We start from the raw sequence: 56,798 nt of genomic DNA, 5'->3' as shown, positions 1-56,798 counted from the left end.
ACGATCTAAGAATGCTGAATGAGCTTGCTGCGCACCTCAGCCATCTCCAGCCCATCCAACTCCACCCACAGCTGCTGCTTGCCAGCAATCTGCGCCGCCACCGGCAACCCATCGCGATACACCAGCCGATTGCTCGCCAGCGCCGGCACTTTCGCCCCCGGCAGCAGGGTGCCGGCCAGGTTCAGCGGGTCGACGCCGCACACCGCCACCAGGCTGCCGTCGGTGGGGCGGCGGCGCACTTCGCGCAGCAGCGGGATGGCTTCGGGCAGGGCGAATTGTTCGCCTGCCAGGCCGCTGACGAACCGCCCGCCACGAATCTCGCCCCGCGCCTCCAGGCGATGAAAGGTACGCAGCAGCTCGCGCCAGCTCGGCAACCAATCCGCCTCCCGCTCCAGCAAGCGCCAGAACACCACGCCGTAGCGGCGCAGCAGGGTCATGGCGATGTGTTCCAGGGTCTCGGGCGGTGTCGGCGCCGGGCGGTTGCCTTCCACCGGCGCGGGTTGGCTACGGCGCAGCAAGGCCCAGCGCCCGGCGTCGTCCATGCCGCCGACAAACGCCCCGCGCCCGCGCCGACTGCTGCGGGCCTGGCGTTTGCTGGCGGGGGTGATCAGCGCGCGCAAGCCGGCGAAGCTGTCGGCATTCACCAACCCGGCACCCACCAGTTCCTGCAAGGCGATTTCCAGTTCGCTGCGCAGCAGATGGGCCTCGTGGGCCAGTTCGTCGAAAAACAGCGCGCCGTGTTCGCTGAGGGCCTGATGGACTTTTTGTGTCTTGGGCGACAGCTCATCAACGGCCGTTTGCCCGGTCAGGCTGCTCCACAACGCCACCTGGCTGCGCGGCAGCAATACCACCGGCGTGCTGCGCAGGGCGCTGGCGGAAGGCTTCTGCTGCGCACTCAGGCGTGTCCATACCCACTTGCCACTGCGGCACAACTCATCGAGCCAAATGGGCGAATAGTCTTTGATCCGCGCCGGCAGCAGGTCGCTGTCCCAGGCTGACGCGGCGGCTGGAAAGCCTTCGAACTGACCCAGGATCGACGGCAGCACGGCATTGCCCCGACCTTGGCTGGACGATGACAGGTGTTGCCAGTCGAACAGGAAACGCATGAAATCCTGCAGCATCACCGGCTCGATTTCCCGGCGCAGGCGCTTGACCGTGTAGCGATGGATCCGCGCCAGCAAATGCCGCTCGCACCATTCCTCCTGGCCGGTGCCTGGCGTGAACCGCCCACGCAGCACATAGCCTTGCTGCTCGAGTTGCGCCAGGGCCTGGGTGACCTGCGGGGTCGACAGTCCCAGCGGGTAGGCGATGGCCTTCAGCGGCAGCGGGCCAAAGGCGCTGAGCCGGGCGCGGAGTACCTCCACCACGGCCTCGTCGCCATCCCAGGCATCATCGAAACCGGCCAGGGGCGTCAGCGATGGCTGCCATGGGGCCTGTGGATAAACCGCTTGCAGGCAGGTCAGGCGTTCCAGCGCCACCCACAGGCCGCGTTCGGCGCTGATCTGCACATGGCTGGCGCGTCCGCCCTCGGCCAGCGTCTGCAACCAATCCAGCCACGACGCGTGGGCGCTGGCCTCGCTGTCGGCGATGCAGGCCAGGCTCATCAAGGCTTCGTGCATCTCATCGAGATTGGTCGGCGTCGGCCAGGCTTCATCCCGGACCGACTGGATGGCTTCGGCGTCCAGGGCGCCGAGGTCGTCGGTGGCCTGTGGATCGCTCCAGCGCCGGTTGATCACCGCCTGGGTGCGCCGTTCTTCCAGCGGCGCGTCGTCGAGAAAGGTGTAGGGCCGGGCGCTGAGGATTTCTGCCGCCAGCGGCGAGGGCGCCGGCAGGTCGCGGCTGATCAGGCGAATCTGGCCGGCTTCCATGCGCCGCAACAGCGTCAGCCAACCTTCGCTGTCCATGGCTTCGTGCAGGCAATCGTCGAGGGTTTGCTCCACCAACGGATGGTCAGGGATCTCCCGCTCGCCGGCAAGGTTTTCCAGGCAGGCGATCTGGTCGGGGAACACACTGGCGATCAGGTCCTCGCTTTTCATGCGCTGGATCTGCGGGGCGACTTTGCGCCCGCCGGCGTAGCGCGGCAAGGCCAGGGCCACGCCAGCGTTCCAGCGCCAGCGCACGCCGAACAGCGGCGCATCCAGCACCGCCTGGACCAGGATCTGCTCGGCGCTGTGGCTGTTGAGGTAGCGCCACACTTCGTCCAGTTCGAAGCTGTGGCTGGTGGACAGCGAGAGCACGATGGCGTCTTCACTGGCGGCGGCCTGCAATTCGAAGTTGAAGGTGCGGCAGAAGCGCTTGCGCAAGGCCAGGCCCCAGGCGCGGTTGATACGGCTGCCGAAGGGCGTGTGGATGATCAGTTGCGTGCCGCCGGACTCGTCGAAAAAACGCTCCATCAGCAGCGTGTCCTGGGACGGCAGGGCGCCGAAGGCCAAGCGCGCCGGGGCCAGGTAATCCACCAGTTGTTCGGCGCTGGCCAGGTTCAGTTGCAGGGTGCCGGTCAGCCAATCGAGGGCCGGTTGCAGGTTGCCCGGCGTGGCGCCGAGCAGGTGATCGAGCTGGGCTTGCAGGCGCGCCACGGCCAGGGACAATTCGGCGCTGCGCCCCGGTGCTTCGCCGAGCCAGAACGGGATGGTCGGCGGCTGGCCCTGGGCGTCTTCGACCCGCACGCGGCCAGTCTCGACGCGAATGATGCGATACGACGTATTGCCCAACTGGAACACATCGCCGGCAATGCTCTCCACCGCGAAGTCTTCGTTGACGCTGCCGATGTTCAGGCCCTGGGGTTCGAGCAGCACGCTGTAGTCGGCGTTGTCGGGAATGGTGCCGCCGCTGGTCACCGCCGTCAGCTTGCTGCCCCGGCGCCCGCGCAGGGTCCGGGTCACGGCATCGCGGTGCAGGTAGGCGCTGCGCACGCCCTGGCGGCCATTGAGGCCTTCGGCGAGCATCTGCAACAGCGCCTGGTAATGCCCTTCGTCCAGCTCGGCGTAGGGCGAGGCGCGGCGGAAGGTCTCCAGCAGCGCCTGCTCCGGCCATTCCTGGCAACTGACCTCGGCGACAATCTGCTGGGCCAGCACATCCAGTGGCGCCTTGGGAATGTGCAGGATGTCGAGTTCGCCACGGCGCACGCAGTCGAGCAGGGCGGCGCATTCGATCAAGTCGTCGCGGGTGGTGGCGAACAGGCGGCCCTTGGGCGTGCCACCGACCTGGTGACCGGAACGACCGACCCGTTGCAGGAACGCCGAGATCGAACGGGGCGAGGCGATCTGGCAGACCAGGTCGACATCGCCGATATCAATGCCCAGCTCCAGGGACGCGGTGGCGATCAGCACCTTCAGTTCGCCGCGCTTGAGGCGTTGTTCGGCGTCGAGGCGAAACTCCTTGGCCAGGCTGCCGTGATGGGCCGCCACGGCGTCCTTACCCAGGCGCTCGCTCAGATGACGGCTCAGGCGCTCGGCCAGGCGCCGGGTGTTGACGAACACCAGGGTGGTGCGGTGTTCCCGGGCCAGCTCGGCGAGGCGGTTGTAGACCAGTTCCCACACGTCATTGGCCATTACCGCCGACAGCGGTACTGGCGGCACCTCTATGTCCAGGTCCCGGGGGCGGGCGTGGCCGATGTCGACGATTTCGCAGCTACGTCCCTCTCCGACGAGAAAACGCGACACCGCTTCGATGGGCTTTTGCGTGGCGGACAGGCCGATGCGCATCAACGGTTCGACGCACAGGGCTTGCAGGCGTTCCAGGCTCAAGGCCAGGTGGCTGCCGCGCTTGCTGGCGGCGATGGCGTGGATTTCGTCGACGATCACCGTGCGGGTGGTGGCGAGCATCTGCCGGCCGGAATCGGAACCGAGCAGCACGTAGAGCGATTCGGGGGTGGTCACCAGGATGTGCGGCGCGGTCTTGCGCATCGCCGAGCGTTCTTTCTGCGGCGTGTCGCCGGTACGCACAGCGGTGGTGATGTGCAGGGGGGGCAGGTCCATCCGCCGCAGCTGTTCGGTGATGCCGGCCAGCGGATTTTGCAGGTTGATCTGGATATCGTTGCTCAAGGCCTTGAGCGGCGAGACGTAGACCACCAGCGTTTGGTCCGGCAGGCCGCCCTGTTCCAGGCCGCGATGCACCAGGTCATCGAGCACGGCGAGAAAAGCCGTCAAGGTCTTGCCCGAGCCGGTAGGCGCCGCCACCAGGGTCGAACGACGCTGGCCGATCAACGGCCACGCTTGGGCCTGGGCGGCCGTGACCGCCGGGAATGTCTGGCTGAACCAGGCGCGAACGGCGGGGTGAAAGCCTGCCATGGCGTGGTCGGCTGCAAGGGGCAGATTCATAGGATCAGTGTATGTGGGCGAGGTGGGGAGGATGCAAGTACTGATACTGTGCCTGTGGCGAGGGGATTTATCCCCGCTGGGCTGCGCAGCAGCCCCAAGAAAGCAAATGGGATAGATCTGACCCGCCCAGGTGGCAATTAAAGGGGCTGCTGCGCAGCCCAGCGGGGATAAATCCCCTCGCCACAAGTGAGCTACCAGCCTTGTAAGACGCGATCCACACTTTACGGATGACGGTTGCGCACTAAACCCGCAAAATGCAACGATTCCGACAACGCCTGCGGGCGTTGTCGACCAAATTCTTGTGCCAATAGACTGGGCCTGCTGACTTTATGCGAATGCGCCTTATGTTACTGGGCGGCGGAAATGCCCTTGGGCAGGCGCTGATTCGCCTCGGTGCAGAAGAAGACATCGGTTTTCTTGCCCCCCGCCCGCCCGAAGACGGTTGGGATGCCGCGAGCCTGACGCAACTGCTCGACGACACCCGTCCGGACGCCTTGATCAACCTGGCTTACTACTTCGACTGGTTCCAGGCCGAGGCCGTCAGCGAGCAGCGCCTGGCCAGCCAGGAGCGTGCTGTCGAGCGCCTGGCCGAGCTGTGCCAGCATCACAACATCGTCTTGCTGCAACCGTCGAGCTATCGCGTGTTCGATGGCTCCCGCGCCACGGCCTACAGCGAGAAAGACGAGCCCGTGCCCCTGGGCGTGCGCGGCCAGGCGCTGTGGCGGATCGAGCAAAGCGTGCGCGCCACCTGCCCGCAACACGTGCTGCTGCGGTTCGGCTGGCTGCTGGACGACAGCGCCGATGGCATCCTCGGGCGTTTCCTGGCCCGGGCCGAACAGCCCGAAGAGCTGCTGCTGGCCGACGACCGCCGCGGTAATCCGACGCCGGTGGACGATGCCGCGCGTGTGATCATCTCGGTGCTCAAGCAACTCGATTGCGCGGCGCCGCTGTGGGGCACCTATCATTACGCCGGGCACGAGGCGACCACACCGCTGGCGCTGGGCCAGGCGATCCTTACCGAAGCCCGTGCCCTGCATCCGCTGGCCATCGAGTCGCCCAGCCCCCAGGCCCACGCCGCACGGCCGGACGCCGCGGAAGAACCGCAGCACGCGGTGCTGGCCTGCAAGAAAATTCTGCACACCTTCGGGATCAAGCCCCGCGCCTGGCGCGCGGCACTCCCGGGCTTACTGGATAGGTTTTATCGCCATGGCTGAAGGCCCTGTTTTAATCACCGGCGGCGCGGGTTTCATTGGTTCGCACCTGACCGACACCTTGCTTGCCAAGGGACATTCGGTACGCATTCTCGATGACCTGTCCACCGGCAAGCGCAGCAACCTGCCGCTGGACAACCCCGCGGTCGAACTGATCGAAGGCGACGTCGCCGATGCCGCGCTGGTGGCGCGGGTCATGGCCGGTTGCAGCGCCGTCGCGCACCTGGCGGCGGTGGCCTCGGTGCAAGCCTCGGTGGACGACCCGGTGCGCACGCACCAGAGCAACTTCATCGGCACCCTGAATGTCTGCGAGGCCATGCGTCAGTCCGGTGTGAAGCGAGTGCTGTTCGCCTCCAGCGCAGCGGTCTACGGCAACAACGGCGAAGGAGAGTCCATCGACGAAGAAACCCCCAAGGCGCCGCTCACGCCGTATGCCTCGGACAAACTGGCCAGCGAGTTCTACTTCGACTTCTATCGCCGCCAGCACGATCTGGAGCCAGTGGTGTTCCGCTTCTTCAACATCTACGGCCCGCGCCAGGATCCGTCCTCGCCGTATTCCGGGGTCATCAGCATCTTCAGCGAACGGGCACAGAAAGGCCTGCCGATTACCGTGTTTGGTGATGGCGAGCAAACCCGGGATTTTGTCTACGTCGAAGACTTGGTGGACTTGCTGGTGCAGGCCATCGAGAAGCCAGAAGTGGAAGTCGGGGCAGTGAACGTCGGCTGGAACCAGGCCACGACCCTCAAGCAGATGCTCCAGGCCCTGGCCGCCGTGGTGGGTGATCTCCCGCCAATCACCTACGCCCCGGCGCGCTCCGGCGACATCCGCCACTCCCGGGCCGACAATCGCCGGTTGGTGCAGCGCTTCAGCTTCCCACAGCAAACGCCGCTGAGTGTGGGGCTGGCGCGGCTGCTGGGCCGCTGAACGCAAAAGGCGCCTTTCGAGGCGCCTTTTTTGTCATGGCATACATCGTTGTGGCGAGGGGATTTATCCCCGTTGGACTGCGCAGCAGTCCCAAATAAACACATGGGGTGAACCTGACGCACCACGGTGGCGATTACAGGGACTGCTGCGCAGCCCAGCGGGGATAAATCCCCTCTCCACAGGATGTGTTGTCAGCTTTTCATTGCGTTGCCATTTAGAACTTGTAACCCAACCCCACCATGTAGATCCATGGGTCCACATCGATATTCACCTTGGCCCGGGTACCGCCGGCCACGGCGTTGTTGTCCACATACGCGGTGGTGTCAATGTCGATGTAGCGAATCTGGCCGTTGATCATGACGTTGTCAGTCAGCATGTAGTCAGCACCCACTTGCCACGCCATGCCCCAACTGTTGCTCGCGCGGAAATTGCTGAAGCCGTTGGCGCTGGCTTCGCTGCCGACGTGTTCGTCGTAGATCCAGGTGTAGTTGATACCGGCGCCGACATAAGGCTGGAACGTCGACTTGGCGTCGAGTGGGTAGTAGACCAGGCTCAGGGTTGGCGGCAGGTGCTTGAGGGTGCCGAGCTTGTTGTTGGCCGCGCCCAGGGCGGTGCCTTTGATTTTCACGTCGTGCTCGAACGGCGAGGCCGCCAGCAGTTCGATCCCCAGGTTGTTGGTGATCATGTAGGCGAAGTTCAAGCCCAACTGCGTGTCGCTGCTCATGGTCGCCTTGCCGCCCAGGTCGGCGCCGGCCAGCGGGCCACGGTCGACCTTGACGCTGGAGCTGTCGGCTTCCGGATTGACGGTGATGGCACCGGCGCGAACGATAATATCGCCGGCTGTGTGGGCCTGGGCGAGTGGGGCGGCGAGCGCGAGGGCGGCGAGGGAAGCGCAGAGCAAGGACTTGTTCATGAGGGCTCCAGAGGGCATCGAAATTTGATGTCTCATGGTACGAAGCCGTCTGGACCGGTCTTTTGACCCAGCTCAATGAGTCAGGGGGTGTTTAATTGACTCAGCTCAATAAAAGCGCTGATGAGAAAATTCGAGGGAACCATCGCGAGCAAGCTCGCTCCCACACGATTCGATCGCATTCTTTTTGAAGAAACACGATCAACTGTGGGAGCAAGCTTGCTCGCGATAGCTATCGGACCGACCGCACATCACGACCGGATTCACTCCGGCAGCTCATACACATAGATCTTCTCGGCCTCCATCTGATACCCGGCATCGGCCAGTTCACTGGTGGACGGCTTGACCTGCATCGGCCCTTCGACCCAGTACGGCTGGTACAACTCGTCGAGCTTGACCCCGACTTCACTTTTCACATGCACGATCTGGTTGGACGGCGGTGGCGGTACGTGGATGCAGGCGCCGAAATACGGCACCAGCAAGAAGTCCGTGGTGCGGCCTTCCTCGCTGACTTCCAGCGGCACGATGTAGCCCGGCAGACGAATCTGCTGGCCGTCGAGGGCCTTGACCACCGGTGCGTTGGGCAAATCCTGCTTGGCCGCCGGGGCGGATTCGGCGGCGAGGGCGTCGCTCATCTTCGACAAGTCGTGCAGCGGGGTCATGTTCGGCACTTCTGGCGGGGCGTCCGGCGGGATCATTTCCGACCAGGCCAGGTCCCTCGGCTCGGCCGCCCACAGCGGCAGGGCGACCATCATCAACAGCGCAAGCAGGGCGCGGGGCATTTTCACGGTCCTCATAGACGGATCGACAGGCCGTCGGCCAACGATTGGCGATAGGCGCGCCAGGCCGGCACGCTGCCCATCAGCAGGGCGGCGACCAGGATGCCAGCCAGCAGCGTCCATTCATATTCGCTCGGCCAGCCCAGCGGCAAGTACAAGCCGTAGGCCGATTGCACGTAACCCTGGGCGGCGGCGATGCCGATGTACAGCAAGGCCAGCCCGGCGATGACCCCGGCCAGCGCCAGGGCGAAGGCTTCAAGAACCAGCAGTGTCGCGATGTGCCACGGCCGCGCACCCACCGAGCGCAGGATTGCCATTTCCCGGCGGCGCTCGTTGAGGCTGGTGAGGATCGCCGTAAGCATGCCGATCAACCCGGTCAGGACCACGAACAACGAAATCACGAACAAGGCTTTTTCCGCGGTGCCCATCAGGCTCCACAATTCCTGAAGCGCCACGCCGGGCAGGATCGCCAGCAAGGGTTCGCCGCGGAACTCGTTGATCTCGCGCTGCAAGGCAAAGGTGGAGATCTTGTTGTTGAGGCCGAGCATGAACGCGGTGATCGCTTGAGGCGTGAGGTCCATGTTGCGGGCCTGGTCGGCGCTGATACGGCCATTGCCCTGGGCCGGTACGCCGTTCTTCCAGTCGATGTGGATCGCCTCCATGCCACCGAGGCTGATGTGCAGCGTGCGGTCCACCGGGGTGCCGGTGCGCTTGAGAATCCCGACCACGGTGAAGGGCTTGTCGTCGTGCTTGACCAGGCTGATCGCCGCCACGCCGTGGGCCAACACCAGTTTGTCGCCGAGCTTGTAGTGCAGCGCCTCGGCGACTTCGGCACCGAGCACCACTTCGAACGGATCGGTTGCGAAAGCCCTACCGTCGGCCAGTTCCAAGTGCTGCTGGCGGCCGTACTGGTAATGCTCGAAGTAGGCCTCGGTGGTGCCCATCACCCGATAACCACGGTGGGAATCGCCCAGGGACATGGGGATCGCCCACTTCACTTTCGGGTTACTGGCGAAGTGTTCAAAGCTGTCCCAGCGGATGTTGTTGGTGGCGTTGCCGATGCGAAACACCGAATACAGCAGCAGGTTCACCGAGCCGGAACGGGCACCGACGATCAGGTCGGTGCCACTGATGGTGCTGGCGAAACTGGCTCGCGCCTCGGTGCGCACTCGCTCCACCGCCAGTAACAGACAGACCGAGAGGGCGATGGCAAACGCGGTGAGGATCGCGGTGAAGCGGCGGTTCGCCAGGCTGGCCATGGCTAGACGGAACAAATACATCTCAAACCTCGAGTGGCGTGGCGGCGCGATTGAGATCGGCCAGCGACAGGTTGCGGTCGAACAGCGGCGCCAGGCTCTGGTCGTGGCTGACGAACAACAGGCTCGAGCCGGCCTCGCGGCATTCGGCGAACAGCAGTCGCAGGAAGCTTTCCCGGGCGTCGTAGTCCAGGGCCGAAGTCGGCTCGTCGGCGATCACCAGTTCCGGCTGGCCGATCAGCGCCCGGGCGGCGGCGACCCGTTGCTGTTGGCCGATGGACAGCGAGTCGGCGCGCCGCCCCAACAGGTTCGGATCGGTCAAGCCCAGGTGGGCCAGCAGCGTGGCGGCGGCTTGATCGACACTGCCGTGGCGCTGGATCGCCCGTTGCGCGCGCAGCTTGGAAAAGTGACAGGGCAGCTCGACGTTTTCGCGCACCGAGAGAAACGGCAGCAGGTTGAACTGCTGGAAGATATAGCCGGTGTGGTCGACGCGAAAGCGGTCGCGACTGCCGGCGCCCAGTTCGCTGAGTTCCTGGCCGAGCAGGCGGATGCTGCCGCGGTCCGGTGTCTGCACCCCGCCCAGCAGCCCCAGCAAGGTGGTCTTGCCGCTACCGCTCGGGCCCTTGAGAAACAGCGTCTCACCAGCCTCCAGGCGGAACGCCGGGATATCCAGCAACGGCGGATGCCCGGGCCAACTGAAGCCCAGGTCGGAGAGTTCGATGAGTGCTTGGGTCATATGAAACCGGTCAAATTAAAGATCAACTCCTGTGGGAGCGAGCTTGCTCGCGATAGCGGTTTGTCAGGCAGCATCTGTGTTGGATGTGCCGGCCTCATCGCGAGCAAGCTCGCTCCCACATGGGCTTTCGGTGTACTTAGAATTTCAGGCTGGCCGCCTTGGCCGTCACTTCCACGCCTTGCTGGCCGCTCGGGCTGATCAGTTGTACCTGAATTTTCTGGGTGGCCGGGAAGGTTTTGAACAGGGTCGCCAGGTCCAGGTTCTTCAGTGCACCCGGGGCGGCGCAGGTGAATTGGTAGTGGGCATGAATCTCACTGTGCTCGCCGTGGTGCTCGTCGCCGTCCTCATCATGGTCTTCGTGGTCCGGTTCATCGCCGAACAGTGGGCTTTCCAGTTCCTGTTGGGCCACGGTGCATTTGGCGGCGGCCGGCAGGTTGAACAACGCCAATGGCTTGTCCAACTGCGCGCGTACGGCGGCGACCTTGGCCTTGTCGGCATCGCTGGTGGCGGCATGTTCGAAGCCCACCAGGTTCATCGCCGGGCTTTCCAGTTCCAGCTCCAGGGTCTGGCCGTCCAGGGCGGCGTTCAACCGGCCCACACCGTGTTCATGGGCACCCAGGCTGCCGTGCTCGTGGTCATGATCATGCTCGACCGCCCCATGAGCGACGGCCAATGGCAGCAGGGCGAACGGCAAAGCGAGAAGCAGACGACGCATGACGAGTCTCCAAAAAGGTTATGTGATCTTATAACGAAAGTGCGGAGAGTTTGACCGTCTGCTTGGCGTCGCGCAAGGGCCATGGGAGCATGCGAACATGAAATATTCAGGAGCACGGTGATGTTGCGGATACGCGGAACCGTCGGCGATTGGCCGGTGGACTTGTCGATCGAAATGGATGAGAGCGACTGGGCGCAGCTCGGCGCGCAGTTGCAGGCGGCCAAGCCCGACGCGGCGACAGCGCCTGCGGTCAGGCCGGCGAATCAGGACGATGCGTTGTGGCAGATCGCCAAGGAACTGCTGCGCAAGGCCGGGCAATTGAGCGGCCCGGACCTGCTGGAGCAACTCGAAGGCCTGACCGGCAGCGCCTCGGCGGGCAAGCGCCTGTTGGTGCGCTTGCGCCACTGTGCCGAGGTCAAGGTGCTGAGCGGCGCCGATACGCCGCTCTATAGCTGGGCTGGGGCGGAGGCTTAATACAACGCCGCGAACAGCTTGCGACGATAGCTCGTCACCAGCGGATGATCGTTGCCCAGCAGTTCGAACACTTGCAGCAAGGTCTTGTGGGGCAAGCCTTCGCTATAGCTGCGGTTACGCATGAACAGCTTGAGCAGTGCATCGAGGGCCGCTTCGTACTGCTGGCGCGCCAGTTGCTGGATCGCCAGTTGGTACACCGCTTCATCGTCCTGCGGGTCTTTCGCCAGGCGCGCCTTGAGGTCGGCGGCGTCCGGCAGGTGCTTGGCCAGGCCGAGGAACTGGATCTGCGCCTTGGCGCCGGCGAGCGCGGCTTTGTGCTCGTCGCTTTTTACCGCATCGAGCACGGTCTGCGCTTCGTCCAGCTCGCCGCGTTCAGTCAGGCAACGGGCGTACAGGATCAGCGCCTTGGCATTGGTGTTGTCTTCACCCAACAACACCGTGAGCAGGGCTTCGGCGTCGGCGAAACGACCGTCGTCGAACAGCGCCTGGGCTTGTTCGAACGGGTCGGCGGCGGCTGGCGGTGGCATCTGCACGTGGGGTTCGAGCATCGCCCGCACCGCGGATTCCGGCTGGGCCCCGGCAAAGCCATCGACCGGCTGGCCATCCTTGAACAGCACCACGGTGGGCAGGCTGCGGATGCCGAAGCGGGCGACGATGTCCTGCTCGATGTCGCAGTTGACCTTGGCCAGCAGCAGTTCGCCCTGATAGCTCTCGGCAATGGTTTGCAGCATCGGCATCAGCGCCTTGCACGGCGCACACCACTCGGCCCAGAAATCCACCAGTACCGGTTTGTGGAAAGAGTTCGCGATCACCGACTGGTCGAAATCGGCGGTGGTGGCGTCGAAGATGTAGGGCGTTTCCTGAGTCATGGGCAATCTCGTAGAGCGCTTGAATGGGGCAACTATACGGCTTGGTGGGGGGTGGCCGAAAGCGGGGTGGCGGTAAGAGGTGTGTTGATTGGCAGGGCCCCATCGCGAGCAAGCTCGCTCCCACAAGGGATCTCAAGTGTTCATGCGATCCCTGTGGGAGCGAGCTTGCTCGCGATGCTTTTAGGACCGGCGCCGCGCGTGATACAGACTCACATGCCGAAACTCTTCAGGCTCGGCCAGGTCCGGCAAGGTCATGGCCTGGAGCATGTCGATGCGGCGGTACAGCGGATGCTGGAAATCCCGCACCCGGGAGTCGGCCACCAACGCCTCACGGCCACGGCTGAGGAATTGATCGAGCAGCGGCAGGTTGGCCCGGTCGTAGAGCACATCGGCGACCAGGATCAGGTCGAAGCGATCGGCCTCGGCGAAGAAATCCGTTGAATACCCCAGCTCCACGTCATTGAGCGTGGCATTGGCCCGGCACGCGGCAATCGCCAGTGGGTCCAGGTCGCAGGCCACCACTTCCAGCGCTCCAGCCTTGACCGCCGCGATGCCCGCCACGCCGGAGCCGGCGCCAAAATCCAATATGCGCTTGCCCTTGACCCACTGCGGTTGTTCGGCCAGGTAGCGCGCCATCGCCAGGCCGCTGGCCCAGCAGAAACTCCAATAGGGTGGCTCGTGGAGAATGCGCCGGGTTTCTTCCGGGCTGAAGGCGCGGTCCATGTTGTCGCCGTCGATCAGCCACAACTTCAAGTCAGCGCCGGGTAGCGGACAAGCCACCAGGCGTGCGTCGCCAAGCAATTCACTCAACGCCCGTTGCAGGTCCTGCGGTGCCCTCATGGCGCTTTGACGAATTGCAGGGTGCCCAATGCCTGGGTGGTTGGTTGGCTGATGCGTTGTTCCGGCAAGTGCAGGATCAGTTGACCGGACTGGCTGGCGCGGCCACGCAGTTCCACGCGGGCACCCACCGGGAAGGCTTCCGGGTTGAAGCGCAAGCGGAAGGGCAGGGCCTGGTTGGTGCCGATCAGGCTGGAACTGGCAAGCAATTGTTGGGGACGGTCCTTGTCATCGATCACCAGCAGCGCCAGTTCCACTTCGGCTCCGGCCGGCACGCCTTGCAGGGTGCCGCTCAACTCGCGCTGGTACGCCGGCAGCGGTCCCAACTCGGTGGCCTGCCGGGCCTTTTCCTGGGCTTGTTTCGGCGCGGGGGCCGGAGCGGGCGCGGCGGGCTTGGGGGCATCGCTACTGCACGCCATCAGCAGGCTGAAAAAACTGAGCAAAGCGAGCGATCGTAGCGGCATGTGTGGCTCCAGCAAGGTGAATTCCATGGATCTGACGGTAAGCCCGTCTGTATACCGTAAACCCTATGGCTTGTCTTGCCAGTGGGATGCGCTACCATGGCCCTCCCTTTTTTTGTTGCCTGCCACCATGCACTGTCCCTTCTGCGGTGCCAACGACACCAAGGTCATCGACTCGCGACTGGTCGCCGAGGGCGAACAAGTCCGCCGCCGCCGCGAATGCCTGGCTTGCGGCGAACGTTTCACGACGTTCGAGACCGCTGAACTGGTGTTGCCGCGCCTGATCAAAACCGACGGCAGCCGCCAGCCGTTCGATGAAGAAAAACTGCGCGCCGGCATGCAGCGCGCCCTGGAAAAACGCCCGGTGAGCGTCGAGCGCCTGGAAGCGGCGCTGGTGCACATCAAGCATAAGCTGCGGGCGACCGGCGAGCGCGAGGTCAAATCCCTGGTAGTCGGTGAGTTGGTGATGGCCGAGTTGCAGAAACTCGATGAAGTCGCCTACATCCGTTTCGCCTCGGTGTACCGGCGCTTCCAGGACCTGAACGAGTTCCGCGAAGAAATCGACCGCCTGGCTCGCGAACCGGTGAAAGAATGACCGTCTCGGCGCAGCAGGCCGTCCTCGACGCCCACTACATGGCCCGTGCCCTGGAGTTGGCGCGGCGTGGTCACTACACCACCCACCCCAATCCCCGGGTCGGTTGCGTGATCGTGCGTGACGGGCAGATTGTCGGCGAAGGCTGGCATATCCGTGCCGGCGAGCCTCATGCCGAAGTCCATGCCCTGCGTGCCGCTGGCGAACAGGCCCGCGGCGCCACGGCTTACGTGACCCTCGAGCCGTGCAGCCATCACGGGCGTACGCCGCCGTGTGCCAATGCGCTGGTCAACGCTGGCGTGGCGCGGGTGGTGGCGGCGATGCAGGACCCCAACCCGGAAGTCGCCGGGCGTGGCCTGCAAAGGCTGGCCCAGGCCGGCATCGCCACCGAAAGCGGTGTGCTGGAGGGTGAAGCACGCAAGCTCAATGAAGGTTTTCTCAAGCGCATGGAACAGGGGCTGCCGTTCGTTCGGGTCAAGCTCGCCATGAGCCTCGATGGTCGCACCGCCATGGAAAGCGGCGAAAGCCAGTGGATCACCGGCCCGGCCGCACGTTCAGCGGTGCAACGCCTGCGTGCCCAGGCCAGTGTGGTATTGACGGGGGCCGACACGGTGTTGGCGGACAACGCCCGGCTGACCGTGCGCGCCGATGAACTCGGGCTCGATGCCGAGCAGACGGCGTTGGTCATGAGCCGCCCGCCGCTGCGGGTGTTGGTGGACGGTCGCCTGCGGGTGCCGCTGGATGCCGCGTTTTTCAAGGCCGGTCCGGCGCTGGTCGCTACCTGCATGGCGGTGGAAGAACAATACGCCAACGGTCCCGAATGCATGATCGTGGCAGGCGATGATGGCCAGGTCGATCTGCGTCGGCTGCTGGTGGCGCTGGCTGCCCGGGATGTCAATGAAGTGCTGGTGGAGGCTGGTCCACGCCTGGCGGGGGCTTTTGCCCGGCAAGGGCTGGTGGACGAGTTCCAGATTTTCATCGCCGGCAAATTCCTCGGCTCTTCGGCGCGGCCGCTGTTGGACTGGCCGCTGGCACAGATGAAAGATGCCCCGCAGCTGAAAATCACCGAAATCCGCGCCGTGGGCGATGACTGGCGAGTCATCGCCGTTCCCGTTCCACCGGCCAGCGTATAATTCCCGGCTTTCGCTCACGCGGCGGCCCGTTCTCGAGGAGGACTCCATGTTTACCGGCATCATCGAATCCATCGGCAGCATCCGTGCACTCACCCCCAAGGGCGGCGATGTGCGGGTCTACGTCGAAACCGGCAAGCTCGACCTGAGCGACGTCAAGTTGGGCGACAGCATCGCGGTGAACGGCGTGTGCCTGACCGCCGTTGAACTGCCCGGCAACGGCTTCCTGGCCGACGTCAGCCGTGAAACCCTCGACTGCACGGCCATGAACGACCTCAAGAGCGGCAGCCCGGTCAACCTGGAGAAAGCCCTGACCCCCACCACTCGCTTGGGCGGGCATCTGGTCAGCGGCCACGTGGACGGCGTCGGCGAAGTGGTCTCGCGCACGGATAACGCACGGGCCGTGGAGTTTCGCATCCGCGCCCCGAAAGAACTCGCCAAGTACATCGCCCATAAAGGCTCGATCACCGTCGACGGCACCAGCCTGACGGTCAACGCGGTGGATGGCGCCGAATTCCTGCTGACGATCATTCCCCACACGTTGAGCGAAACCATCATGGCTTCGTACCGGCCAGGTCGCCGGGTCAACCTGGAAGTCGACTTGCTGGCCCGTTATCTGGAGCGCCTGCTGCTCGGTGACAAGGCCGCGGAGCCTGCATCCGGCAGCAACATCACCGAAAGCTTCCTGGCCGCCAACGGCTACCTCAAATCCTGACCCAAGGGGGTGCCGCGTGGCGCTCAATAGCATCGAAGAACTGGTTGAAGACATCCGCCAAGGCAAGATGGTCATCCTCATGGATGACGAAGACCGCGAGAACGAAGGCGACCTGATCATGGCCGCCGAATGCTGCAAGGCCGAGCACATCAACTTCATGGCCAAGCATGCTCGTGGGCTGATCTGCATGCCGATGACCCGCGAGCGTTGCGAGCTGCTGAAGCTGCCGCTGATGGCGCCGCGCAACGGCTCGGGTTTCGGCACCAAGTTCACCGTGTCCATCGAGGCCGCCGAGGGCGTGACCACCGGTATTTCCGCGGCTGACCGCGCGCGCACCGTCCAGGCGGCTGCCGCGAAAGACGCCAAGGCCGAAGACATCGTCAGCCCCGGCCACATCTTCCCGCTGATGGCCCAGGCTGGCGGCACCCTGGCCCGAGCCGGCCACACCGAAGCGGCCTGCGACCTGGCGCGCATGGCCGGCTTCGAACCCAGCGGCGTAATCTGCGAAGTGATGAACGACGACGGCACCATGTCCCGTCGTGCGGAGCTGGAAACCTTCGCCGCCGAACACAACATCAAGATCGGCACCATCGCCGACCTGATCCACTACCGGATGATCCACGAACGTACCGTTCAGCGGATTGCCGAGCAGCCGCTGGACAGCGAGCTGGGACAGTTCAACCTGGTGACCTACCGCGACTCGGTGGAAGGCGATGTGCACATGGCGCTGACCCTGGGCACCGTGTGCGCCGAAGAGCCGACCCTGGTGCGGGTGCACAACATGGACCCATTGCGCGACCTGTTGATGGTCAAGCAACCCGGCCGCTGGAGCCTGCGGGCCGCCATGGCTGCGGTGGCCGAGGCCGGCAGCGGCGTGGTGCTGCTGCTCGGTCACCCGCTCGATGGCGACGTGCTGCTGGCGCACATCCGCGAAACCGCGGATCAAACCGCCGTGAAAAAACCGACCACCTACAGCATCGTCGGTGCCGGTTCGCAGATCCTGCGTGACCTGGGCGTGCGTAAAATGCGCCTGATGAGCGCACCGATGAAATTTAATGCGATATCCGGTTTCGATCTGGAAGTTGTAGAATACGTGCCCTCCGAATAATGGCCCGGAGATTTCAGCATTGTTGCTCACTTGAGGGATTCATTTGTGGCGAGGGGATTTATCCCCGCTGGACTGCGCAGCAGTCCCAAAAAAGGGGCCGCTTCGCAGCCCAGCGGGGATAAATCCCCTCACCACAAAGATGCGCAAGTGAACGGCAATGCGGGATTCTGCGGGTGCTGTGGATTCGAGACTAATATCACTGAGGAGCGCGTATAGAACGCGCTCCGGCTCTTTAAGAGATCTGACGAATGACCCTGAAGACCATCGAAGGTACCTTCATCGCCCCCAAAGGCCGCTACGCTCTGGTAGTGGGCCGTTTCAACAGTTTCGTGGTCGAGAGCCTGGTTGGCGGTGCGGTCGATGCCCTGGTTCGCCATGGCGTGAGCGAAAGCGACATCACCATCATCCGTGCCCCTGGCGCCTTCGAAATTCCGCTGGTTGCGCAGAAAGTCGCTCAAAAAGGCGAATATGCGGCGATCATCGCCCTGGGCGCGGTCATTCGTGGCGGTACTCCGCACTTCGAATACGTGGCTGGCGAATGCACCAAGGGCCTGGCCCAAGTGTCCATGGAGTTCGGCGTGCCAGTCGCTTTCGGCGTACTGACCGTTGACTCCATCGAGCAAGCCATCGAACGTTCCGGCACCAAGGCCGGTAACAAAGGTGCCGAAGCTGCCCTGTCCGCCCTGGAAATGGTCAGCCTGCTGGCGCAGTTGGAGGCCAAGTGATTAGCGACGAAAGCGATCGTTTCAACCCGCGCGATCCAAAGCCTGCGGATGCCGGCAAGCCATCGAAAAGTGCCAAGCGCCGCGAAGCCCGTCAGCTCGCGACCCAGGCGCTGTATCAATGGCACATGGCCAAGCAATCGCTGAACGAGATCGAAGCGCAGTTTCGGGTCGACAACGATTTCAGTGATGTTGATGGCGTTTACTTCCGCGAGATCCTGCACGGGGTCCCGCAGTTCAAGACTGAAATCGACACCGCGCTCACGCCTTGCCTGGACCTGACCATCGAAGAGCTGGATCCGGTTGAACTGGCGGTGCTGCGCCTGTCCACGTGGGAGCTGCTCAAGCGCGTCGACGTACCGTACCGCGTGGTGATCAACGAAGGGATCGAGCTGGCGAAAGTCTTCGGCTCCACCGATGGCCACAAATTCGTTAACGGTGTGCTCGACAAACTTGCCCCGCGCTTGCGTGAAGCCGAAGTGAAGGCGTTCAAGCGCTGATTGGCGTTTGCAGCGGCTATGGGCGAATTTGAGCTGATCCGTCACTACTTCGCCGCCGCGCCTTGTGCGCAGGGCGGCGAGGGCGTTGCGCTGGGGATCGGCGACGACTGCGCCCTGCTGGCCGTTCCTCCCGGGGAACAGCTGGCGGTGTCCACCGACACGCTCGTGGCCGGTGTGCATTTTCCTGATCCTTGCCAGCCGTTCCTGCTCGGCCAGCGCTCGCTGGCCGTGGCGGTCAGTGACCTGGCCGCCATGGGCGCCAACCCTTTCGCCTTTACCCTTGCCCTGACCTTGCCGACGGTGAACGCCGATTGGCTGCAAGCCTATGCCCGCGGTTTGAACCACATGGCCCAGGCCTGTGGCGTGGCGCTGGTGGGGGGGGACACCACACGTGGGCCCCTGAGCCTGACCATGACAGTGTTTGGCCACGTACCGTCCGGCCAGGCCCTGACCCGTAGCGGCGCGCGGCCCGGCGACCTGCTGTGTGTGGGCGGCGAATTGGGCAATGCCGCCGGCGCATTGCCGCTGGTGCTCGGCCAGCGCAGCGCCGAACCTGCGATTGCCGAGCCGTTGCTGGCCCATTACTGGTCGCCACGTCCGCAGATCGACCTGGGCCTGGCGTTGCGGGGCAAGGCCAGCGCGGCGATGGATATTTCCGATGGCCTGCTGGCCGATTGCGAGCATATCGCCCAAGCGTGCGGGGTGGCCTTGCAGGTTGAACGGGACCGACTGCCGCTGTCCAACGCTCTGGTAGCGTTTCTTGGCCGGGCGGATGCCGAGCAGGTCGCCCTGAGCGGCGGTGACGATTACGTGCTGTTGTTCGCCGTGCCACCAAGCCGATTGTCGGCGTTGCAGGCCGCCGGCTGGCCGATCCACGTGATCGGCCGTGTACTGGCCGGGCAAGGCGTCACGCTGGTCGACAGCCTCGGGCACGACATCACCCCGCCAGTGCGGGGCTATCAACATTTTCGGGAGACACCGTGACAGATCATCCCAACCAGGTCCCGGCAGAGTTCGTTCCGCCTTCGGTCTGGCGCAATCCCTGGCATTTCCTGGCATTTGGCTTCGGTTCGGGTACTTTGCCCAAAGCCCCGGGCACCTGGGGCTCGCTGGTTGCGCTACCCTTCATACCGTTGTGGCAGATGTTGCCGGACTGGGGCTACTGGTTGATGCTGGGCATCACCATGCTGTTTGGCTTCTGGCTGTGTGGCAAAGTGGCGGACGACCTTCGGGTGCACGATCATGAAGGCATCGTCTGGGACGAAATGGTCGGCATGTGGATCACCTTGTGGCTGGTACCCGAAGGCTGGTATTGGTTGCTGGCGGGTTTCCTGGTGTTCCGTTTCTTCGATATCCTCAAGCCGTGGCCGATCCGCTGGATCGACAGGCATGTACACGGCGGTGTCGGTATCATGCTTGATGATGTGTTGGCCGGGGTTTTCGCCTGGCTGGCGATGCAGGGATTGGTGTGGTGTTTCACCTGAGGGAGTCAGGCATGGGCGTAGGCCGCGCACTACTGCTGTTGCTGTGTTTAGGAGCCTGTTTGGGTACAAGGGTGGCCGAGTCGACGCCGCTGCCTGACAAGATCCGTGCGGCCAGCGAAGAGTGGGCCGATTACACCCAGGCCGATGGCCAGGGCATGGGCTGGGACATCTTGCGTGCGGTCTTCGAGCCTGAAGGCGTCAAGCTGGAGATCCGCAGCGTGCCCTACACCCGCTCGATCGGGTTGGTGCAGCGTGGGGAGATGGACGCACAGGTCGGCGCCTATCGCGATGAAACCGAAGGGCTGCTTTACCCGCATTGGCACTACGACGTCGATCATATCTATGCCTTGGGGCTGGCCTCCAAGCCTTCACCGACGCTGGCGACGATTGGCAACTATCGACTGGTGTGGATGCGCGGGTACGAATACAACAACTACCTGCCCAACATCCGGCGTTTCAATGAGATTCACCGCGCCGTGGGTATCTTGCCGATGCTGGTCCATGATCGTGCCGATTTTTATATCGATGCGTTGATGGAAATCCAGGATGTGCTTGCCAAGGCCGACGATCCCAAGCAATTCAAGCTTTCGCCCCTGATCAATTTGCCGCTGTACCTGGGTTTCGCCAACAACGAAAACGGCCGTACGTTGCGGGCGCTGTTCGACCGACGCATGGAAGTGCTGGTGAAGAGCGGCGAGTTGAAACCGATTTTCGAACGCTGGAAGCAACCCTATCCTTTCGACGAGAAAGGCAAGCCGCCGAAGCCATGATCAATCTTATCGATGTTCATTAGCGATAATTCAGCCTAAGCGTCTGTCGGATCGTGCTGTTACAATGCCCGCCTCTGCGAATCTCCAGTACTAGATCAGGAGCACACCGGTGCCTGTCGTTTTTGTTGCCGCTTCCAAGCTGCCAACGCCCTTTGCGCAATTCACCATGCATGGTTTTCTCGATGAAGCCACCGGCCGCGAGCACGTCGTGTTGAGCCTGGGTGATTTCGCCGACGGTGCACCGGTGCTGGGCCGCCTGCATTCCGAGTGCCTGACCGGCGATGCCCTGTTCAGTCAACGTTGCGATTGCGGTTCGCAACTCGAGGCCGCGCTGCAGGCCATTGCCCGTGAGGGCCGTGGTGTGTTGTTGTACCTGCGCCAGGAAGGACGTGGTATCGGCTTGTTGAACAAGATCCGCGCCTATGAACTGCAAGATGGCGGCGCCGATACCGTGGAAGCCAACGAACGCCTGGGCTTTGCCGCCGACCTGCGTGACTACAGCATTTGCTTGCCGATGCTCGAACACCTGGGTATCAAGTCCCTGCGGCTGATGACCAACAACCCACGCAAGGTCAAGGCCTTGACCGACATGGGCATCGTGGTGGCCGAGCGTGTGCCGCTGCACACCGGTCACAATCCCCACAACAAACTCTACCTGGCAACCAAGGCCAGCAAGCTCGACCACATGATGGGTAACGAGCACCAAGGCGAGGTTGACCGGGCGTGACGCGCGGTCAGGTTCGGCGGCGGCTGTCGGTCAGTTGGTGGAAATACCTGGCCCTGGCCTTGCTGCCGCTGTTCGTGATCAACGCGGTGTTCGGCCAGGGCGAAGCGATTCTGCCGGTGCTGGCGATGCCGCTGTTCATTGCCGGCGTGGCGTCGATGTTTGTCAGCCTCCGATTTTTCGGGCCGTACAAGCAAGCCCTGATCGCCACCCAGAAAGCGCTCGACACGCCCGAAGAACCCCAGGCCTGGATTGACCTGGCGGCCCGTCGCCGCTCAGCCTTCCTGGTGGCCGGGCTACCGGCCTGGGTCGGTGCCCTTGCGGTGTTCGTGGGCCTGGAAGCGGTGCCGTTGATGCTGCTGGCCTTGTCGACTGCCGTGTTGTTCTACCTGTACCGCATCCCGCGCCAACTCGGCTGATGAACCGCTGGCTGGCGGTCTTGCTGCTGGCCGTCAGCGCCTCGACGATGGCCGCCTCGCGAGTTGTCAGCCTGGCGCCGTCGTTGTCGGAAATCGTCGTTGAACTGGGCTCCGCCGACCTGTTGGTGGGCGTGCTGGACGGTGGGGATCGTCCGCCGGCGCTCAGGGACGTGCCCTCGGTAGGCCGTTACGGGCAACTGGACATGGAACGCTTGCTCAGCCTCCAGCCCGACCTGCTCCTGCTCTGGCCCGGCAGTGTCGGCCCGGCGCAGCGCGAGCAACTCAAGGGCTTGGGTATTGCCGTTTATGTCGCCGAGCCCCGCAGCCTCGACCAACTCATCGCGCAAATTGAAGACATTGCCATGCAACTCGGTCGCCCGGAGCGGGGCGCGCCGTGGGCGGCGCAGTTGCGTGTGCGTCTGGAGGCGTTACGCCAGCGCTATCGACGGGACCCGCCGTTGCCGGTGTTCTACCAAGTCTGGGACCGGCCGCTGTACACCGTCGGGGGTGGGCAGATCATCAGTGATGCGCTGGCGGTGTGCGGGGCTCGCAACGTCTTCGCTGACCTGAGCGTGCCGGCCCCGCAGGTGAGTGTGGAAGCGGTGCTGCAACGCAATCCGCAGGTCATCCTGGCCACGGAGCAGGCGCAGCTCGATGCCTGGAAAACCTGGCCGGTGGCGCAGGGGCGGTTGTTGCTGGTCAATGACAAGGGGCTGGAGCGGCCCAGTGGGCAGATGATCGAGGCGACGGCGCGGTTGTGCGAATTGATTGCGCCAGACAGATAGACCGCGGCCCGCCCAAACACCACAAATTCCAGATCAGAGGGCGGGGGTCCAAGTCACCCCAAGCAACCAGGTCCGACCTTCCTCCCGATACCCATACTGGGCTCCATCATGGCTATACAGCGCCCGGCTGTAACCCTTGTCCAGCAGGTTATCCACCTTCATCTCCAGCTTGACCTCCCGGGTCAACGCCCAACTGCCGCGCAGCCCGAGCAAGGCATAGCCACCCAGGGCATTGCGGTTGTTCTCATCGTCATAGCTGCCACTCACCGCTTGCCAGGTGGCGCCCAGGCCCAGACGGTCGAATTGCCGGTCCAGGTCCAGGCTCAAGGTCCGCCGGGCGCGGCGTGCCAGCGTGTGGCCGCTGTCGCAGTCACGTGGGTCGATGATGGCCAGGCCCAGGTTGCCCTGCCAGCCGAACACATCCTGCAGGTAGGCCATCTCAAAACCGTTGATCCGCGCCGAGGCAACGTTCTGTGGGCGTGAGTCACTGCCAAAGATGATCGCGTCTTCCAGATCCGTGCGGTAAAGCGAGGTCTCCAGACGGGCGCTGTCGCTCAGTTGGCTGCGCCATTGCAGTTCGTAGCTTTTCGCCGTCTCGGGTTTCAGGTCAGGGTTGCTGAAGTCCGGGTAGTACAGGTCGTTGAAGGTCGGCGCGCGGAAGCTTTCGCTGTAGGTCAGCAACAGGTCGTTGTCCGGGTTGATCGGCAGGGTAAGCGTGCCGCTCCAACTGTTCTGGCCGCCAAACTGCTGATTCTGGTCGCGACGCAGGCCCAGTTCGGTGGAGAATGTTTCGGCCTGGAAGCGGTGCTGGATGAACGCGGCACGGTTCCAGCGGCTGTCTTCGTCGAACGGCGTGCTGCTGTTGACCCGGTCCTGATACCAGTCACCGCCGACGATCAGGCTGTTGCGCTCGTTCAGCGTCACGTCGTTCTGCCAGGTCACGGAATCGCGGTAGGTGTTGAACACTTCGCGGACATCGCTGAGCTTGTCGAAGGTCTTTTCACGGTTCTCGCTGTGCCCCAGTTCCAGGCGGGACTTCCAGGCGTCGTTGATGCGCCCGTCCACATAGGTGCTGAAGCTGCTCACCGCAAACTCACTGTAGGGTTGCTGGGGCAGGGACTCGAACGTGGTCGGGTCGAAGCGGCCGAACGGGTTGTCGTATTCGCTTTTGCCGCGGTTATCCAGCAGGTTCAGGCCGACTTCCAGGTCATCGCTGGCCGCATGGCTCAGGCTCAGGCTGAAGGACTGGTTGCGGTTGGCATCGTCTTCGCGATCGCTGGCGTAGGACTCGTGGGTGCGGTTGCTACCGGCGCTGTCGTCGAGGCTGGCGCCGAGGTTGAAACGGGTCTGCTCGTCGCCGCCGGACAGGCCCAGGCTGCGTTCCCAGGTCTGGTGGCTGCCGACACCCATATGCAGGCGCGGTTGCAGGCCTTGCTCGTTGCCGCGACGGGTGAAAATCTGGATCACCCCACCCACCGCGTCGGCGCCGTAGATCACCGAGCGCGAACCGCGCAGCACTTCCACGCGCTCGATCTGGTTGATGTTCAAGCGTTGCAGGTTGCTGTCGCCGGAGGTGGCATTGCCGATGCGCTGACCATCCACCAATACCAGGCTCTGGGCCGATTTGGTGCCGCGGATGTAAACCCCCGGCAGGCTGCCGCGCCCACCCAGCGGCGCCACTTGCACACCTGGTACCCGGCTGAGCAAGTCCGTGACACTGGCCGGTTGCAAGCGCTCGATGTCGTCGCGGGTGAACACGGTATTGGCGGCGCTGCTGTCGTTGCGGGCCTCGACCTGGCGGTTGGCGCTGATCACGATGTCGGGCAGCTTCAGGGCCTGGTCGCGCTCAAAGGTGTCGGCCAGCAGTTCGGGGGTTGGCAGCAGGGTAAGGGTGAGGGCTAGGCGAAGTTTCATGGGGTTCCGGACATTTCTGGTCTGCATAAACTCTCTGTGGGAGCGAGCAAGCTCGCTCCCACAGGGAGTTTGTGTTGGCTGAACTTACAGGCCCAACAACTGCAACCGCTGGCGCACCGCCGCTTCGATCCCCACCTCGTCCAATCCACATTCGGCCAGCATCTGCGCCGGCTTGGCGTGTTCGACATAGAGGTCCGGCAAGCCCAGGTGCAGCACCGACTTGAGGATGTTGTCCCGGGCCAGGAATTCGCTGACCGCCGCGCCGGCGCCGCCCATGATGGCGTTTTCCTCGAGGGTGACCAGCAGGTCATGGCTGCCGGCCATCTCGCGCACCAGGGCTTCGTCCAGGGGTTTGACGAAGCGCATGTCCACCACGGTAGCGTCCAAGATGTCGGCGACTTTCAAGGCCTCGGCCAGTTGCACGCCGAATACCAGCAGGGCGGTTTGCTTGCCCTGGCGGCGAATCACGCCCTTGCCGATCTCGATGGGTTCGAGGTCGGTCGAGATCGTCGCGTTCGGGCCGGTGCCACGCGGGTAACGCACTGCCGCCGGGCCATTGAACAGGTGGCCGGTGGTGAGCATCTTGCGCAGCTCGTTTTCATCGCTCGGGGTCATCACCAGCATGCCGGGGATGCAGCGCAGGAACGACAGGTCGAAGCTGCCAGCGTGGGTTGGGCCGTCTTCGCCCACCAAACCGGCGCGGTCGATGGCGAACAGCACGTCGAGGTTCTGTACGGCGACGTCATGAATCAGTTGGTCGTAGGCCCGTTGCAGGAACGTCGAATAGATCGCCACCACCGGCTTGGCGCCTTCACAGGCCATGCCAGCGGCGAGGGTCACGGCGTGCTGCTCGGCAATCGCCACGTCGAAATAGCGTTGCGGGTAGCGTTCGCTGAAGGCCACCAGGTCCGAGCCTTCCTTCATCGCCGGGGTGATGCCCACCAGGCGCGGGTCGGCGGCGGCCATGTCGCACAGCCATTGGCCGAAGACACCGGAGTACTTTGGTCCGCCGGCCTTTTTCGGCGCGGCCGCCGGAGCGTCCAGGGGTTCGAGCTTGGTGATGGCGTGGTAGCCGATCGGGTCGACTTCCGCTGGGGCGAAGCCTTTGCCTTTCTTGGTGACCACGTGCAGGAACTGCGGGCCCTTGAGGTCGCGCATGTTGCGCAGGGTGGCGATCAGCGTGGGCAGGTCATGGCCGTCGATGGGGCCGATGTAGTTCCAGCCCAGTTCTTCGAACAGCGTGCCGGGGACCAGCATGCCCTTGGCGTATTCTTCGGTGCGGCGGGCGATTTCCCAGGCGCCGGGCAGGCGCGAGAGCACTTTCTTGCTGCCTTCGCGCATGCTGGCGTAGGTACGGCTGGAGAGGATCTTTGCCAGGTAGTTGGACAAACCGCCAACGTTGCGCGAGATCGACATGTCGTTGTCGTTGAGGATCACCAGCATGTTGGCGTCGACTTCCGGCGCGTGGTTCAGCGCCTCGAAGGCCATGCCCGCGGTCAGTGCGCCGTCGCCGATCACGGCAATCGCCTTGCGCTCGCTGTTTTGCAGGCGGGCGGCGATCGCCATGCCCAGGGCGGCGCTGATGGAGGTGCTGGAGTGACCGACGCCAAAGGTGTCGTATTCGCTCTCGGAGCGACGCGGGAAGGCGGCGATGCCGTCCTTCTGACGCAGCGTGCCCATGCGCTCGCGACGACCGGTGAGGATCTTGTGCGGGTAGGCCTGGTGCCCGACGTCCCACACCAACCGGTCGTCCGGGGTGTCGAACACGTAATGCAACGCGATCGTCAGCTCGATGACGCCCAGGCCCGCGCCGAAGTGCCCACCGGTCTGGCCGACCGTGTAGAGCAGCTCCAGGCGCAACTCATCGGCCAGGGTTTCCAGCTCGGCTTCACCCAGGCGACGCAGGCCGTCCGGCGTGTTGGCGCGGTCCAGCAGGGGCGTGGTCGGGCGCTTGCGGGGAATCTCTTGAAACGTCGTGGGCATCAGGCGAATCGTTATAGGTATAGAAAGAGGCGGCAGTTTACCTTATGGATCGCAAGCTGCCCACGCGTTGGCCGGAACTTGGCCGATACGCACTTATGAATGGGTTGACCCTGTATCAGCTGCGTCGTTCGACGATATATCGCGCCAAGTCGCGCAACGGCTCGGCCGCCGCGTCAAAGGGTCGCAGCGCGGCCAGGGCCTGGTCGCGCAACTCCAGGGCGTAGGCCTTGGCGGCGTCGAGGCCGAGCAGGGCCGGGTAGGTCGGCTTGTCGCGCGCGATGTCGGCACCCTGGCGCTTGCCCAGGGTCTGGGTATCGCTTTCGACGTCGAGGATGTCGTCCTGCACCTGGAACGCCAGGCCGATGGCCCGGGCGTAGGTCTGCAAGGCTTGCAACTGGGTGGGCGTGGCCCGGCCGCTGGCCAGGGCGCCGAGCCGGACGCTGGCCTCGATCAAGGCGCCGGTCTTGTGCCGGTGCATGTATTCCAGGGCGCTCTGGTCCAGCTTCAGGCCCACCGAGCCCAAATCGATGGCCTGGCCGCCGACCATTCCCGCAGGGCCTGCCGCCAGTGCCAGGGCACTGACCATGTCCAGGCGAACCTGCGCCGGGCAATCGCTCAGGGCCGGATCCAGCAGGGCGCTGAAAGCCAGGCTCTGCAAGCCGTCGCCGGCCAGGATCGCGCAGGCTTCGTCGAATTGCTTGTGGGTAGTGGGCTGGCCGCGACGCAGGTCGTCGTCGTCCATGGCCGGCAAATCGTCGTGCACCAGCGAATACGCGTGGATCAACTCCACCGCACAGGCGGCGCCGTTGGCCTGCTCGGCCTGGCCGCCCAAGGCTTCGCACGCGGCGTAGGCCAACAGCGGCCGTACACGCTTGCCGCCGTTCATCACGCTGTAGCGCATTGCTTCGTACAGGCGCGCCAGCTCCGGGCTCGGGGCGCTGAACAAGGTATCCAATGCAGCATTGACCCGGGCCTGGCTGCTGGCCTGATAGGCGCCGATCATTCAGGCTGTTCCGCGTCGAAAGGCTCTTCGGTCAGCTCGCCGTCGCGCTCGAGCAGCAATTGCACCTTCTGCTCGGCCTGGGCCAGCGCCGCCTGGCAGTCGCGAGTCAAGCCGATACCCTGCTCGAAGGCGGTCAGCGAGTCTTCCAGCGACAATTCGCCGTTCTCCAGCCGTTCCACCAGCGTTTGCAGGTCGGCCAGAGATTGTTCGAAATCCAGTGCAGCTTTTTTGCGGGCCATGGCGGCTATTCCGGTTGACTGTTAAACCGGCGCGACACTAGCAGACATGGGGTTTTGGGGCAAATCAGGGCAGCCGGGCTGGCCTCATATCGGCTAGGAAGGCAGAACCGCTTGGACGGGGCATGATGGACCTGTGGCGAGGGGATTTATCCCCGCTGGGTTGCGAAGCGACCCCCTCGCTCATCTGCCTCGATGCTTCAGGCGAACTTTCTTCAAGCTTTATTGGGGCTGCTTCGCAACCCAACGGGGATAAATCCCCTCGCCACAGGTGATCTTATGTGTCTGGATAACTGACCCGATACCGGGTGCTGCGCCCACCGCCGGGCATTCGCTCCAGGCAGCCTTTCTCCAGCAGTTCGGCGAGATGGCGGGTTGCCGTCGCCTTGGAAACCTTCGCCACTGCTTGGTATTGGGCTGCGCTGATTCCGCCCTCGAAGCCTTTTTCACCGCCATCGAGCATTCGGTTGAGTACCTTGATCTGCTCAGGCGTAAGCGCGCTGTTGCGATGAACTTGCCAGAATCTCGATTTGCAAAACACGCTGTCGATCTGCTTCATCGCCTGCTGGAGGCTGCGCAACAACGTCTGCAGAAACCAGGTCAGCCAGGCGGTGATATCCAGTGTGGCCTTCTGGCTGCTCTCCAGAATCCGGTAATAACCGGCGCGGTCGTCAAGGATGCTCACGGACATGGCGTAGAAACGGATTGCCTGCGCCTCGCCCTGGGCCAGTGCCAGGTCGGTCAGGGTGCGGGTCAGGCGGCCATTGCCATCGTCGAATGGATGCAGGGTGACGAACCAGAAATGAGCGATGCCAGCACGCAACAATGGATCGAGGTCGGCCTGATGACGACTGGTCTCGAACCAGTCGATGAACGTTTGCAATTGCTGTTCAAGACCCTGGCGGGGAGGCGCCTCGAAGTGAACGGTGGGGCGGTCCAACCTGCCAGAGACTACCTGCATCGGTTCGTCACCGCGCAGCGTGCCTACGCGGATCTGTCGGTGGGCAAAGTCGCTGGTTTGATCAGGAAACAACCACTCATGCCATTCCAGCAAGCGTTCGACAGTCAGGGGCTGGTTGAAATGCCGGGTAGCGTCCAGCAAGAGGTTCGCCAAGCCTTCGCTGCGTTGGCTGACCGGCGTGTCGTCGCCTTGTTCCAGGCCGAGGCGGCGGGCCAGGGACGAGCGCACCGAGCCGACATTCAGTTGCTCTCCTTCGATAGCCGAGGAGGTCACGATGTTTTGCAGCAAGGTATCCAGTTCGCTCTGGGCGCTGAGCGAAGCCGTGACCGCGCCCGTCATGCCGAGCAACTGGCCTTGGGTCTGCACGCATTCGCGAAGCAGCGGTGCCAATGCTTCAGCTTGCCAGCGGAAGCCGGGCCAGTCGGGCTGTTGCCAGATCCAATGGGGTGCCATGCGCCTGTCCAAAGATGAGTGAGCCGAATAATAGCGCTATTCGGCTCATTTCGTGAGCCGAATACGCCTGCTATTCGGCTCACGCACCTCTCAGTACGTGATTTCCCACACAGAATCGCGCGTTCCCCGATTGTTAATAATCCGCCGAATCGCTAACCTTCGCGCCATCTACAGCCCCGTTGCGACGGGGCCTTCAGACGAAGCCCGAATAATGACAAGCAGCGCTGAGGATCAGCGCCGGGTTGCGTCGTGCATGGCAGGAGGCATACGTGCGTTTTCTTTCTTTATTGTTCGTGTTGCTCGGCGCGCCGTTGGCGTGGGCGCAGCCTTCTGCCGAGATGTCGGAGCCGGTGGGCGGTTGGCGCTACAGCGGCTTGCTCGATCGCACTGAAAACCCGCAGGTCGCCTATCCCACGCCGCCCATCGACCGGGGTGTGCAGCGCAACCGCACGATGATCGAGGGCCGGCTCAAGGCCATGGGCACGGCTCGCCAGCCCCATAGCCTGGCGGTCAACGGCAATCCACTGAATCTCTACACCGACGACGAGGGGCGTTTCGCCCGGCCGTATGCGTTCGGTGCCGGCTCCAACAGCGTCGAGGTGCGCAGCTCCGAAGGCCAGTCCCTCAAGCGCGTGCAGTTCTATGAAGCCAACAACCTGCGCACGCCCGCGCAGATCCGCGTGGTTCTGGGCTGGGACGACCCCAAGGCCGAACTCGACCTGCATATCGTCACACCCGACGGCCAGCATGCGTTCTTCGGCCAGCCCGCGCTGAGCAACGGCGGCGGCCTCGACCCGGATGGCGTCGACGGCCCCGGCCCCGAAATGTTCACCATGACCGCGCCGATGCACGGCACCTACCTGGTCTACGTGAACTACTGGGGCAACTACGGCAGCGGTGGCTACAACTTTGACGAGACCAGCAACGACAACGAGGTGATCACCTCGCAGATCAACCTGGTGCTCAACGAAAACACCGTCGATGAAAAACGCGAAACCTTTGTCGTGCCCCTGCGTGCCATTGGCGATCTGTTGCTGGTCAAGACTTTCAACTACTAACGCTCCACGGATGAACAGGCCCTTGTGAATATGAGCGACAACACTGCTTCCCCGACCACGCCGACATCTGTCGCTAAACCTGCGCGCCGCTGGCCGGCGATGCTGATCGGGCTGTGCCTGGTGGCCGGCGTGGCCGCCGGGTTGGGCTGGTTCATGATCAAGCCCAAGGCCCCGCCCACGGCGTTGGCGCTGGAGAAGCTCGGCCTGAGCCGGCCCGACGGCCTGCTCGAAGCCCATTCCCTGAGCCAGTTGCCCAAGGACCTGTTGGCCGTGCCGTTCCTCAAGGCCACGCTCACCGAAGACTTCGTCTTTTATTACGAAACCCACGCCGACCGCCTCGGGTTGATGGGTAGCCTGCGCCGGATCATCTACGAGCATGACCTCAAGTTGCAGGACAGCCTGATCGAGGAACTGCTCGACCAGCCGGCCGATGTCGCGCTGTGGCGCGGTGCCGACGGTCGCCTCAAGGACTTCCTGCTGGTGATGGACCGCGGCGGGCTGGCCAAGGTGCTGGAACCGCTGGCTAAAGTCGCGCTGGACGATACGCAACTGAGCAAGCTCAGCGACCTGAAAGTCGCGGGCGATGACGTCGCGCTCTACCAGCTGAGCTACAACGCCAGCAGATCCCTGGCCTTTGCCTCCCATGGCGACAAGCTGGTGGTGTTGTCCAACCCGGCGAAACTCTATGACCCGGCCAACGGCCCGTCGGATGAGCGCGGCAGCGTGTCGACGACCGCCCTGGCCGCCTTGCTCAATGGCGACAAACTGTTCCCCGAAGCCTTCGGCCTGCCGCCCAAGGCGCCGGAGGTCAAGCAACGTATTTCGGTCAATGCCAATGTGCTGGCCATGGGTTACCAGCGCTTCATCCCGAACTTCGCCGGGCTGCGCTTCGACATGGACGACAAGGGCTGGCACAGCTTCCTGGCCATGGACGAGCTGGAAAACCAACCGGACTTCGACTTCAAGCCGATCTGGCAAGCCATGCCCATGGGCGCCAGTGCCTGCGTTGCCTTGCCGTTGGCCGCAGAACCGCAGAAGCCGCTGTTGGTGAAACTTGGCGCCGACGAAAAAGCCGCCCAGGCCATGGTCGACCATGTGGCTGGCGCGGCAGGCCTGTGCTGGTACGCCGATTCGCGGTTGTACACACCGCTGCTGGTGGCGAGCCTGAACGAAGACGACGGCAAGCTCGACGCGGATTTGGGCAAACTGTTCGGGTCGATGGTGGGCGCCTATGAGAACAATGCCGCCGAGCACGTGTTCCCGGTCGTCGAGAAACAGGAAGGCGCAATGCACCAATGGCAGCGCCAGGTGAGCTCCAATTTCGGCCCTTACCTGGCCAAGGACTCGCTGCAACCGGACGCCATCACCGGCAAGGCATTCCTGCGCGTCAGCCTGGCGCGTCATGGTTCGACCCTGCTGTTCTCCCTCGACGACAAGCTGGTGGACAAGGCCCTCGGCACCCTCGACAAGCGCTTCCCACCCATGGCCGACGTGGTGCCCAAGGATGTGCTGATGCCGATTTATTTCGGCCCCGATGCCATGGCGCAGCTGATGCAGCGCGAAACCCTCGACAGCCTGCCCCAGGACATGGAACCGGTGTTCTACAACGCCGCGCAAACCTACTTCATCCCGAAACTGCGCACCCTGGGCGGCTATGGCAAGTACGCCCTGACGTTGCCTGCCGGCAGCGAGCCGGACGGGCACTGGCAGTGGCTGCCACTGGAATGGAAAGCGCTGTGACAGGACTGATCCGCAACCCCGGATGGGCGCTGCTGCTGGCACTGCTGTGGGGTGGGCCGGCGCTGGCCGTCGAGACGCCGCTTTCCGTCGCGGCGCCGCTTTCCGTCGCGGCGCGGCCTTCCGTTGAGACGCCGCCGCTGGATGTGCAGCAATCCCAGGTGTTTCGTGCCTGGTTCGTGCGCATCGCCGAGGAGCAGTTGACCAAAGGCCCGAGCCCGCGCTGGTACCAGCAAGACTGCGCCGGCCTGGTGCGGTTCGCCGCCAACGAGGCGCTGAAGGTCCACAACGATAAGTGGCTGCGCAGCAATGGCCTGTCCAACCGCTACCTGCCGCCGGAGCTCGAACTCAGTGACGCCCAGCGGCGCCTGGCCCAGCAATGGCAGCAGGGCGGCGGCAAGGTCGGGCCCTACGTCAACGCCATCAAGCTGATCCAGTTCAACAGTCGCCTGGTGGGCCGCGATGTCGCCCAGGCCCGTCCCGGCGACCTGATGTTCTTCGATCAGGGCGACGACCAGCACCTGATGATCTGGATGGGCCGCTACATCGCCTATCACACCGGCACCACAACCCCTACCGACAACGGCATGCGCTCCGCAAGCCTGCAACAACTCATGAACTGGAAGGACACCCGATGGATACCCGACGCAGCCAACCCCAACTTCATCGGCGTCTATCGACTCAACTTTCTCTCCCAATGACCGGTGCCCGCATGCTGCGCTTGTGTTCAAAATTGCCCCTGCTGTTTGCCTTGTTGCTGGCCCCCCTCGTGAACGCCGAGGACACGGTGGAGCCCAGCGGCTACACGCCGGTATCCGGTGAAAGTTTCTTCCTGCTGGCCGACAGCAGCTTTGCCAGCGACGAGCAGGCCATGGTCCGCCTCGAAGCGCCGGGCCGCGACTACCGCCGGTTCCGCATGGAGCCTTACGGCGGCGCCGATATCCGCGTCTATCGCATCGACAAGCCGCTGGATTTCCTCAAGCGCCAGAAGAACCTGCACCGCGTGGTCAGCGACGGCCAGTTCAAGGGCGAAGGCCTGTCGAACACCCTCGCGTACCTGTGGGACAACTGGTACCGCAAGTCTCGTCGAGTGATGCAACGGGCGTTTTCCTACGAGTCCCGCCAGCAAGTCACCGAAGAAGTGCCGGAACTGAAGATCGGTGATGCCCTGGTCGCGCCGACCCCGTACGACGCACCGCCACAATTCGCCTTGATCCCGGGCTTGCCGGTGGTCAGCCAGTTCCGTTATCCGCTCTGGGAAGCCAAGCCGATCCAGCCGCCTGCGGGCGTCAACCTGGCCGGCTCGTCCAGCGAGTTCGTCAGCGTCGCGCCGGGCAACGTCTACGTGCCGCTGGGCCAGTTGAAGCCCGGCCTGTACCTGGTGGAAGCGCTGATCGGCAAATACCGCGCGACCACCATGGTGTTCGTTTCCAACACCGTGGCCGTGAGCAAGATTGCCGGCGATGAGTTGCTGGTCTGGGCCGCACGCAAGCATGAAGGGCGTTCGGTGCCCAAGGTCAACGTGCTGTGGACCGACGGCCTGGGCGTAATGAGCAGCGGTGCCACCGATGAAAACGGCCTGCTGCGCCTCAAGCACGTCAGCCCGGAGCGTTCGTTCGTCATCGGTGAAGACGAGGAGGGCGGGGTATTCGTCTCGGAAAACTTCTACTACGACAGCGAAATCTACGACACCAAGCTCTATGCCTTCACCGACCGGCCGCTGTACCGGCCAGGGGATTGGGTATCGCTGAAAATCGTTGGTCGTGAGTTCAAGAACGCCCGTGATTCGGTGCAACCGAGCGCCGCCGACGTCAATGTCAGCGTGCTGGACGCCACCGGTACCGAGCTGCAAACCCTGGCCCTGAAACTCGATTCCAAGGCCGGCACCCAAGGCCGTTTCCAGCTGCCGGAAAACGCCGTGGCCGGCGGCTATGAACTGCGTTTCAGCTACAAGGACCAGCTCTACAGTAGCGCCTTTCGTGTAGCCGAATACATCAAGCCGCACTTCGAAATCGCCCTGAACCTGGCCAAGCAGGACTACCGCACCGGCGAGCCGGTCAAGGGCAACCTCGTGCTGCTGTACCCGGACGGCAAACCGGTGGTGAATGCCACGGTGAGCCTGAGTCTGCGCGCCCAGCAACTGTCGATGGTCGATAACGAACTGCAATACCTGGGGCAATTCCCGGTCGAGCTGACCAGCAGCGAAGTGACCACCGATGCCAAGGGCAACGCGACCCTCGACCTGCCGGCCGCCGACAAGCCGAGCCGCTACACGCTCACCGTGTTCGCCAGCGATGGCGCGGCGTATCGGGTCAAGACCACCAAGGAAATCCTCATCGACCGTGGCGCGGCGAATTTCCGCTTGAGCGCACCCCAGCGCTTCAGCGCCGTCGGCCAGAAAGTGGCGTTCAGCTACACCAACGAGGGCGGCAACGAGCAAGCCAAGGCTGTGACGCCGGGCAGCTACGCCTGGGTGCGCCTGGAAGACCAGACTACGGGTGAAGGCAAGCTGACGGCCAAGGACAAGGGCTTCAGCCTGACCTTCGACCGTCCTGGCACCTACAACCTGACGCTCAAGGACGACCACGGCCGGGTCATTGGCGCCGCCGCCCATGCAGTGACGGGTGAAGGCATCAAGGCCGTGCCGGGCACGGTCGAGATCGTCTTCGACAAGCCTGAATACAAGACCGGTGACGAAGCGCTGGCGCTGATTACCTTCCCGGAACCGGTCAGCGATGCGCTGCTGTCGCTTGAGCGGGACAAAGTCGAGGCCACGGCGCTGCTGTCCAAGGGCGGCGACTGGCTGAAGATGGAAAAACTCAGCGACACCCAATACCGCGCGCGCATTGCCGTGAAGGATAACTTTGCGCCCAACCTGACCTTCTCGGTGCTGTACACCAAGGGCGGCCAGTACAGCTTCCAGAACGCTGGCATCAAGGTGATCACGCCGCAGATCGACGTTGCCGTCGTCACCGACAAAGCCACCTACCGCCCGGGTGACACGGTGACCGTGGACCTGAGTACCCAGTTCGCCGGCAAGGCGATCCCCGCGCACCTGACGGTCAGCGTGGTGGACGAAATGGTCTACGCCCTGCAACCGGAAGTGGCGCCGACCATCGATCAGTTCTTCTATCACCCACGGCGCAACAACGTGCGCACCAGTGCCAGCCTGTCGTTCATCAGCTACGACGTGGCGTTGCCAGGCAGCCCTGGCGCGCCGGGCAAGGCCAACCGCAGCGAACGCGGGGTCAAGGTGCTGGAGCGGCCGCGGCGTGAAGACGTCGACACCGCTGCATGGCAGCCGGAACTGGTCACCGACGCCAACGGCAAGGCCCGGTTCACCTTCAAGATGCCGGACTCCCTGACCCGCTGGCGCATCACGGCCAAGGCAATTGCCGATGACGGCCAAGTGGGCCAGAAGAAGCAGTTCATCGCCTCGGAAAAACCGCTGTACCTGAAATGGAGCGGCCCGACCCGTTTCCGCACGGGCGACAAGCCACAACTGGGCCTGTTCGCGTTCAGCCAGTCTGAAAAACCACTGAAGGCCGAGCTGCTGATCCGCTACGCCGGCGCCGAACAGCGCATGGTGGTGGAGCTGAAAAACGGCATCAACTACGTGGCGCTGCCGGCCCTGGAGCTGAGCAGTGGCGACTTGAACGTGCAGTTGCAATTGAACGGCGAAACCCAGGACGCCCTGGCCATGCGCTTGAACGCCAGCGGCAATGGCTGGCAAATCACCCAGAGCCAGCGCCTCGATGTGGCGAGCGGCGACACCCCGCTAACCTTGCCGGCCGACGCCAGCGATATTCGCCTGCGCCTGGACGACAGCCCGCAAGCGTTGTTCCGTTCGGCCCTGGATGACCTGCTCAGCTACCCATACGGTGGCGTCGAGCAGACCGCCAGCCGCCTGTTGCCGTTGAGCATTGCCTATCCGACCCTGGCGTCGAACCCGCAGATCCGCGACCGCTTGCGGTTGATCATGCAAAACAGCCGCTTGCGCCTGGTGCAGATGGCCGGCCCCTCGGCGAGCTTTACCTGGTGGGGCCAGGACGGTGAGCCGGATGCATTCCTCACCGCCTATGCCTATTACGCTGACTGGCACGCCAGCAAGGCCTTGGACCTGAGCCTGCCGCCGGAACACTGGCAACGGGTGCTGGAGGTCTACGCCAAGCAGGCCGGTGATACGCCGCTGCTGCAGCGGGCGCTGATCCTGTCGTTCGCCAAGCAGATGCAATTGCCGGTGAACACCTTGCTCAGCGGCCTGATGGACGATCTGGCGAAGGCCAGTGAAGACAGCACCGAGAGCGTGCTGGACAGCGGTGAAGACAGCCTGGTCATGAACGCCCCGGATTCGGCCCTTGGCTTGGCCAGCGCCCGTGTCCTGACCGCGTCCCTGGCGAAACAGGCGAAGGTGCCGTTGCCGGCGGCCTTCAGCCGTCAAGTCGATGCGGCGCAACAGCAACTGGAGCTCAGTTCGCAGCCGTTCGTCGAGGCCCTGGTGTTGTCGTTGCAGAGCTTCGATCAGGCTCGCGCCACTGCATTGCTGGAGCGTGTGTTGCCGCAGCAGTCCACCTTGGAGCGGGCCCTGGCCTTGACCTGGTTGCAGCGCAGCATCGAACAGGCAGCGCCGGCCGTGGCCCTGGCACCGGGCGAAGGCTGGGCAGCCAAGCAGGGCGCGACCGGTGAAACCTACTGGCAATGGCAGGGCGCGCAGCTTCCAACGATGCTGACCCTGACCGGCGCCCAGGAGCGTCCATTGCAAGCGGCACTGAGCTTCCAGAGCCAGCAACCGCCGGTAGCACCGATGGCCGTGTCCATCACCCGGCGCCTGTCGCGCCTGGTGCCGGGTGACGAGGCTTTCACCTTCAAGCTCGAAGCCGTGGGCAACAAACCGTTGTCCAGCGACAGCCTCTACCTGGATGAAGTGATCATCAACAGCAAGGCTCCGACGCCACTGCGCTACGGCATGCTCGAAGTGCCGCTGCCGCCGGGCGCCGATGTGGAGCGCACCACCTGGGGTATCCAGTTGATGGGCAAGGCCGACAGCGAACCGACGTCCCTGGAAAAGGCCCGCTTCGAGCCCGGCCAGATGGCGTATGCGGTGCCGGTGGATGCCCTCAGTGGCGAGCTGCGCCTGCGGCACTTGGTGCGCTTCTCCCAGAAAGGCCAGTTCACCTTGCCGCCGGTGCGCTTCACCCAGGTCTACGCGCCGCAACATCAGGCGCGGGAGCAGAAACCGGCGCTTGGTCAGATCACGGTCAACTGATATGCGTTGGCCGCTGGTTGGGTGGTTGCTGTGCTTGATCCCTGCGCTGGTAACAGCGCAGGACGAGCCGTTGCGCCTGGCCTTCGACGGTCAATTGCTGCGTGTGAGCCAGACCCAGGTGCTGGATCGCCAACCGCTGCCCGAGACCTTGCAGGCGCCGCTGGGCAGTCTGTGGAAGATCTTTGTCTACGCCTGGCTGGTGGACACCGGCGCCCGTGAACCGGTGTATGAATGCCGGGGGGAGTCGAAGGAAGAGGTCTATTGCTGCACTGCCGGGCAGAGCATCGGTCGCGATCAAGCCTTGGTGAAATCTTGCGGCTTGTATTTCGAACCGCAGCGGCTCGGGCTTTCGGCCTCGGACTGGCGCGCCTATTGGCAGGCTCGTCAGGCACCGGCCTGGTTATTGGACCTGTCCATGTTGCAACCCCAGACTCAGGTGCCTGTCGCCGGACTGCTCAAGACCCTGGCCACGCTGCCGGCCCAGGATCAGGCGCGGCGGGTGCTGCTGGACGTGGTGCTCAACGCGGCGGACGGGCGACTGGTCGGTGAGTTGGGCAGCCGTCTGCGGGTCAAGACCTGGAGTTGGCTGGGCGATCAGGGGCCCTCGTCCCGTCAGGGCGGTTTCGCCGGTTGGCTGGCGGACGGCACCCCGGTATGGGCCGGTGGTCGCGGCACCAGCCAGCAGGTCTTGAAGGTCTACGGCGAAGGGTTGGCGGCGGCACTGCCATCGCGCTGGCCGGCGGAAACTGGGCGTTGCGTGGAAGTCGGCCTGTTTGCCCGTTATCCGTTGCAACGGGTAATGGCGGGCGACCGTCCAGCCTCGCCGGGCCAACTGCGCGGCGATTATCGCGTCGAATTCAGCAACGGCAATCAATTGGACATCCACAGCGATGGCGAGCTGTTCCTGATGCCCGACAAGCTGGTGGCGCGTCTGGACCGGGAGGAATACGTCGCCCGGGTCTTGCAGCGCGAAGCCAAGGCCGAGCCTGCCGAAGCCGCCAAGGCGCTGGCGGTGGCGATCCGCACCTATTTGTTGCAGAACGCCCAACGCAACGGTGATTGCCTGAGCATCGACGACAGCAGCCATCGCCAGCGTGTCGCGCCACGCCCGGCGGCGCCCGAAACCCGCGCCATTGCCGCCTGGACCAGCGACCTGGTCCTGGCCGGCACCGATGTCACCTACCACTCTGACCAGCCTGGCCCGGACAAACTGTCCTGGGCACAAGCGGTGGAGCAAGCCAACGCCGGCCAACGCTACGACGCCATCCTGCTGCACGCCTACCCGCGCGCCAGCCTCAGTCGCTGGGACAACCCGGTGGCGTCTTGCGAGGCATTGCCCGCCGCCCAGGACTGGCTGCTGAAACAACGGCGCGGCTGGCGTTCGCGGTTGGAAAGCGAAGTGGGCTACAACGAAATCAGCGCTTTCGCCGTCTGCCGCGTCGCCTTTGGCCGGCCTTACGTCGACCGCGAGCGCCAGCGCATCTATGTGCGTGGCGTGCTGTCGCTGCAAGACCGCCTCGACCTGACCCATGAATATCTGCACCTGGCCTTTGAAGCTCATCCCAATGGCCAGGACGAAAACTATATCGAAGGGCTTGCCCGTCACCTCTTGCTGGAATAGACCATGACACTCCGTTATCCACAGGTCTTGCTGTTGCTCTGCGCCTTGACCGCGTTGCCTCCGGCCATCGGCGCCGAGAACATCAAGCTCGACACCCCGGTCGGCGGTTGGCGCAACGGTGCGCCGGGCGGCGAGGATGAAAATTTCAGCCAGACCGTCAACTACCCGGCCTCGTCGGTCAATACGCCCCAGGGCCAAGCCAATACTGCGCGGATCACCGGTCAGATCAAAAGTGCGCCCAAGGACGGCAACGCGCCGGGCCAGCTCATTGTCAACGGCGTGAGCCTGCCACTGAAACTCGATGAGGAAGGCCGCTTCGACCGACCGTTCTCGTTCCCCAACGGCAGCAACAGCGTTGAAGTGCGCAGCGCCGATGGCCAGCAACGGCACCGTACGCAATTCCTCAACACCAGCGGCGGCGCCACCCCGGCCAAGCTGCGGGTGCTGCTGACCTGGGACAGCGACGGCACCGACCTGGACCTGCACCTGGTCACCCCCGACGGCGCCCACATCTGGTACGGCGACCGCGCCGCTGCCAACGGCGCCGCCCTCGACGTCGACGTCACCACCGGCTACGGCCCGGAAATCTTCGCCATGCCGGCGCCGATCAAAGGCCAGTACCTGGTGTACGTGAACTACTACGGCGGCGGATATCGCAGCGAAGAAGACAGCGAAGAAGGCGAGGGCGGCGCAGAACAAGCGCAACAAGCCCTGACCACCGCGCAGGTCACCGTGATCACCGAAGAAGGCACGCCGAACGAGAAGATGGAAACCTTCGTCGTGCCGATGCGGGCGGTGGGCGAGCTGACGTTGGTCAAGAGCTTCAGCTATCCGTAAGCCGCCATCGACCAGTGGGTGAGTTTTTAACCTGTGGGAGCGAGCTTGCTCGCGATGGCGTCGGTAAATCTAGCCTCTCTGCAAACTGATAGACCGCTATCGCGAGCAAGCTCGCTCCCACAGGGTTTTCTGTCGTTTGTGACAAATAAAAATCTCACGCGTGAGCTATTGTGGGCTTGCGAAACTACCTGTAGTGTTTCTCACGCGTGAGTTTTTCACAGTGGGGTCAGTACCATGTCAACCAGCTCTCCATCAGATCCGCCAGACGGGTCTGTAACCGATTCAGCGAGCCGCACGGGAGAGCGCGCCAAACCCTCCGCGAAAAAGCCGTCGAGCTTCTACATGAAGCAGATGCGCGCGGGCCTGAGTGCCGCCGGGTATGTGAAACACGAGACTTGGGTGCTTCCCGAAAACCGAAGCCTGCTCAAGCAAATGGAGAAACAGCTACGCCAACCGATTCTGGCTGGCTCATTCATGTCGGAGGATTACATGAGCGCAGGTAATAACTGGAACATCGATCGCCTCTACAGCGCCCTTCAGGCCCTGGACGAAGTGGTCGCGAACGACATCACCCTCTCCCTCGTCCAAGGCTCCGAGTCCAGCATCAAGCTGGAAATGAATGACTTCGGTGGCTTGCCGATCTACATCGCCGTGGTTGGCGACCAGATCATCGTCGATACCGTCCTGGTGGACGTCGAGTCGATCAGCGACGTGGCTGCCTTCAACGACGCCGTGCTGCGCAGCCGGGAAATGTTCCCGCTGTCGTCCATCGGCATCGAGACCATGCCCAACGGACAGGTCGTCTACAACATGTTCGGCGCGCTGAGCTCCGACTCCAGCCTGACCAACGTCGTCACCGAGGTCAAAACCCTCGTCGACAACGTCCAGCGCGCCAGCGAAGCGTTCGAACGCTTCTTCATCTAATTCGCCGAATAGGAACCATCCAATGACTCAGTCCATCTGGAGCAAGTTGTTCACTGCACTGCGTGGCGGTGCCAACGAAGTCGGCGAATCGATCGTCGACCAACAGGCCCTGCGCATCCTCGACCAGGAAATCCGTGATGCCGACAGCGCGCTGGCCAATGCCAAGCGTGAGCTGGTCACCATCATGGCCAAGCACAAGCTGGCGACCGATCGCGTCGGCGAATACAACGCCAAGATCAAGGACCTGGAAGCCAAGGCCCTGGCCGCGATCCAGGCCAACCGCGAAGACCTGGCGCTGGAAGTGGCCGAAGCCATTTCGACCCTGACCAACGAACTGGACGCCGAGCAGAAGCACGCGACCGAATTCGGTGGTTATGCGGACAACATGCGCAAGGACATCACCAAGGCCGAAAGCCGGATCAAAAGCCTGCGCCAGCAAGTGGACATGGCCAAGGCCCGCGAAAGCGTGCAGAAGGCCCAGGTCAGTGCTTCGATCGCCAGCGGTGGCGCCAATGGCAAGCTGGAAACCGCCGTCGGTACGCTCAACCGTTTGCAGGCCAAGCAACAGCAACGTGCCGCTGAGCTGCAAGCCCAGGACGAACTGGCCGAGGCTTCGACTGGCTCCGACCTGGAGCGCAAGCTGCGCGACGCCGGCATCACGCCGAACGAAGGCAGCGCCAATGCGATCCTGGAGCGCCTGAAGAAAAAATCGGCTGAGTGATCGTGCAGTTGCGCTCATCACCCTGAGCGCACTGAACCTGTGGCGAGGGGATTTATCCCCGCTGGGCTGCGCAGCAGCCCTAAAACCTGACGCCTCAGTGTGTCAGTTGGATGGTGTTCGCTGCTTTGGGGCTGCTACGCAGCCCAGCGGGGATAAATCCCCTCGCCACAGGTTTGTGCTCGGCATCAGGGTTTTGTGTTTGAGTTCTGCTTTCCTGGAAATCACCGGGTTTATTGTCACCGAAGTACTTTTATCCACCCCCCGCAACAGGTTTAATGCTGTCCGGCCATTACGCTCAAGCCCTCAGACGCCAGAGCGATGATCCCGCCAGGAACGAAGCCCCACGGAGTCAGGGACGAATGTCGATTTTCCTTTTGTTGCGCACGTACGCGTCGTCCTTCTTCCATCGGTTCGGTTGGGCGGGCCTGGCCATTGCGTTGGGCGTGCACCTGTCCACGGCCTGGATCGGCCTGGTGCTGCTGGGCGAGCAACACCTCATCGCCGCCGCCACGTTTATCTACTTCTATCTCACCACCACGCTCACCGTCGGCTATGGCGATTTGTTGCCACAGACATCCGCCGGGCGAATTTTCGTGGCGACCTGGATCATGCTCGGGGGCATTGCCCTGTTGACCACGGTCATTGGCAAAACCACCAGCAGCGTCATCGATGTATGGAGAAAAGGCATGAAGGGCAAAGGCGATTTCACCGGCAAGGTCGGCCACACGGTTCTCATCGGTTGGGAGGGCGCCTCCAGCGAGCGGGTCATTGAATTGCTGCTGCAGGACGAAACCTCCAACGACAACCTGATCGTCATCTGCGATTGCGATCTCGAAGAAAACCCCATGCCCGGCAAGACATCGTTCATCAAAGGCGACAGCCTGTCCTCCGTCGCGCTGTTGCAGCGTGCCGGCGTACCGGGGGCAGAACGCGTGCTGGTGCGCACCCACTCCGACGACCTGACCCTGGCCACCGTGCTGGCGGTCAACCAATTGGGCCCTGCCGGGCATGTGGTCGCGCACTTCAATGACAGCGAAATCGCCGCCCTTGCCAGCGCCTATGCGCCGAGCCTGGAATGCACCTCCAGCATGGCCATCGAAATGTTGGTGCGTGCCTCCCAGGACCCGGGCTCGTCCGTGGTCATCAATGAATTGCTCTGTGTCGGCCAAGGCGCCACTCAGTACCTGATGAAACTACCCGAGGCGTTTGAAGCGACGTTCGGCGACCTTTATGCCCGAATGAAAGAGCAGCACAACGCTACGCTGATTGGGTACCGCGCCAAGGGCGCCCGACAGCCATCGATCAACCCGCCCGGCGCCACCCGCGTCGTGGGCGGGGAACTCTTCTACATCGCCTCCACGCGTCTCAAGGAAATTTCCCATGGGGTGGTTTAAACAGTTGATGGGGCTTGAGGCCCCGAACGCGAACACGACAGCCAGCAATAACGCGCCTGTCACCGGGCCGCTGGGCCTGGCCTCCGGCAAGCAGGTCATGTTCGACTCCACGCTCAAGTTGCTGCTCGACGGCAACAGCACCGTAATCATTCCGGGCTCCCAACAGATCTGGAGCCTGGGCATCGTCGACCTCGGGCAGTCGAACTGGCTGTCGCGCTGCTACATGAACGACGAAGACTACTGGTTGCAAGTGCACACCAGTGGCGATATCGCCGGGCAGGTCGAGTCGGTGATCCTGTTCAACTACCTCAGCTACGTCACGATCAACAGTGAAGCGGAGTTACGTCGCCTGGCCGGTCCTGACAGCCTGATTGGCCTGCCGACCTACACCCATGACGGCGTCGAGTACACCCGCGAATGGGGCACCGAGGCGGGCCAGACAGAACTGGTGACGTTGAGCGAGCGCGTGAGCAATCCGGATGAGTCCTACAGCGTCGAGCACCGTTCGATGCTGTACGCCCGCGACACCGGCCTGACGGATCGCCGGGAGTTCCTGCTGTTCTCCGTTGAAGAGGACGCCGAAGGCACCGTCAGCCTGAGCACTTCGCTGGGTATTTCGCTGTACACCACTGACCTGAACACTCTTTGAATAAGGAATAATTCCATGCTTGAAGCGCTCTCCATTTCCCTGAACAAAGCCGCCGTGCTTGGCTTTGTCATGTACATCCTCGGCGCCGCCGTGCTGTTCGCGCTGTTCCAGTTCATCTACACCCGCGTCACGCCGCACAAAGAGTTCGAGCTGATCCGTTCGGGCAACGTGGCGGCGGCCATTGCCCTGGGCGGAGCCGTCATCGGTTTCGCGATTCCGGCCAGCAACGTGATTGCCTATTCGATCAGCATGCTGGATTTCGTTGTCTGGGCAGTGATCGCCGCTGTCGTCCAGTTGTTGGCGTTCCTGGTGACCAGCCTGGTGCTCAAGGGCGCTTCCGCGCGGATCAGGAACGGTGAAATCGCCGCGGGTATCTATATCGCCGCCGTGGCCATCAGCGTCGGCATGTTGAACGCCGCGTGCATGACGCCTTCCACGAACTGATTGCGCCACGGAGAACCCGATGAAACGAAGCAAGTACGTCCAGCTTTCGCTGGCCGCGTCGGTCGCCCTGGCGATATCCGGTTGCGGGCCTGCGGAAAAAACCTACAAGTTGCAGAAGAAGTACAACTTCCAGTCCGTCCAGCAATGTGTCGATGAAAAGCTGCCGGTGGACATTTGCGCCGACGCCTACATGAGCGCCATGGCCGAGCATCGTCGCATCGCGCCGGTGTACGACAGCCAGGCCGATTGCGATGCCGACTTTGTTCCGGATTGGTGCCAGCAGGACTCGGCCGGCAAGTTCATCCCCAAGTTGGGTGGTTTCGAACTGAGCGCCGATGGCGAGGTCACGCAATCCCAGGTCGACGCCGCCCGGGCCCAGTTGCCGGCTTCGGAAGCGAACGTCGGTGGATCAGGCTTTGGCAACCTGCTGACCGGCATGCTGATCGGCAACATGTTGAGCGGCAATCGCAACAGCTATTACGCCGAGCCGGTCTACCGCTACCGCGATGATCGCGGCGACTACGGCTCCTCGACCCTCAGCCAGCGGGTGTCCAGTGGCTCGACCTTTACCAAGTCCAACCAGGCGCGGTACGGCAGCTACACCGACTCCATCAAGAGCAGCAAGGCAATGGCCGTCGCGTCTGCCACGTCTCGCGGTGGTTTCGGCAGCAAGTCCAGTGCCCGCAGCGGTTGGGGCGGTTCGAGCAGCTCCGGCGGTTGAGGAACCAGCGCCATGAAGAAGATCCATTGCGCAGAACGTCATGACTGGAAACAGACCGCCGAGCAGCTCGGCTTTCTGTTCCACACCATCGACGACGAACCCTATTGGGACGAAAGCGCGTACTACCAGTTCACCCTCAAGCAGATCGAGGACGACCTGGAAGACCCGACCACCGAGATCCATGATATGTGCATGGACCTCGTGGCCCGCGTGGTCCAGAGCGAAGAGTTGCTGGAACGCCTGAGCATTCCCGCGCCGTTCTTCGACCTGGTGCGCACTTCATGGCTCGAAGGCCACCCGCACTTGTATGGGCGCATGGATTTCTCCTACAACGGCAACGGCCCCGCCAAGCTGTTGGAGCTCAACTACGACACGCCGACCAGCCTCTATGAGGCGGCGGCGTTTCAGTGGGGCTGGCTGGAGCAATGCATCGAGCGCGGCTTGCTGCCGGCCCATGCCGACCAGTTCAACAGCATCGACACCAAGCTGCACCAGGCTTTTGCCCAGTTGCAGATCAAAGAGCCGTTTTATTTCGCCTCGATGAAAGGCTCGGTGGAAGACAAGGGCACCACGGACTACTTGCGCCTGATCGCGGAAAAAGTCGGCATTGAATCACGGCACATCGATATCGAAGACATCGGCCTCAACAGTGACGGGCGTTTTGTTGACCTGGAAGAGCGCTGGATTGCACACCTGTTCAAGCTGCATGCCTGGGAGTTCATCTTCCACGAGCCGTTTGGTGAAGCGATCGCCCAGTGTGATACGCAGTTTTTCGAGCCGGCCTGGAAGTCGATCATCTCCAACAAAGGCATCCTGCCGCTGCTGTGGGAGTTCAACAAAGGCCACCCGAACCTGCTCGCGGCCCACCTGGATACCGACACGAGCAAGGCGGTGCCCAAGGGCTGGGTGCGCAAGCCGTTCTTTTCCCGGGAAGGCGCCAACATCGAGCTGCAAACCGCTGATGGCCTGATCGTAAAAGAAGACGGCCCCTACACCGACGCCCCGTTCATCCTCCAGGAGTTCGCGCCACTGCCACGTTTTGGCGACAGCTACACCCTGATCGGCTCCTGGGTCATCGGCGACCAGGCCGCCGGCATTGGCGTGCGGGAAGACAACAGCCTGATCACCAAGGACTCCAGCCGGTTCCTGCCGCACCTGATCCTTGACTGAGCGATGCCCCCCGCTTTTGTGGCGAGGGGTTTATCTGAGGCGAGGGGATTTATCCCCGCTGGGCTGCGAAGCAGCCCCACGAGACCTCAACTCAATCTGTCTGCAATACCGAGGTATGGCTTTTTAGGGCTGCTTCGCAGCCCAGCGGGGATAAATCCCCTCGCCACAAGAGCGGTTGGCAGTGGGCCAGTGAAGAAGCAAGCGACGCCCCCCTCTGGGGGCGAGTGTTCGCCGCAGGCTTTTTCAGGTCCACCAGTACCGCACCAAATGAAAGAAGATCGGCGCGGCGAAGCACACCGAGTCCAACCGGTCGAGCATGCCGCCGTGGCCTTCGATCATGTGGCCCCAGTCCTTGACGCCGCGGTCGCGCTTGATCGCTGACATGACGATGCCGCCGGCAAACCCCAGCAAGTTGATCAGCAAAGCGATGAGGAACGACTGCCACGGATTGAACGGCGTGATCCACCACAGCGCGCCACCGATCAGCGAAGCCAGGAAAATGCCGCCGGCAAACCCCTCCACGGTTTTCGAGGGCGACAGGTTCGGCGCGATCTTGTGTTTGCCGAACAGCTTGCCGCACACGTACTGCAACACATCCGAGAGCTGCACCACGATCACCAGGTAGGCGATCAGCAACAGGTTGCGCCCTTCGAAACCGGCGATGTCCAGCGTCAGCAGGGCCGGGACGAAGGAGATGCAGAACACCGCGATCATCAAGCCCCACTGGACCTTGGAAGCGCGCTCCAAAAAGTGCGTGCTGTCGCCGCCCAGGGACGCCAGGATCGGCAGCAGCAGGAACACATACACCGGGATAAAGATCGAAAACAGCCCGTACCAGTCGTAGTAGATCAACAGGTACTGCAGCGGCAGCGCCAGGTAGAACGCGGCCACCAACGCTGGATAATCGCTGCGCCGGGTCGGTGTCAGGGTCAGGAATTCCCGCAGGGCGTAGAACGACACCGCGTAGAACAACAGGATCACTGCGGCGTTGCCGAGCCAGAACGCGATGCCGATCACCAGCACCATGATCCACCAGGCATTGATCCGCGCGTTGAGGTTGTCGATGACGGAGTTCGGCGCGCCGCGGGTTTTCAGCTTGAGAATGAAACCGATCAACGAAGCCAGCACCAGGATGGCGCCGATCCCGCCAAACAACATCAGGGTATATCGATCCATGTCAGACGTGCTCCGGGGCCAGTGCCAGCAGCGCGGCGCGGCTGCGTTCAAGGAATTGCTCTTTGCTTTCACCTTCTTCGATGCACAGCGGCGCGCCGAAACTGGTGGTGCATAACAGCGGCAGCGGCAGTACCCGGCCCTTGGGCATGACACGGTTGAGGTTGGCGATCCACACCGGGATCACCTCGACCTCGGGGTGTTTTTTCATCAAGTGATAGATTCCGCTCTTGAAGGGCAACAGGCCTTCCTCCGGATTGCGCGTGCCTTCCGGAAAGATGATCAGTGAGTCGCCGTTTTCCAGTGCATCGAGCATCGGCTGCAATGGGCTGTAGGAAGGATCCTTGCGTTCGCGGTCCACCAGCACACCGTTGAACACCCGGTTGATGATGTAGCGACGCACCGGGCTGGTTTGCCAATAATCGGCCCCCGCCACCGGGCGGGTGAGCTTGCGCAGCGCCGGCGGCAGCGAGGCCCAGAGCAGCACGAAGTCACCGTGGCTGCTGTGGTTGGCGAAGTAGATCCGCTGCACCGGCGTCGGCGCGCAGCCGAGCCACAGGCTGCGAGCGCCGGTGACCATGCGGGCGGCGGAGGTGATGAGGTTGGCGACCACGGGTTCGAACATGAAGATTCCTTGTCCTGAGAAACGTAAGCATAACTGTGGCGAGGGACACACCCTTTGTGGCGAGGGGATTTATCCCCGCTGGGCTGCGCAGCAGCCCTAAAGCAGTTAACTCAATCTTCTTGGCACACCGAGGTGCCTGGTTGGGGGCTGCTGCGCAGCCCAACGGGGATAAATCCCCTCGCCACAAAAACGATTTAGATACTTGAAGCTAGCCAGGGGCTGGCCAGGATGAAGCCCAGCACCAGGACGACTTGTACGGCCAATAATCGTGACTGCCGACGCAGCAACAACAATGCGCCATGCCGGCGTTCGGTCCAGAGACGCCCTGCACGTGCGGCCGGTTGCAGGCCCAGGGAGATGAGGGCCTGATCCAACGTGTAGGTGCGCTCGGCCAGGGATTGGCTGCTGTCAGCCATGCGCTGGAACAGATCGGCATCGAATGCCACGCGCAGCGCCCAGTATTTTTCCAGCATGCCGAGCACCAGTAGCGCCGCACTCAACAGCAGCAACCACGGATCGATGACGCCCACCCACCATTGCCCCAACCCCAGCAGCGCCCCAAGCAGCGTCAACCCGGTGGAAAACTGGTCCAGCGAATGCCCCCGGCGCAACAGGCTCGCCACGGTGTGGAGTTCCATATCAGTGATCATGGACATTCCTCTGTGCTGTGGATAACTGCTCCAACGCGCGACGGTGTGCCGCGTGCAAGACGATACGCGGTCGAGCGCGCTGGATTTGCACGATCGCCGCATCAACGCTCGCTGCCCGCCCGCTGTGCAACAACCAGGCAACCACCGCCGTGGCGCTGCGCGAATAACCCAGGGCGCAGCAGACCAGCACCGGCCCGTGCTGGCGCAGGCTTTCGATGGCCTCTGCCGCTTGCAGGCATTGCTCGGCGGTCGGCGCTGTCAGGTCGAGCACTGGCAATGAGCGATAGGCGACGCCGCTGCTGTCCAAGGACAGTTCTGCGCAAAGGTCGAGCACCCCGGTAAACGCACTGTCTTTCAGCTCCATCGGCGTGGGGATTCGTCCCAGCCAGACGTTATCCGCTATCAGGTCCGGTTGCGGATGCTTGCGCGTCCAGCCGCGCGAATTGATCCACGCCGCCGCCAGGTAAGGCGCCAGCAACCAACGCGCTGCCGGGCTCAAACGACCATCGGCACGCTTCTGGAAGCCGTCGGCACCGAACACCAGGTAATTCAGCGCCACCATGAGTACCGCGACCGCCGGCCAGATCAGCCAGAGCCACGCGCCGCCGAAGGCAAACGCCGGGATGAACAATGCCGCCGCGCCCAGGCCATAACGCAAGGCCAAGCGTCGGCGGGCAGGATCCGTCGCTAGCCGCGCACTCAGCAGCGGACTCGGACGGTCCACCGGCCACAGCCAGACACACAGCCAACCGGCCAACGCGCCCGTGGGCAGGTCAATGAAGTGATGTTGATACGTGGTCAGCACCGACACGCCGATCAACGCGAACCAACCGTGCATCACCCAACGCCAGGAGCCCTGTAGATGCCGCTGATAGCAGACCCAAAGGATGACCAGCAACGCGATGTGCAGCGACGGTGCCTGGTTGAACGGCTTGTCGAAACCCGCCAGCACTTCGAACAACCAACCAAACACCCCGTCCATTTCCGGGCGGGGGAAAGTGAAGCGCAACGGCCAGAGCAAAAAGCAACTGACCGCAATCACCTGCGCCGTCAGCAGGCGCAAGGCGTGGCGCTTGAGTTCTTCGCGGCTGGTGGGCAACAGCAAGGACAGGCCGTACAACAGATCGATCGACCAGTAAGGCACGATGGTCCAGGCCATGAACGGCATGTGGCTTTCCCAGGCGAACACCAACGTGCCGACATCGTCACGCTGGGAGGTGACCCAGGTGGCGAAGCCGTAAGTGGTGAAGAACAGCGGCGCCAACAACAGCAACCACAGCACCGCCGGTTTCAGCAGTGCGGGCTCGCGGGCCGGCGCGATGACGGCGCTCATTACTGCACTCGCTGGGCCAGCGAAACGCTGAAAATGCCCCATTCATCGACCCGCAGGGTGATCTTGCGAAAGCCTGCCGCCTCAACCAATTGATCCATTTCCGCCTGGGTGCGTCGGCGCATCACCCAGGCCTGACCGGCGCGGTGGCTGGTGAGGGCGCGGGCGATCAGTTCCAGTTGCGGGTGCCATGGCTGGCCGGTGTAGACCAGGAAACCGCCAGGCTCCACGGCTTCGGCCAGGCCGGCGAGGGAGCCGCCGACCAGTTGGTTGTCGGCAAACAGCTCGTACAGGCCCGACACTACGGCGAGGGTTGGTTTCGGCTCCAGCGCCGCCAGATCCTGGCGGTCGAAGGCATCGCCCTTGACGAATCGGGCGATGTCGCCCAGGCCTTTTTCCACGATCAGCGCGCTGCCGTCGCGCACGTTGATGTCGCTGTAGTCGCGCAGCAGAATCGACTCGGGCAACGGGCTGACGCCTTGCAGCGCTTCGAGAATGTAGCGGCCATGACCGGCGGCGATGTCGACGATGCGCACCTCGCGGTCTTGCGCACGCAACTCGCCCATCGCCAGGCGCAGCAGCTCCTCGACGTGCAGCTTGCGCTGGCGAATGCCGCGCCAGCCGATGGAGTTCAGGTAATTCTGGTCAATCATCTTGCCCAGCGCCGAGGTGCCGGTGGGACGGTTGCGGTAGACGTAATCCAGGGTGCTGCCAGAGTCGAACCCAGTGTCGAAACCCAGCTTCACCCCGGCCGACAACTTGCTGCCAAAGCGCATGCTGGCGCGGGTCATGCGCCAGTAGAGGTCGCGCAGCGAGTTGTGCGGCAGCGGCGTGGCCAGGGTTTCGGCTTCGGCGCAGGTCACGCCCAGGCGATCGGCGTCGAGCAGGGAAGGGCGGTCCAGCGGTCGGGCAAAGTTTTGCAGGATGAAGCGGCGGGCACTGGCGATGGCCGGGGCGCGGTTCTTCTCGCCGAGGGTGTCGTGGAAGAAGCCCGGCAGGATGTGCTTCTCCTTGTGCAAGCTGCCCAGGCGCTCGAAGAACTGCTCCTGGGGTTTGCGGTGCACCACGAAGTCCGAGCCGGAGATCAACAGCTGCGTCGGCACCTGGATCGCCTGGGCATCGGCCACCACGCGGTCGGCGGCTTCGTACAGGCCCAGCAGCACGTTCACCGAAATGGCCTTGGTGATCAATGGATCGCTGTCGTAGGACGCCACCCGCTCCGGGTCATGGCTGAGGAATTTCGCCTTGACGTAACTGTTGACGAAAAAGTTGCCGCGAAACTTGCGCATCAGCGCCAGGCCCGGACGGGCGAACGGCACGTAGAGCTTGACCTTGAACGCCGGCGAGGCCAGCACCAGCGAGCGAATGCGCGGCGCGTAGTCGTGGACCCAGGTGGACGCGATCACCGCGCCGACGCTTTGTGCGACGACCGCGATGTTCGCCTCGTCGATCTGGTGCGTGGCGCCGATGTGATCGCAGAAGGTCTGCACATCCCGCGCACTGGTGGCAAAACTCGGGCTGTCACCCCGTTCGCCCGGCGACTGGCCATGGCCACGGGCGTCCCAGGCAAAGAAGTCGAACCCGGGCAAGTCCAGTTCATCCACCAGGTGCGCAATGCGCCCGGAGTGTTCATGACCGCGATGAAACAACAACACAGCCTGGCGGGGTTCACCCGCCGCCGCGTCGACAGCCGGCCAGTGCCGGTAGAACAACTCCACGCCATCGTGGGTAGTGAACGTCAGTTCCTGGGCTTCGCGCATTGCAAGTTCCTTTATGCTGAGGGAGCGTTTTCCTTCACTTGGCCCAGGCCATGACGGACCCGGTTGACCAAGGTATACACCAGCAGGGCGGCAACCACCGCCATCACACCATCGACCCAGAGCGCCCCGAGCCAACCCAGGGTAATGCCGGTCGCCAACACGCCCAACACAAAGGCGCGATCACTCTTGCCCATCGGCCCGTCATACCGCCGCGAAGCTCCCACCATGGCCCCGAGCACGCCGGCGTATTCGCTGAACAACGCCAACAGCGTGACCAGCAACACGAGCAACAGACTGGCATCGGGAATCAGGGCAAAAGGCAGGATCAAGGCAGCGTCGGCGATGATATCGCATAGCTCATTGAGGTAGGCGCCCAGATGCGATTGCTGGCCAAACTCCCGCGCCAACATGCCATCCACGGCATTCAACGCCATGCGCAGGAACATCCAGATCGGCACAAGCACGAAGATCCACGGATGGTTGGCAAACCAGGCGATGACCGCACCGACCAATACCGAAACGATGCCGGCGAGCACCGTGACCTGGTTGGCGGTGACACCGTTGTTGTAGAGGCGTTGAACCATGGGGCGCAGCAGGTTTTGAAAGGCGGGCTTGAGTTGGTAGATGGAGGGCATCGGGGTGAGATCTCGGCCGGTTGCGGGGCTGGGCTTATACAGGTGCGAGATTACGATAGGTTGAGGGGTTGCTGGCGGGTATTTCTCGAGAATGCGCGCGGGTCGGCATCTAAAACGCAATTTGCGGGTGTAAACCCCGGTGTGAGCGGGCTCAACCAATAAAGACCGGCCTACGCCAACCCCCGTGGCGAGGGAGCTTGCTCCCGCTGGGCTGCGCAGCAGCCCCCAAAGAAGACAACTCAATTTGCCTGGCTCACCGAGTCATGGGATCCAGGGCTGCTGCGCAGCCCAACGGGAGCAAGCTCCCTCGCCACAGGAGCGGTGGTGTGTCAGGTAAGGATCAAACGACGACAATCCTGTGGAGTGAGCTTGCTCGCGATAGCGGTGGGCCAGGCAACGTCAATGCCGGTTGAGCCAGTGCTGGTTCTCAGGTCGTATTGGTCAGTGTTGCTGTGCTGATTTATACTGAACACAGCATGAGCACAGCTTGTATTAAAAGTATCATATTAAACAATAAGTTGTGATGATTTTTAGGTTAGGTGAAGTCTGGGAGGTACACCGTGGTTATCGAAGAGCGGCTTAAAAGATCTATCGCCCTGCGCAAGGACGATGTGTTTCTGCGCTCCGAATTTTCCGACTTCGGCAGCCCCGCACAGGTATCCCGAGCGCTGCGTCATCTGGTGGCCAACGGTGTATTGGTCAAGCTCGGCGTGGGTATCTTTGCAAAGGCCAAGATCAGTGTCCTTACGGGCAAGCCGATACCGGTTCGCCCCCTTGAAGTCCTGGCACCTCTGGTTCTCCAAAAGCTTGGCGTGAAGATCACAGCGGGACGCGCAGTGCGTGAATACAACGCCAGCGATAGCTTGCAGCTACCCGCCGGCATCGTTTTTGACACTGGGTCACGTCGTATTAATCGCAAGCTCGGCTTCGGTGGTCGTTACGTCGTTTATGAAAATCATCACGCCTGAACAGGTTGACTTAATCGATGCGGTGTTGGCTGAGGTCGATGTCGGACTACTAACGGCTAGCATCCTGGAAAAAGACGTCCACGTGACGGATGCTTTGCAAGCTCTGATGGGAATGCGGTTTTCTGGTGTTCGCCTGGTGTTTTGCGGTGGTACAAGCCTGTCGAAAGCTTATCAACTGATCGAGCGCATGTCTGAAGACGTCGACTTGAAGGTCGTGTTGGTTGATCCTGATGCGTTGAGTGTCTCGGCTCGGAAGCGGTATTTCAGCAACCTGAAGACTCAGGTTTGTCATGTACTAGCCGAGCTCGGTTTTGAGGAAATCGTGGAAGCGCGTGTTGCCCGGAATGGAAACCGATACTTCGCCAGTCGTTGGCAATACGCCCCTCAATACCCTCACGATACTAGTTTGCGCCCTTATCTAAGTCTTGAGCTGACTGCGCGAACCCCACAGTTTGAAGTGACTCGACAGCCGCTGGAGTACCTAGTCAATCGACTCGCCGCTAGGTCTGGGCGATTAGGCGATATTGCCTGCGTAGCGGTTGAGGAAACGCTTGCGGAGAAGGTCATTTCGTTTCTTCGCCGCTATGCCCAACACCAAGCCGGGGCCATGCTCCAGCCGTGGGATGATACATTGGTGCGGCATATCTATGATGTCTACTGCATCAGCCGTGGCGATCCCGCTGTTGGCGAACGAGCCACTATCGGTTTCAAACGTCTGGTGGAGTTTGATGTGCTCGAATTTGGTCGGCAGTTTCCTCCATTTGCTGGCGATCCGGGAAATGTCATGCGCAGCGCTCTCCATCAGGCGAGTTCGGATGCGCAGATCCGTAGCCAGTACGACGCGAGGCTCATGCCGCTGATTTTTGGCGATGTCCGTCCGAGCTTTGATGAGGCTTATGTCGTGTTTCGTCAACACGCCGAAGCGTTGATTCGGGCGCTGTAAAACTCTCGGATCATAAACGGGTTAATGGGCTCTGTTCGCGGGTGTCTTCTTTCGAGCAAAGTGGATCAGCAACCTGCTGACTAAAACAAGGAGTGTTTCAAATGCTGCAAATGGATTGGCTCACCAACCACATGGATAAAAGCGACCAGATGGCCGAGTGGCTCCATCGGGAATTCAGTTATGAATTCACCCAGCAATCCCTCGCCAGTTGGCAGGAGGAATTCGCTGCGGGGCAGTACGATGGCCGCTGGAAGTGCCTGGTCGCCATGGAACATGACCAGTTGCTCGGCGGCGCTTCACTGGCCAGCAACGACCTGCCTGACCGGCCAGAGTTGGGCCCGTGGCTGGCGTGTGTGTTCATCACCCCCGAGGCTCGACGCAGAGGGCTTGCAGCGCAGTTGATCGAAGGCATCTGCAGTCATGCGCGAGAGGCTGGAATCATCACCTTGTTCCTGTACACCCACAGCCAGCGTGATTATTACGCCAGGCTCGGCTGGGAGGTGTTGGAGCGTTTCGAGGCTTGGGGCAAAGAGCAATGGCTTATGTCACGACAGTTATAGCTGCCGCCGGGAGTTGCACGCCTAACGTTTAAATTTAGCGAATCGCCCTACGTCCACCGCTTCTTTCACTGACTTAATTCCTCAGCCATCGTCGGCAAAGTCTCGCGTTCGTCCCTGTCCCGCGAGACTCCCGCATGTTTGCCCCTGACAAACTCCTGGCTTTGAACAACACCATCGGCTCTTTGGTGGTGGCGGCCATGGACCCCGATCAGCCGGATGTCGAAGCGGTACTGGCGGACTTCCGCGCCTGCCTCAACGACTACGACGCCTGGGCTGAAAGCTTTTGGGCCGGCTGGGCGCTGGATCTTGAACAAGTGTTCAAGGTCGGCAACGAGGTGTCCCTGGCGGCGCCGAAGAATCTTGATCAACCCATCAGTGCCACGGTGGCCGCATGTCCGGCGAGTGGTCCGCTGACGTTGGTGCACATGTTCCAGGCGGCGCGTTTTGTGCCGATTGGCGACACCCCGGTAATGCTGGAGCCGGTGACCGGAGGCGAGCCCGGGAAGGAAACGTTCGGCGAGCCGGTGCATCACGTCATCGGCCCAAGCGGCGTCCTGGAGATCCCCGAATGCTGGCGTGGCGGGCGTTACCGCATCACTTTTTTCCCCCATGTGACGGCCGATCACGTCAAGGCGCTGTATGCGTCCTATCAAGGGGTGATGGACGAACTTGAGGGGTGGCTGAAGGCCGAGTGGGACGAGTTTCAACCCCTGTGGGCGGCGTTTTCCGACGCCGGGTTTCGCGAACGTTATGACCTGGTGCAGCAGGCCGATTGGCGCGGTTTCGAAAACGCCCTGCATCAGCTATGGGATGACGTTAAACAGGTTTTCCAGCTGTTGGCCGATCTGCAAGCCAACAGCGAAAAGCTTCTGGAGTACCTGACCCAGGTCGAGCTTGAACAGTTACTGAGCGTGTCTGCCGAGGCCATCGCCAAAGGGTTGATGGTGCTGAGCGACGAGCCGCTGCTCTTCGTCCACATGGCGGCGTTCGTCAGCTGGCTGCGGATGTTGCCGCCCCAATACATGGCTGAAGTCGCGGGCGAGATGCGCGCCTCGGTGCTGATCAATTTCCTGTTGATACGGTTGACCGGCGCCCTGGGCATGGGCGTGCGGATGAGCGGCAAAGTGCTCCGTCAGCTCCGCTCGGAGCGGGCTCGCGAGTGGTTGAGCGCATCAGGGCTGAGGCTGGCCCAACGCCCCGCCGATCGGCTCAACCGGCATGCCGATGTGCTGAAACCGTTGGTGGTCAGCGCCCAACGTGCGCCATTGAAGCCGACGCCTGTCGGACCTCTGCACATCACCCCCGAGCATTCCCCACCCTTGGCGGTCAGCAATCCAGCCGCTGTGGTGCGGGAAAAATCCCACGGTTCAACCCGGCTAAGCAAACACGAACCCCACGACGACGCCCCGGCGCAATCGAAAAACCCCAACGGCGACAGCGCCGACACCGCCGCCCAGACCCAGACCAGCGGCTGCCCGGTCTCGATGGTCACCGGCGAAGAACTGCTGACCCTCGACGATGGCACCCTCGATGGCCGCTTGCCGTTTGTCTTCACCCGTTTGTACCGCACCAGCGCCGCTGACCTGGACGTCGGCCTCGGGCGCGGCTGGAGCCATGCCCTGGCCCATCGCTTGGAGCTTGAAGGCGAGCAAGTCACCTGGGTCGACCAGGAAAACCGCCGTACGACGTTTCCCCTGCCCAGCGCCCAGCGTCCGGCGATTCACAACAGCCTGGCTCGCGCGGCGATCTACCTGGGGGCCGAGGCGGACGAACTGATCATCGCCCAGCCCGGGGAAAACGCTCCGTTCCTGCACTTTCGCGACGGCCACCTGACCGCCCTCAGCGACCGTTACGACAACCGCCTGACGCTGCAGCGCAACATCCATGGCGACATCAGCCGCCTGGACAACGGCGCCGGGCGCGCCCTGCGCCTGCGTTACGAGCAGCGCCACCTGATCGCCGTCGACTACCAGAGCTTCCATCCCGCCATCACCCTCGACGAAGCCTGGCGGACCGAACAGACGCTGATGTCCTACCGCTACGACGGACGTTTCCGACTGATCGAAGCGACCAATGCCGCCGGTGAAAGCGAACGCTACGACTACGACGATCAGCACGTCATCCTCCAGCGGCAACTGGCCGGCGGGGCGAGTTTCTACTGGGAGTGGCAAGGGGCCGGGCGGGCGGCGCGCTGCGTACGGCATTGGGCTTCGTTTGCGCAAATGGACAGCCGCTACACCTGGGGCGAGGACGGCAGCGTCACGGTCCAGCACCTCGATGGCAGCCAGGAGGTGTATGTCCACGATGACCGGGCGCGGCTGGTGCGCAAGGTCGAGCCCGATGGCGGTGAGCACCTCAAGGCCTACGACGAACAAGGTCGCTTGATCGCCGAACAGGACCCGCTGGGCGCCGTCACCGAATACCGCTACGACGAAGCCGGACGGCTGCTGGCGCTGATTCCACCCGTTGATGCGCCGACGTCCTACGAATACCGCAACGGTTTCCTGCACACCCGTGCGCGCGGCCAGGCGGTGTGGCGCTACCGGCGCAATGCCCGGGGGGACGTGATCGTCCTCATCGACCCGGACGGCCGGCGCACGGAATATGCCTACGACGCCCAT

At 63.0% G+C, this 56,798-nt stretch carries 52 protein-coding genes; 32 read left to right on the top strand and 20 right to left on the bottom strand.

Going from position 1 to position 56,798, the window contains the following annotated elements:
- Positions 1-5: 5 nt before the first annotated feature.
- Positions 6-4,319, bottom strand: a complete 4,314-nt coding sequence (locus tag BT116_RS19085) for a DEAD/DEAH box helicase (RefSeq protein WP_072346376.1) — start codon at positions 4,317-4,319, stop codon at positions 6-8.
- 329 nt (positions 4,320-4,648) lie between these two features.
- Here BT116_RS19085 and BT116_RS19080 point away from each other — a divergent pair, with 329 nt between their 5' ends.
- Positions 4,649-5,533: a sugar nucleotide-binding protein gene (locus BT116_RS19080; RefSeq protein WP_072346374.1), complete on the top strand. Its 885-nt coding sequence runs from the start codon at positions 4,649-4,651 to the stop codon at positions 5,531-5,533.
- Positions 5,526-6,455 (top strand): NAD-dependent epimerase/dehydratase family protein, encoded by a 930-nt coding sequence (locus tag BT116_RS19075; RefSeq protein ID WP_072346372.1) that lies wholly within the window; start codon positions 5,526-5,528, stop codon positions 6,453-6,455. Before BT116_RS19080 ends, BT116_RS19075 begins: the two co-directional genes overlap by 8 nt.
- Before the next feature lie 214 nt (positions 6,456-6,669).
- Here BT116_RS19075 and BT116_RS19070 read toward each other — a convergent pair whose 3' ends face one another.
- The 5 genes from BT116_RS19070 to BT116_RS19050 form a co-directional block, all read right to left on the bottom strand.
- Entirely contained in the window at positions 6,670-7,368 is a 699-nt protein-coding gene (locus BT116_RS19070) for an OmpW/AlkL family protein (RefSeq protein WP_072346370.1), read from the bottom strand.
- 260 nt (positions 7,369-7,628) lie between these two features.
- Positions 7,629-8,147, bottom strand: a complete 519-nt coding sequence (locus tag BT116_RS19065; RefSeq protein WP_013694320.1) for a DUF3299 domain-containing protein — start codon at positions 8,145-8,147, stop codon at positions 7,629-7,631.
- A gap of 11 nt (positions 8,148-8,158) precedes the next feature.
- Complete coding sequence (locus BT116_RS19060; RefSeq protein WP_072346368.1) at positions 8,159-9,424, bottom strand: ABC transporter permease; 1,266 nt, start codon at positions 9,422-9,424, stop codon at positions 8,159-8,161.
- A gap of 1 nt (position 9,425) precedes the next feature.
- On the bottom strand, positions 9,426-10,136 hold the full coding sequence (locus tag BT116_RS19055; RefSeq protein ID WP_072346366.1) for an ABC transporter ATP-binding protein: 711 nt from the start codon (positions 10,134-10,136) through the stop codon (positions 9,426-9,428).
- Positions 10,137-10,272: 136 nt separating this feature from the next.
- Entirely contained in the window at positions 10,273-10,851 is a 579-nt protein-coding gene (locus BT116_RS19050; protein WP_063324162.1) for a DUF2796 domain-containing protein, read from the bottom strand.
- A 120-nt stretch (positions 10,852-10,971) separates the two neighbouring features.
- On the opposite strand from BT116_RS19050, the gene BT116_RS19045 reads away from it, so the two are divergent.
- Positions 10,972-11,325, top strand: coding sequence for a hypothetical protein (locus BT116_RS19045; RefSeq protein WP_072346364.1), 354 nt, complete (start codon positions 10,972-10,974; stop codon positions 11,323-11,325).
- On the opposite strand, the gene trxA is transcribed toward BT116_RS19045, so the two are convergent.
- The 3 genes from trxA to BT116_RS19030 form a co-directional block, all read right to left on the bottom strand.
- Positions 11,322-12,194 carry a thioredoxin gene (gene trxA, locus BT116_RS19040; protein ID WP_072346362.1) on the bottom strand — a complete coding sequence of 291 codons (873 nt, stop codon included), beginning with the start codon at positions 12,192-12,194 and terminating at the stop codon, positions 11,322-11,324. The genes BT116_RS19045 and trxA overlap by 4 nt on opposite strands.
- A gap of 180 nt (positions 12,195-12,374) precedes the next feature.
- Positions 12,375-13,034 carry a class I SAM-dependent methyltransferase gene (locus BT116_RS19035; RefSeq protein ID WP_072346360.1) on the bottom strand — a complete coding sequence of 220 codons (660 nt, stop codon included), beginning with the start codon at positions 13,032-13,034 and terminating at the stop codon, positions 12,375-12,377.
- On the bottom strand, positions 13,031-13,495 hold the full coding sequence (locus BT116_RS19030) for a YbaY family lipoprotein (protein WP_072346358.1): 465 nt from the start codon (positions 13,493-13,495) through the stop codon (positions 13,031-13,033). The genes BT116_RS19035 and BT116_RS19030 overlap by 4 nt, the downstream gene beginning before the upstream one ends.
- A gap of 127 nt (positions 13,496-13,622) precedes the next feature.
- Here BT116_RS19030 and nrdR point away from each other — a divergent pair, with 127 nt between their 5' ends.
- The 12 genes from nrdR (at position 13,623) to BT116_RS18970 (ending at position 22,441) form a co-directional block, all read left to right on the top strand.
- Positions 13,623-14,087: a transcriptional regulator NrdR gene (nrdR, locus tag BT116_RS19025; protein WP_013694316.1), complete on the top strand. Its 465-nt coding sequence runs from the start codon at positions 13,623-13,625 to the stop codon at positions 14,085-14,087.
- A complete protein-coding gene (ribD, locus tag BT116_RS19020) occupies positions 14,084-15,217 on the top strand; it encodes a bifunctional diaminohydroxyphosphoribosylaminopyrimidine deaminase/5-amino-6-(5-phosphoribosylamino)uracil reductase RibD (protein WP_072346355.1) in 1,134 nt (377 codons plus the stop codon). Before nrdR ends, ribD begins: the two co-directional genes overlap by 4 nt.
- Positions 15,218-15,263: 46 nt before the next feature.
- Positions 15,264-15,929, top strand: a complete 666-nt coding sequence (locus BT116_RS19015; RefSeq protein ID WP_041022468.1) for a riboflavin synthase — start codon at positions 15,264-15,266, stop codon at positions 15,927-15,929.
- A gap of 16 nt (positions 15,930-15,945) precedes the next feature.
- Positions 15,946-17,037 (top strand): bifunctional 3,4-dihydroxy-2-butanone-4-phosphate synthase/GTP cyclohydrolase II, encoded by a 1,092-nt coding sequence (gene ribBA / locus BT116_RS19010; protein WP_072346353.1) that lies wholly within the window; start codon positions 15,946-15,948, stop codon positions 17,035-17,037.
- A 248-nt stretch (positions 17,038-17,285) separates the two neighbouring features.
- Positions 17,286-17,762 (top strand): 6,7-dimethyl-8-ribityllumazine synthase, encoded by a 477-nt coding sequence (gene ribE / locus BT116_RS19005; protein ID WP_003206025.1) that lies wholly within the window; start codon positions 17,286-17,288, stop codon positions 17,760-17,762.
- Positions 17,759-18,259, top strand: a complete 501-nt coding sequence (gene nusB / locus BT116_RS19000; protein WP_072346351.1) for a transcription antitermination factor NusB — start codon at positions 17,759-17,761, stop codon at positions 18,257-18,259. Before ribE ends, nusB begins: the two co-directional genes overlap by 4 nt.
- Before the next feature lie 18 nt (positions 18,260-18,277).
- Positions 18,278-19,243 (top strand): thiamine-phosphate kinase, encoded by a 966-nt coding sequence (thiL, locus tag BT116_RS18995; protein WP_072346349.1) that lies wholly within the window; start codon positions 18,278-18,280, stop codon positions 19,241-19,243.
- Positions 19,240-19,743 carry a phosphatidylglycerophosphatase A family protein gene (locus BT116_RS18990; RefSeq protein ID WP_003206020.1) on the top strand — a complete coding sequence of 168 codons (504 nt, stop codon included), beginning with the start codon at positions 19,240-19,242 and terminating at the stop codon, positions 19,741-19,743. Before thiL ends, BT116_RS18990 begins: the two co-directional genes overlap by 4 nt.
- 11 nt (positions 19,744-19,754) lie before the next feature.
- Positions 19,755-20,513 (top strand): substrate-binding periplasmic protein, encoded by a 759-nt coding sequence (locus BT116_RS18985; protein WP_072346347.1) that lies wholly within the window; start codon positions 19,755-19,757, stop codon positions 20,511-20,513.
- 109 nt (positions 20,514-20,622) lie between these two features.
- Positions 20,623-21,240 carry a GTP cyclohydrolase II gene (gene ribA / locus BT116_RS18980; RefSeq protein WP_030140454.1) on the top strand — a complete coding sequence of 206 codons (618 nt, stop codon included), beginning with the start codon at positions 20,623-20,625 and terminating at the stop codon, positions 21,238-21,240.
- Positions 21,237-21,656: a hypothetical protein gene (locus BT116_RS18975; protein WP_063324171.1), complete on the top strand. Its 420-nt coding sequence runs from the start codon at positions 21,237-21,239 to the stop codon at positions 21,654-21,656. Before ribA ends, BT116_RS18975 begins: the two co-directional genes overlap by 4 nt.
- Positions 21,656-22,441, top strand: coding sequence for a cobalamin-binding protein (locus BT116_RS18970; protein ID WP_072346345.1), 786 nt, complete (start codon positions 21,656-21,658; stop codon positions 22,439-22,441). The genes BT116_RS18975 and BT116_RS18970 overlap by 1 nt, the downstream gene beginning before the upstream one ends.
- Positions 22,442-22,474: 33 nt before the next feature.
- Here the strand turns inward: BT116_RS18970 and BT116_RS18965 are convergent, their stop codons facing one another.
- From BT116_RS18965 to BT116_RS18945, 5 genes are all read right to left on the bottom strand, one after another.
- The gene (locus tag BT116_RS18965) at positions 22,475-24,355 is read right to left on the bottom strand and encodes a TonB-dependent receptor domain-containing protein (protein ID WP_072346343.1); all 1,881 of its coding nucleotides are present in this window, start codon (positions 24,353-24,355) and stop codon (positions 22,475-22,477) included.
- A gap of 84 nt (positions 24,356-24,439) precedes the next feature.
- A complete protein-coding gene (gene dxs / locus BT116_RS18960; RefSeq protein WP_072346341.1) occupies positions 24,440-26,338 on the bottom strand; it encodes a 1-deoxy-D-xylulose-5-phosphate synthase in 1,899 nt (632 codons plus the stop codon).
- A 115-nt stretch (positions 26,339-26,453) separates the two neighbouring features.
- Positions 26,454-27,341, bottom strand: a complete 888-nt coding sequence (ispA, locus tag BT116_RS18955; protein ID WP_072346339.1) for a (2E,6E)-farnesyl diphosphate synthase — start codon at positions 27,339-27,341, stop codon at positions 26,454-26,456.
- Positions 27,338-27,580, bottom strand: a complete 243-nt coding sequence (locus BT116_RS18950; protein ID WP_003185917.1) for an exodeoxyribonuclease VII small subunit — start codon at positions 27,578-27,580, stop codon at positions 27,338-27,340. The genes ispA and BT116_RS18950 overlap by 4 nt, the downstream gene beginning before the upstream one ends.
- Positions 27,581-27,854: 274 nt before the next feature.
- Complete coding sequence (locus BT116_RS18945; protein WP_072346337.1) at positions 27,855-28,991, bottom strand: Fic family protein; 1,137 nt, start codon at positions 28,989-28,991, stop codon at positions 27,855-27,857.
- 269 nt (positions 28,992-29,260) lie between these two features.
- Here BT116_RS18945 and BT116_RS18940 point away from each other — a divergent pair, with 269 nt between their 5' ends.
- The 13 genes from BT116_RS18940 to BT116_RS18880 all read left to right on the top strand — a co-directional run bounded on the left by BT116_RS18940 (position 29,261) and on the right by BT116_RS18880 (position 45,533).
- Complete coding sequence (locus BT116_RS18940) at positions 29,261-30,049, top strand: YfaP family protein (protein ID WP_072346335.1); 789 nt, start codon at positions 29,261-29,263, stop codon at positions 30,047-30,049.
- A gap of 30 nt (positions 30,050-30,079) precedes the next feature.
- Entirely contained in the window at positions 30,080-31,789 is a 1,710-nt protein-coding gene (locus tag BT116_RS18935) for a DUF2138 domain-containing protein (protein WP_072346333.1), read from the top strand.
- On the top strand, positions 31,774-32,487 hold the full coding sequence (locus BT116_RS18930) for a DUF1175 domain-containing protein (RefSeq protein ID WP_072346330.1): 714 nt from the start codon (positions 31,774-31,776) through the stop codon (positions 32,485-32,487). Before BT116_RS18935 ends, BT116_RS18930 begins: the two co-directional genes overlap by 16 nt.
- Positions 32,484-37,052 carry an alpha-2-macroglobulin family protein gene (locus BT116_RS18925; RefSeq protein ID WP_072346328.1) on the top strand — a complete coding sequence of 1,523 codons (4,569 nt, stop codon included), beginning with the start codon at positions 32,484-32,486 and terminating at the stop codon, positions 37,050-37,052. The genes BT116_RS18930 and BT116_RS18925 overlap by 4 nt, the downstream gene beginning before the upstream one ends.
- Position 37,053: 1 nt before the next feature.
- Entirely contained in the window at positions 37,054-38,673 is a 1,620-nt protein-coding gene (locus tag BT116_RS18920; protein WP_072346326.1) for a DUF2300 domain-containing protein, read from the top strand.
- Between the two features lie 3 nt (positions 38,674-38,676).
- Positions 38,677-39,510, top strand: a complete 834-nt coding sequence (locus BT116_RS18915) for a YfaP family protein (protein WP_072346324.1) — start codon at positions 38,677-38,679, stop codon at positions 39,508-39,510.
- Between the two features lie 342 nt (positions 39,511-39,852).
- Positions 39,853-40,434 carry a YjfI family protein gene (locus tag BT116_RS18910; RefSeq protein ID WP_003205989.1) on the top strand — a complete coding sequence of 194 codons (582 nt, stop codon included), beginning with the start codon at positions 39,853-39,855 and terminating at the stop codon, positions 40,432-40,434.
- Between the two features lie 22 nt (positions 40,435-40,456).
- Positions 40,457-41,155, top strand: coding sequence for a PspA/IM30 family protein (locus BT116_RS18905; protein WP_003185899.1), 699 nt, complete (start codon positions 40,457-40,459; stop codon positions 41,153-41,155).
- A 359-nt stretch (positions 41,156-41,514) separates the two neighbouring features.
- Positions 41,515-42,549: an ion channel gene (locus tag BT116_RS18900; RefSeq protein WP_072346322.1), complete on the top strand. Its 1,035-nt coding sequence runs from the start codon at positions 41,515-41,517 to the stop codon at positions 42,547-42,549.
- A complete protein-coding gene (locus tag BT116_RS18895; RefSeq protein ID WP_072346320.1) occupies positions 42,536-43,198 on the top strand; it encodes a DUF2491 family protein in 663 nt (220 codons plus the stop codon). The genes BT116_RS18900 and BT116_RS18895 overlap by 14 nt, the downstream gene beginning before the upstream one ends.
- Positions 43,199-43,213: 15 nt before the next feature.
- Positions 43,214-43,642, top strand: a complete 429-nt coding sequence (locus tag BT116_RS18890) for a DUF350 domain-containing protein (RefSeq protein ID WP_063324186.1) — start codon at positions 43,214-43,216, stop codon at positions 43,640-43,642.
- Positions 43,643-43,661: 19 nt separating this feature from the next.
- Positions 43,662-44,363, top strand: coding sequence for a DUF1190 domain-containing protein (locus BT116_RS18885; RefSeq protein WP_072346319.1), 702 nt, complete (start codon positions 43,662-43,664; stop codon positions 44,361-44,363).
- Positions 44,364-44,375: 12 nt separating this feature from the next.
- Positions 44,376-45,533: a glutathionylspermidine synthase family protein gene (locus tag BT116_RS18880; protein ID WP_072346318.1), complete on the top strand. Its 1,158-nt coding sequence runs from the start codon at positions 44,376-44,378 to the stop codon at positions 45,531-45,533.
- A gap of 243 nt (positions 45,534-45,776) precedes the next feature.
- On the opposite strand, the gene BT116_RS18875 is transcribed toward BT116_RS18880, so the two are convergent.
- From BT116_RS18875 to BT116_RS18850, 6 genes are all read right to left on the bottom strand, one after another.
- Positions 45,777-46,709: a phosphatidate cytidylyltransferase gene (locus BT116_RS18875; RefSeq protein WP_072346317.1), complete on the bottom strand. Its 933-nt coding sequence runs from the start codon at positions 46,707-46,709 to the stop codon at positions 45,777-45,779.
- 1 nt (position 46,710) lies between these two features.
- Positions 46,711-47,331: a lysophospholipid acyltransferase family protein gene (locus tag BT116_RS18870; RefSeq protein WP_072346316.1), complete on the bottom strand. Its 621-nt coding sequence runs from the start codon at positions 47,329-47,331 to the stop codon at positions 46,711-46,713.
- Between the two features lie 194 nt (positions 47,332-47,525).
- On the bottom strand, positions 47,526-47,981 hold the full coding sequence (locus BT116_RS18865) for a hypothetical protein (protein WP_072346315.1): 456 nt from the start codon (positions 47,979-47,981) through the stop codon (positions 47,526-47,528).
- Positions 47,971-49,314, bottom strand: a complete 1,344-nt coding sequence (locus tag BT116_RS18860; RefSeq protein WP_072346314.1) for a phosphatase PAP2/dual specificity phosphatase family protein — start codon at positions 49,312-49,314, stop codon at positions 47,971-47,973. The genes BT116_RS18865 and BT116_RS18860 overlap by 11 nt, the downstream gene beginning before the upstream one ends.
- The gene (locus BT116_RS18855) at positions 49,314-51,071 is read right to left on the bottom strand and encodes a bifunctional alpha/beta hydrolase/class I SAM-dependent methyltransferase (RefSeq protein ID WP_072346313.1); all 1,758 of its coding nucleotides are present in this window, start codon (positions 51,069-51,071) and stop codon (positions 49,314-49,316) included. The genes BT116_RS18860 and BT116_RS18855 overlap by 1 nt, the downstream gene beginning before the upstream one ends.
- Positions 51,072-51,082: 11 nt before the next feature.
- Positions 51,083-51,706: a CDP-alcohol phosphatidyltransferase family protein gene (locus BT116_RS18850; protein ID WP_072346312.1), complete on the bottom strand. Its 624-nt coding sequence runs from the start codon at positions 51,704-51,706 to the stop codon at positions 51,083-51,085.
- 560 nt (positions 51,707-52,266) lie between these two features.
- Between BT116_RS18850 and BT116_RS18845 the strand changes: the two genes are divergently transcribed.
- From BT116_RS18845 to BT116_RS18830, 4 genes are all read left to right on the top strand, one after another.
- A complete protein-coding gene (locus BT116_RS18845) occupies positions 52,267-52,674 on the top strand; it encodes a DUF6088 family protein (protein ID WP_072346311.1) in 408 nt (135 codons plus the stop codon).
- Complete coding sequence (locus BT116_RS18840; RefSeq protein WP_072346310.1) at positions 52,655-53,617, top strand: nucleotidyl transferase AbiEii/AbiGii toxin family protein; 963 nt, start codon at positions 52,655-52,657, stop codon at positions 53,615-53,617. Before BT116_RS18845 ends, BT116_RS18840 begins: the two co-directional genes overlap by 20 nt.
- 101 nt (positions 53,618-53,718) lie before the next feature.
- Entirely contained in the window at positions 53,719-54,177 is a 459-nt protein-coding gene (locus BT116_RS18835) for a GNAT family N-acetyltransferase (RefSeq protein WP_072346308.1), read from the top strand.
- Positions 54,178-54,311: 134 nt separating this feature from the next.
- Positions 54,312-56,798, top strand: a 2,487-nt coding sequence (locus BT116_RS18830) for a DUF6531 domain-containing protein (RefSeq protein ID WP_139271895.1), incomplete at its 3' end; no start/stop codon positions are given.

The sequence above is a fragment of the Pseudomonas sp. NFACC16-2 genome, assembly GCF_900119205.1.
Lineage (GTDB): Bacteria > Pseudomonadota > Gammaproteobacteria > Pseudomonadales > Pseudomonadaceae > Aquipseudomonas > Aquipseudomonas fluorescens_Q.
Note: the sequence above shows the minus strand (reverse complement) of the source record. Positions and strands in the feature narration are given on the sequence as shown.

Excerpts from the sequence above, each read along its gene's own strand:
- BT116_RS19085 (WP_072346376.1), bottom strand. The coding sequence starts at position 4,319 with ATGAATCTGCCCCTTGCAGCCGACCACGCCATGGCAGGCTTTCACCCC.
- BT116_RS19080 (WP_072346374.1), top strand. The coding sequence starts at position 4,649 with ATGCGAATGCGCCTTATGTTACTGGGCGGCGGAAATGCCCTTGGGCAG.
- BT116_RS19075 (WP_072346372.1), top strand. The coding sequence starts at position 5,526 with ATGGCTGAAGGCCCTGTTTTAATCACCGGCGGCGCGGGTTTCATTGGT.
- BT116_RS19070 (WP_072346370.1), bottom strand. The coding sequence starts at position 7,368 with ATGAACAAGTCCTTGCTCTGCGCTTCCCTCGCCGCCCTCGCGCTCGCC.
- BT116_RS19065 (WP_013694320.1), bottom strand. The coding sequence starts at position 8,147 with ATGCCCCGCGCCCTGCTTGCGCTGTTGATGATGGTCGCCCTGCCGCTG.
- BT116_RS19060 (WP_072346368.1), bottom strand. The coding sequence starts at position 9,424 with ATGTATTTGTTCCGTCTAGCCATGGCCAGCCTGGCGAACCGCCGCTTC.
- BT116_RS19055 (WP_072346366.1), bottom strand. The coding sequence starts at position 10,136 with ATGACCCAAGCACTCATCGAACTCTCCGACCTGGGCTTCAGTTGGCCC.
- BT116_RS19050 (WP_063324162.1), bottom strand. The coding sequence starts at position 10,851 with ATGCGTCGTCTGCTTCTCGCTTTGCCGTTCGCCCTGCTGCCATTGGCC.
- BT116_RS19045 (WP_072346364.1), top strand. The coding sequence starts at position 10,972 with ATGTTGCGGATACGCGGAACCGTCGGCGATTGGCCGGTGGACTTGTCG.
- trxA (WP_072346362.1), bottom strand. The coding sequence starts at position 12,194 with ATGACTCAGGAAACGCCCTACATCTTCGACGCCACCACCGCCGATTTC.
- BT116_RS19035 (WP_072346360.1), bottom strand. The coding sequence starts at position 13,034 with ATGAGGGCACCGCAGGACCTGCAACGGGCGTTGAGTGAATTGCTTGGC.
- BT116_RS19030 (WP_072346358.1), bottom strand. The coding sequence starts at position 13,495 with ATGCCGCTACGATCGCTCGCTTTGCTCAGTTTTTTCAGCCTGCTGATG.
- nrdR (WP_013694316.1), top strand. The coding sequence starts at position 13,623 with ATGCACTGTCCCTTCTGCGGTGCCAACGACACCAAGGTCATCGACTCG.
- ribD (WP_072346355.1), top strand. The coding sequence starts at position 14,084 with ATGACCGTCTCGGCGCAGCAGGCCGTCCTCGACGCCCACTACATGGCC.
- BT116_RS19015 (WP_041022468.1), top strand. The coding sequence starts at position 15,264 with ATGTTTACCGGCATCATCGAATCCATCGGCAGCATCCGTGCACTCACC.
- ribE (WP_003206025.1), top strand. The coding sequence starts at position 17,286 with ATGACCCTGAAGACCATCGAAGGTACCTTCATCGCCCCCAAAGGCCGC.
- thiL (WP_072346349.1), top strand. The coding sequence starts at position 18,278 with ATGGGCGAATTTGAGCTGATCCGTCACTACTTCGCCGCCGCGCCTTGT.
- BT116_RS18985 (WP_072346347.1), top strand. The coding sequence starts at position 19,755 with ATGGGCGTAGGCCGCGCACTACTGCTGTTGCTGTGTTTAGGAGCCTGT.
- BT116_RS18970 (WP_072346345.1), top strand. The coding sequence starts at position 21,656 with ATGAACCGCTGGCTGGCGGTCTTGCTGCTGGCCGTCAGCGCCTCGACG.
- BT116_RS18965 (WP_072346343.1), bottom strand. The coding sequence starts at position 24,355 with ATGAAACTTCGCCTAGCCCTCACCCTTACCCTGCTGCCAACCCCCGAA.
- dxs (WP_072346341.1), bottom strand. The coding sequence starts at position 26,338 with ATGCCCACGACGTTTCAAGAGATTCCCCGCAAGCGCCCGACCACGCCC.
- ispA (WP_072346339.1), bottom strand. The coding sequence starts at position 27,341 with ATGATCGGCGCCTATCAGGCCAGCAGCCAGGCCCGGGTCAATGCTGCA.
- BT116_RS18950 (WP_003185917.1), bottom strand. The coding sequence starts at position 27,580 with ATGGCCCGCAAAAAAGCTGCACTGGATTTCGAACAATCTCTGGCCGAC.
- BT116_RS18945 (WP_072346337.1), bottom strand. The coding sequence starts at position 28,991 with ATGGCACCCCATTGGATCTGGCAACAGCCCGACTGGCCCGGCTTCCGC.
- BT116_RS18935 (WP_072346333.1), top strand. The coding sequence starts at position 30,080 with ATGAGCGACAACACTGCTTCCCCGACCACGCCGACATCTGTCGCTAAA.
- BT116_RS18930 (WP_072346330.1), top strand. The coding sequence starts at position 31,774 with ATGGAAAGCGCTGTGACAGGACTGATCCGCAACCCCGGATGGGCGCTG.
- BT116_RS18925 (WP_072346328.1), top strand. The coding sequence starts at position 32,484 with ATGACCGGTGCCCGCATGCTGCGCTTGTGTTCAAAATTGCCCCTGCTG.
- BT116_RS18920 (WP_072346326.1), top strand. The coding sequence starts at position 37,054 with ATGCGTTGGCCGCTGGTTGGGTGGTTGCTGTGCTTGATCCCTGCGCTG.
- BT116_RS18915 (WP_072346324.1), top strand. The coding sequence starts at position 38,677 with ATGACACTCCGTTATCCACAGGTCTTGCTGTTGCTCTGCGCCTTGACC.
- BT116_RS18910 (WP_003205989.1), top strand. The coding sequence starts at position 39,853 with ATGAAGCAGATGCGCGCGGGCCTGAGTGCCGCCGGGTATGTGAAACAC.
- BT116_RS18905 (WP_003185899.1), top strand. The coding sequence starts at position 40,457 with ATGACTCAGTCCATCTGGAGCAAGTTGTTCACTGCACTGCGTGGCGGT.
- BT116_RS18900 (WP_072346322.1), top strand. The coding sequence starts at position 41,515 with ATGTCGATTTTCCTTTTGTTGCGCACGTACGCGTCGTCCTTCTTCCAT.
- BT116_RS18895 (WP_072346320.1), top strand. The coding sequence starts at position 42,536 with ATGGGGTGGTTTAAACAGTTGATGGGGCTTGAGGCCCCGAACGCGAAC.
- BT116_RS18890 (WP_063324186.1), top strand. The coding sequence starts at position 43,214 with ATGCTTGAAGCGCTCTCCATTTCCCTGAACAAAGCCGCCGTGCTTGGC.
- BT116_RS18885 (WP_072346319.1), top strand. The coding sequence starts at position 43,662 with ATGAAACGAAGCAAGTACGTCCAGCTTTCGCTGGCCGCGTCGGTCGCC.
- BT116_RS18880 (WP_072346318.1), top strand. The coding sequence starts at position 44,376 with ATGAAGAAGATCCATTGCGCAGAACGTCATGACTGGAAACAGACCGCC.
- BT116_RS18875 (WP_072346317.1), bottom strand. The coding sequence starts at position 46,709 with ATGGATCGATATACCCTGATGTTGTTTGGCGGGATCGGCGCCATCCTG.
- BT116_RS18870 (WP_072346316.1), bottom strand. The coding sequence starts at position 47,331 with ATGTTCGAACCCGTGGTCGCCAACCTCATCACCTCCGCCGCCCGCATG.
- BT116_RS18865 (WP_072346315.1), bottom strand. The coding sequence starts at position 47,981 with ATGATCACTGATATGGAACTCCACACCGTGGCGAGCCTGTTGCGCCGG.
- BT116_RS18860 (WP_072346314.1), bottom strand. The coding sequence starts at position 49,314 with ATGAGCGCCGTCATCGCGCCGGCCCGCGAGCCCGCACTGCTGAAACCG.
- BT116_RS18855 (WP_072346313.1), bottom strand. The coding sequence starts at position 51,071 with ATGCGCGAAGCCCAGGAACTGACGTTCACTACCCACGATGGCGTGGAG.
- BT116_RS18850 (WP_072346312.1), bottom strand. The coding sequence starts at position 51,706 with ATGCCCTCCATCTACCAACTCAAGCCCGCCTTTCAAAACCTGCTGCGC.
- BT116_RS18840 (WP_072346310.1), top strand. The coding sequence starts at position 52,655 with ATGAAAATCATCACGCCTGAACAGGTTGACTTAATCGATGCGGTGTTG.
- BT116_RS18835 (WP_072346308.1), top strand. The coding sequence starts at position 53,719 with ATGCTGCAAATGGATTGGCTCACCAACCACATGGATAAAAGCGACCAG.